57 protein-coding genes and 2 tRNA genes are annotated in these 56519 nt (G+C 69.1%); 34 read left to right on the forward strand and 25 right to left on the reverse strand.

The window, feature by feature from the left end; translation table 11 throughout:
• Positions 1-422: 422 nt before the first annotated feature.
• Positions 423-599 (reverse strand): hypothetical protein, encoded by a 177-nt coding sequence (locus AB4030_RS00005; protein WP_442277116.1) that lies wholly within the window; start codon positions 597-599, stop codon positions 423-425.
• A 126-nt stretch (positions 600-725) separates the two neighbouring features.
• Here AB4030_RS00005 and AB4030_RS00010 point away from each other — a divergent pair, with 126 nt between their 5' ends.
• A complete protein-coding gene (locus AB4030_RS00010) occupies positions 726-1349 on the forward strand; it encodes a hypothetical protein (RefSeq protein ID WP_442277117.1) in 624 nt (207 codons plus the stop codon).
• A 623-nt stretch (positions 1350-1972) separates the two neighbouring features.
• Here AB4030_RS00010 and AB4030_RS00015 read toward each other — a convergent pair.
• Positions 1973-2452: a DUF4265 domain-containing protein gene (locus tag AB4030_RS00015; protein ID WP_442277118.1), complete on the reverse strand. Its 480-nt coding sequence runs from the start codon at positions 2450-2452 to the stop codon at positions 1973-1975.
• 178 nt (positions 2453-2630) lie between these two features.
• Here AB4030_RS00015 and AB4030_RS00020 point away from each other — a divergent pair, with 178 nt between their 5' ends.
• On the forward strand, positions 2631-3086 hold the full coding sequence (locus AB4030_RS00020; protein WP_442277119.1) for a hypothetical protein: 456 nt from the start codon (positions 2631-2633) through the stop codon (positions 3084-3086).
• 359 nt (positions 3087-3445) lie between these two features.
• On the opposite strand, the gene AB4030_RS00025 is transcribed toward AB4030_RS00020, so the two are convergent.
• From AB4030_RS00025 to AB4030_RS00040, 4 genes are all read right to left on the reverse strand, one after another.
• Positions 3446-3787, reverse strand: coding sequence for a hypothetical protein (locus tag AB4030_RS00025; protein WP_442277120.1), 342 nt, complete (start codon positions 3785-3787; stop codon positions 3446-3448).
• 176 nt (positions 3788-3963) lie between these two features.
• Positions 3964-4146 (reverse strand): DNA gyrase subunit A, encoded by a 183-nt coding sequence (locus AB4030_RS00030; RefSeq protein WP_442277121.1) that lies wholly within the window; start codon positions 4144-4146, stop codon positions 3964-3966.
• A gap of 165 nt (positions 4147-4311) precedes the next feature.
• On the reverse strand, positions 4312-4992 hold the full coding sequence (locus tag AB4030_RS00035) for a signal peptidase I (RefSeq protein WP_442277122.1): 681 nt from the start codon (positions 4990-4992) through the stop codon (positions 4312-4314).
• A gap of 129 nt (positions 4993-5121) precedes the next feature.
• Positions 5122-5691: a hypothetical protein gene (locus tag AB4030_RS00040; RefSeq protein ID WP_442277123.1), complete on the reverse strand. Its 570-nt coding sequence runs from the start codon at positions 5689-5691 to the stop codon at positions 5122-5124.
• Positions 5692-6134: 443 nt separating this feature from the next.
• Here AB4030_RS00040 and AB4030_RS00045 point away from each other — a divergent pair, with 443 nt between their 5' ends.
• A complete protein-coding gene (locus AB4030_RS00045; protein WP_442277124.1) occupies positions 6135-7061 on the forward strand; it encodes a helix-turn-helix domain-containing protein in 927 nt (308 codons plus the stop codon).
• Positions 7062-7791: 730 nt separating this feature from the next.
• Here the strand turns inward: AB4030_RS00045 and AB4030_RS00050 are convergent.
• A complete protein-coding gene (locus tag AB4030_RS00050; protein WP_442277125.1) occupies positions 7792-8211 on the reverse strand; it encodes an SMI1/KNR4 family protein in 420 nt (139 codons plus the stop codon).
• A gap of 562 nt (positions 8212-8773) precedes the next feature.
• Here AB4030_RS00050 and AB4030_RS00055 point away from each other — a divergent pair.
• Both AB4030_RS00055 and AB4030_RS00060 read left to right on the forward strand, forming a co-directional pair.
• Entirely contained in the window at positions 8774-9733 is a 960-nt protein-coding gene (locus tag AB4030_RS00055; protein WP_442277126.1) for a patatin-like phospholipase family protein, read from the forward strand.
• Between the two features lie 286 nt (positions 9734-10019).
• Positions 10020-10349 (forward strand): hypothetical protein, encoded by a 330-nt coding sequence (locus AB4030_RS00060; protein WP_442277127.1) that lies wholly within the window; start codon positions 10020-10022, stop codon positions 10347-10349.
• 132 nt (positions 10350-10481) lie between these two features.
• On the opposite strand, the gene AB4030_RS00065 is transcribed toward AB4030_RS00060, so the two are convergent.
• The gene (locus AB4030_RS00065; protein WP_442277128.1) at positions 10482-11702 is read right to left on the reverse strand and encodes a LacI family DNA-binding transcriptional regulator; all 1221 of its coding nucleotides are present in this window, start codon (positions 11700-11702) and stop codon (positions 10482-10484) included.
• A 373-nt stretch (positions 11703-12075) separates the two neighbouring features.
• Here AB4030_RS00065 and AB4030_RS00070 point away from each other — a divergent pair, with 373 nt between their 5' ends.
• From AB4030_RS00070 to AB4030_RS00095, 6 genes are all read left to right on the forward strand, one after another.
• The gene (locus tag AB4030_RS00070) at positions 12076-13473 is read left to right on the forward strand and encodes an ABC transporter substrate-binding protein (protein WP_256796290.1); all 1398 of its coding nucleotides are present in this window, start codon (positions 12076-12078) and stop codon (positions 13471-13473) included.
• 25 nt (positions 13474-13498) lie between these two features.
• Entirely contained in the window at positions 13499-14437 is a 939-nt protein-coding gene (locus tag AB4030_RS00075) for an ABC transporter permease (protein ID WP_442277129.1), read from the forward strand.
• Between the two features lie 275 nt (positions 14438-14712).
• The gene (locus AB4030_RS00080) at positions 14713-16467 is read left to right on the forward strand and encodes a dipeptide/oligopeptide/nickel ABC transporter permease/ATP-binding protein (protein ID WP_442277130.1); all 1755 of its coding nucleotides are present in this window, start codon (positions 14713-14715) and stop codon (positions 16465-16467) included.
• Complete coding sequence (locus AB4030_RS00085; protein ID WP_442277131.1) at positions 16464-17630, forward strand: oligopeptide/dipeptide ABC transporter ATP-binding protein; 1167 nt, start codon at positions 16464-16466, stop codon at positions 17628-17630. The genes AB4030_RS00080 and AB4030_RS00085 overlap by 4 nt, the downstream gene beginning before the upstream one ends.
• A 64-nt stretch (positions 17631-17694) precedes the next feature.
• Positions 17695-18849, forward strand: coding sequence for a serine hydrolase domain-containing protein (locus tag AB4030_RS00090; protein ID WP_442277132.1), 1155 nt, complete (start codon positions 17695-17697; stop codon positions 18847-18849).
• A gap of 74 nt (positions 18850-18923) precedes the next feature.
• Positions 18924-19877 (forward strand): alpha/beta hydrolase, encoded by a 954-nt coding sequence (locus AB4030_RS00095; RefSeq protein WP_442277133.1) that lies wholly within the window; start codon positions 18924-18926, stop codon positions 19875-19877.
• A gap of 426 nt (positions 19878-20303) precedes the next feature.
• On the opposite strand, the gene AB4030_RS00100 is transcribed toward AB4030_RS00095, so the two are convergent.
• Positions 20304-20624 carry a hypothetical protein gene (locus AB4030_RS00100; RefSeq protein ID WP_442277134.1) on the reverse strand — a complete coding sequence of 107 codons (321 nt, stop codon included), beginning with the start codon at positions 20622-20624 and terminating at the stop codon, positions 20304-20306.
• A 292-nt stretch (positions 20625-20916) separates the two neighbouring features.
• On the opposite strand from AB4030_RS00100, the gene AB4030_RS00105 reads away from it, so the two are divergent.
• Both AB4030_RS00105 and AB4030_RS00110 read left to right on the forward strand, forming a co-directional pair.
• Complete coding sequence (locus AB4030_RS00105; RefSeq protein WP_442277135.1) at positions 20917-21351, forward strand: GNAT family N-acetyltransferase; 435 nt, start codon at positions 20917-20919, stop codon at positions 21349-21351.
• 161 nt (positions 21352-21512) lie between these two features.
• Positions 21513-22187, forward strand: coding sequence for a hypothetical protein (locus AB4030_RS00110; protein WP_442277136.1), 675 nt, complete (start codon positions 21513-21515; stop codon positions 22185-22187).
• 99 nt (positions 22188-22286) lie between these two features.
• On the opposite strand, the gene AB4030_RS00115 is transcribed toward AB4030_RS00110, so the two are convergent.
• On the reverse strand, positions 22287-22892 hold the full coding sequence (locus tag AB4030_RS00115) for an MBL fold metallo-hydrolase (RefSeq protein ID WP_442277137.1): 606 nt from the start codon (positions 22890-22892) through the stop codon (positions 22287-22289).
• A gap of 161 nt (positions 22893-23053) precedes the next feature.
• Entirely contained in the window at positions 23054-23476 is a 423-nt protein-coding gene (locus AB4030_RS00120) for a hypothetical protein (RefSeq protein WP_442277138.1), read from the reverse strand.
• Between the two features lie 133 nt (positions 23477-23609).
• Between AB4030_RS00120 and AB4030_RS00125 the strand changes: the two genes are divergently transcribed.
• Positions 23610-23984 carry a hypothetical protein gene (locus tag AB4030_RS00125; RefSeq protein WP_442277139.1) on the forward strand — a complete coding sequence of 125 codons (375 nt, stop codon included), beginning with the start codon at positions 23610-23612 and terminating at the stop codon, positions 23982-23984.
• A gap of 950 nt (positions 23985-24934) precedes the next feature.
• Here AB4030_RS00125 and AB4030_RS00130 read toward each other — a convergent pair.
• The 10 genes from AB4030_RS00130 to AB4030_RS00175 all read right to left on the reverse strand — a co-directional run bounded on the left by AB4030_RS00130 (position 24935) and on the right by AB4030_RS00175 (position 34427).
• Positions 24935-25282 (reverse strand): hypothetical protein, encoded by a 348-nt coding sequence (locus AB4030_RS00130; protein ID WP_442277140.1) that lies wholly within the window; start codon positions 25280-25282, stop codon positions 24935-24937.
• Between the two features lie 100 nt (positions 25283-25382).
• Positions 25383-26111, reverse strand: coding sequence for an SDR family NAD(P)-dependent oxidoreductase (locus AB4030_RS00135; RefSeq protein ID WP_442277141.1), 729 nt, complete (start codon positions 26109-26111; stop codon positions 25383-25385).
• Positions 26112-26122: 11 nt separating this feature from the next.
• Positions 26123-27355, reverse strand: a complete 1233-nt coding sequence (locus AB4030_RS00140) for a sialidase family protein (RefSeq protein ID WP_442277142.1) — start codon at positions 27353-27355, stop codon at positions 26123-26125.
• Positions 27352-28146: an HpcH/HpaI aldolase family protein gene (locus AB4030_RS00145; RefSeq protein WP_442277143.1), complete on the reverse strand. Its 795-nt coding sequence runs from the start codon at positions 28144-28146 to the stop codon at positions 27352-27354. Before AB4030_RS00145 ends, AB4030_RS00140 begins: the two co-directional genes overlap by 4 nt.
• Complete coding sequence (locus AB4030_RS00150; protein WP_442277144.1) at positions 28143-29126, reverse strand: aldo/keto reductase; 984 nt, start codon at positions 29124-29126, stop codon at positions 28143-28145. Before AB4030_RS00150 ends, AB4030_RS00145 begins: the two co-directional genes overlap by 4 nt.
• On the reverse strand, positions 29123-29971 hold the full coding sequence (locus tag AB4030_RS00155) for an ATP-binding cassette domain-containing protein (protein ID WP_442277145.1): 849 nt from the start codon (positions 29969-29971) through the stop codon (positions 29123-29125). Before AB4030_RS00155 ends, AB4030_RS00150 begins: the two co-directional genes overlap by 4 nt.
• On the reverse strand, positions 29964-30887 hold the full coding sequence (locus tag AB4030_RS00160; protein WP_442277146.1) for an ABC transporter ATP-binding protein: 924 nt from the start codon (positions 30885-30887) through the stop codon (positions 29964-29966). Before AB4030_RS00160 ends, AB4030_RS00155 begins: the two co-directional genes overlap by 8 nt.
• Positions 30884-31840 (reverse strand): ABC transporter permease, encoded by a 957-nt coding sequence (locus AB4030_RS00165; RefSeq protein ID WP_442277147.1) that lies wholly within the window; start codon positions 31838-31840, stop codon positions 30884-30886. Before AB4030_RS00165 ends, AB4030_RS00160 begins: the two co-directional genes overlap by 4 nt.
• The gene (locus AB4030_RS00170; protein ID WP_442277148.1) at positions 31837-32769 is read right to left on the reverse strand and encodes an ABC transporter permease; all 933 of its coding nucleotides are present in this window, start codon (positions 32767-32769) and stop codon (positions 31837-31839) included. The genes AB4030_RS00165 and AB4030_RS00170 overlap by 4 nt, the downstream gene beginning before the upstream one ends.
• Positions 32770-32792: 23 nt before the next feature.
• Positions 32793-34427: an ABC transporter substrate-binding protein gene (locus AB4030_RS00175; RefSeq protein WP_442277149.1), complete on the reverse strand. Its 1635-nt coding sequence runs from the start codon at positions 34425-34427 to the stop codon at positions 32793-32795.
• A 245-nt stretch (positions 34428-34672) separates the two neighbouring features.
• Between AB4030_RS00175 and AB4030_RS00180 the strand changes: the two genes are divergently transcribed.
• The 3 genes from AB4030_RS00180 to AB4030_RS00190 are packed head-to-tail and all read left to right on the forward strand — an operon-like array spanning position 34673 to position 37837.
• Positions 34673-36034: a four-carbon acid sugar kinase family protein gene (locus tag AB4030_RS00180; protein ID WP_442277150.1), complete on the forward strand. Its 1362-nt coding sequence runs from the start codon at positions 34673-34675 to the stop codon at positions 36032-36034.
• Complete coding sequence (pdxA, locus tag AB4030_RS00185) at positions 36031-37038, forward strand: 4-hydroxythreonine-4-phosphate dehydrogenase PdxA (protein WP_442277151.1); 1008 nt, start codon at positions 36031-36033, stop codon at positions 37036-37038. The genes AB4030_RS00180 and pdxA overlap by 4 nt, the downstream gene beginning before the upstream one ends.
• A gap of 10 nt (positions 37039-37048) precedes the next feature.
• Positions 37049-37837: a DeoR/GlpR family DNA-binding transcription regulator gene (locus tag AB4030_RS00190; RefSeq protein WP_442277152.1), complete on the forward strand. Its 789-nt coding sequence runs from the start codon at positions 37049-37051 to the stop codon at positions 37835-37837.
• Between the two features lie 81 nt (positions 37838-37918).
• Here AB4030_RS00190 and AB4030_RS00195 read toward each other — a convergent pair whose 3' ends face one another.
• Both AB4030_RS00195 and AB4030_RS00200 read right to left on the reverse strand, forming a co-directional pair.
• Positions 37919-40318, reverse strand: coding sequence for a phosphoketolase family protein (locus AB4030_RS00195; RefSeq protein WP_442277153.1), 2400 nt, complete (start codon positions 40316-40318; stop codon positions 37919-37921).
• Between the two features lie 127 nt (positions 40319-40445).
• On the reverse strand, positions 40446-40640 hold the full coding sequence (locus AB4030_RS00200; RefSeq protein ID WP_442277154.1) for a CsbD family protein: 195 nt from the start codon (positions 40638-40640) through the stop codon (positions 40446-40448).
• A 131-nt stretch (positions 40641-40771) separates the two neighbouring features.
• On the opposite strand from AB4030_RS00200, the gene AB4030_RS00205 reads away from it, so the two are divergent.
• The 12 genes from AB4030_RS00205 to AB4030_RS00260 all read left to right on the forward strand — a co-directional run bounded on the left by AB4030_RS00205 (position 40772) and on the right by AB4030_RS00260 (position 48679).
• On the forward strand, positions 40772-41806 hold the full coding sequence (locus AB4030_RS00205) for a cation diffusion facilitator family transporter (RefSeq protein ID WP_442277155.1): 1035 nt from the start codon (positions 40772-40774) through the stop codon (positions 41804-41806).
• Complete coding sequence (locus AB4030_RS00210) at positions 41803-42315, forward strand: methylated-DNA--[protein]-cysteine S-methyltransferase (RefSeq protein ID WP_442277156.1); 513 nt, start codon at positions 41803-41805, stop codon at positions 42313-42315. The genes AB4030_RS00205 and AB4030_RS00210 overlap by 4 nt, the downstream gene beginning before the upstream one ends.
• An 88-nt stretch (positions 42316-42403) precedes the next feature.
• Positions 42404-42904 (forward strand): RNA polymerase sigma factor, encoded by a 501-nt coding sequence (locus AB4030_RS00215; RefSeq protein ID WP_442277157.1) that lies wholly within the window; start codon positions 42404-42406, stop codon positions 42902-42904.
• Positions 42897-43505 (forward strand): methylated-DNA--[protein]-cysteine S-methyltransferase, encoded by a 609-nt coding sequence (locus AB4030_RS00220; RefSeq protein WP_442277158.1) that lies wholly within the window; start codon positions 42897-42899, stop codon positions 43503-43505. The genes AB4030_RS00215 and AB4030_RS00220 overlap by 8 nt, the downstream gene beginning before the upstream one ends.
• A gap of 82 nt (positions 43506-43587) precedes the next feature.
• Complete coding sequence (locus AB4030_RS00225; RefSeq protein ID WP_442277159.1) at positions 43588-44067, forward strand: nitroreductase/quinone reductase family protein; 480 nt, start codon at positions 43588-43590, stop codon at positions 44065-44067.
• Between the two features lie 117 nt (positions 44068-44184).
• Entirely contained in the window at positions 44185-44736 is a 552-nt protein-coding gene (locus tag AB4030_RS00230; protein ID WP_442277160.1) for an NUDIX domain-containing protein, read from the forward strand.
• A gap of 136 nt (positions 44737-44872) precedes the next feature.
• On the forward strand, positions 44873-45376 hold the full coding sequence (locus tag AB4030_RS00235) for a SigE family RNA polymerase sigma factor (protein WP_442277161.1): 504 nt from the start codon (positions 44873-44875) through the stop codon (positions 45374-45376).
• Positions 45373-46248: a hypothetical protein gene (locus AB4030_RS00240; protein ID WP_442277162.1), complete on the forward strand. Its 876-nt coding sequence runs from the start codon at positions 45373-45375 to the stop codon at positions 46246-46248. Before AB4030_RS00235 ends, AB4030_RS00240 begins: the two co-directional genes overlap by 4 nt.
• Before the next feature lie 75 nt (positions 46249-46323).
• Positions 46324-47370 carry a PHP domain-containing protein gene (locus AB4030_RS00245; protein WP_442277163.1) on the forward strand — a complete coding sequence of 349 codons (1047 nt, stop codon included), beginning with the start codon at positions 46324-46326 and terminating at the stop codon, positions 47368-47370.
• 92 nt (positions 47371-47462) lie between these two features.
• Positions 47463-47535: transfer RNA gene (locus AB4030_RS00250), tRNA-Glu, on the forward strand.
• Positions 47536-47567: 32 nt separating this feature from the next.
• A tRNA-Asp gene (locus tag AB4030_RS00255) sits at positions 47568-47641 on the forward strand.
• 81 nt (positions 47642-47722) lie between these two features.
• Complete coding sequence (locus tag AB4030_RS00260; protein WP_442277164.1) at positions 47723-48679, forward strand: D-2-hydroxyacid dehydrogenase family protein; 957 nt, start codon at positions 47723-47725, stop codon at positions 48677-48679.
• 10 nt (positions 48680-48689) lie between these two features.
• Here the strand turns inward: AB4030_RS00260 and AB4030_RS00265 are convergent, their stop codons facing one another.
• Entirely contained in the window at positions 48690-49823 is a 1134-nt protein-coding gene (locus AB4030_RS00265; RefSeq protein ID WP_442277165.1) for a PucR family transcriptional regulator, read from the reverse strand.
• A gap of 156 nt (positions 49824-49979) precedes the next feature.
• Between AB4030_RS00265 and AB4030_RS00270 the strand changes: the two genes are divergently transcribed.
• The 3 genes from AB4030_RS00270 to AB4030_RS00280 are packed head-to-tail and all read left to right on the forward strand — an operon-like array spanning position 49980 to position 53053.
• Positions 49980-51050 (forward strand): ferredoxin reductase, encoded by a 1071-nt coding sequence (locus AB4030_RS00270; RefSeq protein ID WP_442277166.1) that lies wholly within the window; start codon positions 49980-49982, stop codon positions 51048-51050.
• A 15-nt stretch (positions 51051-51065) separates the two neighbouring features.
• Positions 51066-52346, forward strand: coding sequence for a fatty acid desaturase family protein (locus tag AB4030_RS00275; protein WP_442277167.1), 1281 nt, complete (start codon positions 51066-51068; stop codon positions 52344-52346).
• Between the two features lie 5 nt (positions 52347-52351).
• On the forward strand, positions 52352-53053 hold the full coding sequence (locus AB4030_RS00280; protein WP_442277168.1) for an HAD family hydrolase: 702 nt from the start codon (positions 52352-52354) through the stop codon (positions 53051-53053).
• A 172-nt stretch (positions 53054-53225) separates the two neighbouring features.
• Here the strand turns inward: AB4030_RS00280 and AB4030_RS00285 are convergent, their stop codons facing one another.
• Positions 53226-54662 carry a GuaB1 family IMP dehydrogenase-related protein gene (locus AB4030_RS00285; protein WP_442277169.1) on the reverse strand — a complete coding sequence of 479 codons (1437 nt, stop codon included), beginning with the start codon at positions 54660-54662 and terminating at the stop codon, positions 53226-53228.
• A 176-nt stretch (positions 54663-54838) separates the two neighbouring features.
• Between AB4030_RS00285 and AB4030_RS00290 the strand changes: the two genes are divergently transcribed.
• Together AB4030_RS00290 and AB4030_RS00295 are read left to right on the forward strand one after the other, a co-directional pair.
• Positions 54839-55861, forward strand: coding sequence for a M12 family metallopeptidase (locus AB4030_RS00290; RefSeq protein ID WP_442277170.1), 1023 nt, complete (start codon positions 54839-54841; stop codon positions 55859-55861).
• Between the two features lie 121 nt (positions 55862-55982).
• Positions 55983-56504, forward strand: a complete 522-nt coding sequence (locus tag AB4030_RS00295; RefSeq protein ID WP_442277171.1) for a hypothetical protein — start codon at positions 55983-55985, stop codon at positions 56502-56504.
• Positions 56505-56519: the final 15 nt, after the last annotated feature.

A 56519-nucleotide genomic window follows, 5' to 3' on the forward strand; every position in this document is an offset into this window, starting at 1 on the left:
CGAGCCGTCCTCGCCTGCCGCGCAGGATCTGAGCCGCAAGGATCAGCAGCCACGCGAGAACGCTTAAGCCGAAGAGCGCGGAGCCGACAAGCAAGTCCGTCATAAGTCCAACTACGAGGCAGCCCAAGAACAGCCAGCCAAACCTGAACGGCGTGGAGCCCCACGCGTTCTTGAAGCTGACGAGGCCCACCAGCGCGACCGCCTTCCGAATCATTCGCTCCGACGCGACAACTCTGCATCGCCGCTTCTGACCTACGCCCAGCGACGGGAACAAGAGTCGCAAGCTCGAGTGGACGGAACTTTACAACCCGCAGCAGACGCCAGGCTTGAGCTCGCAGGAGCACGCGCGCTCATGCCGCGATGAGTATGCTGACCGACCGATCAGGCGGCTCGCCGAGCAACCGTGCTGCCGAGCGTCGCCTTCAGCCGCTCTGCCGGGTCACGTGCAGACGGAACCGACCAGCCTCGCCGTAGTCGAGTAACACGGTGCCTGGTCCGACGCGCTCCATACGGAAGGCGTCAACGGCTTGCCCAAGATCGCCCAGGGCCAACTCGTCGATGATCTCCTCGATGATGGCTTCTGGGCTGACGTTAGACATGCCTCCAGTCTTGCGCACCAAAGCACTCTCATGCCGCCAAGCGCTGGTGCCGGCTGAGACAACGGGTCGGCACGCGCAGAGGCGCCGGGTCGTGCGTGGCCGGTCGCTCCGTGCCATCGTTCTCGCGTGACCGAGCCCATCCCCAGTCCTGAGTCAGTCGGCGTCCGGTTTCTCAACTGGGGCGGGCGTTTCGGTGGGGTGCTGGCCTGGCTCATCGTTGGGCTCCTGCCGCTCGCCTTCGACTTCTTCGGAGTCCTACCCGGAGTCGGCATGACTGACGCGAGCAATGGTGCTCCAGACGCGTTTCCACCCGCCGAAGCAGCCGGATACACCCTCTACTGGCTCGTCATGGCCACATTCATCTACCAAGTGGCGGTGATCCCCGAAGCCTTGCTCAAACGGCAAGAAGGCGTCGTGGTCATCCGGGGGTCGGCGTTCACTACAGCGGTCCCGCTTGGCGCCGTTGACGCCGTGCGCGTCGGGCCAGGTGTGCCAGTGCTAGCAGCTGCCGGACAAGATATTCCGGTCTACGCCCTCATTGCCCCCAACCTGCCCGAGTTCGGTCCTTTCCGCCGCCGCCGTCAAAAGGCATTCCGGGCAGCAGTACTCGCCGCCAAGGAGGTACACGTGACGAAGACGCAGCTCGAAGCCCCGGCGAGAGCGATAACGGGCCTGTCGAAGCCTCAGGTAGCCATGGCGATCGTGAACGCGATCTACACCGTTTTCGGACTTCTCTCGACGACTCGCTGACTTCCTGTCATGCCGCTGGTGGCGTCAGCATTCGTGATCCACACGCGATGCCTCCAAGCTCGCGCGCCGCGCCGGGTCCGAAACGGTCGCCTGGCCCGATGGAGCGCACGGGCCGCCCTTTCACGCCTTTGGCTGGCCTCCAAAGAACAGCGACGCAAGGGATGCTAGGGCAAGCACTAGTAAGAGCCAAGCAGTCGCCGCGCCAAATGACTTGAAGTCTCCGTGGATAAGCGAGACGACTATCATAACCAAGGCAGCAGCTAAACCTAAAACGTTCGATATCTGAAAATGGAACGGGAGCCGTCGAAAACCTCTGATTATCCTAGTGAACACTGCTACGCCGCACCTCTTCGCTCATGGGGCATTCCCGGCAAACACGCCGCTTGGCCGAGGCCAGAAGGTCAAACGAAACCGCTCCACCTCAACGCGCCGTTTGGAGATCATCCGTTTCGTCGGTAGACCGCGGCCGGACCGGATCTCGTCATGCGCATCATGGCATGGGACTTCCGGTCATGCCGCTCTTCGAGCTCGTGCCGATTGTGAGGTCGGGCCTACGTCCAGCCATGCGGCCGGACTGTCGGTGGCTCTCCGTGGCCCTAGGGCCGTACAACCGAGTCGAAGGACTACAGGTCGTCCCACCGCGCGCCAACGCACGCTTCCTCGAAGGTCCACCGGCCGGCTTCGGTGCCAGCACGAAGCAGACCCTTGATTGCCCCCAAATCGGCTTCCGCAGGGATGTCAAGCGCAAGCATCCAACTCGGTGGCCCCATGCTCTCCACGTCGACGCCCAGATTCGTGAACTCCGTTCCAACGTGTTCGACAACGACGTTGGGGTCGCCCTGGATATTGAGCGAGACTCGTACGACGTGGCGACCGGACCAATGACGAACCCGGGTGACCCAAAGTCTCCCGTCGGCGCCGGACTCCGCTTCCACGATGTCGTCGAATGCCACGCCGGTCACGAACCAGGGGACGTTCGCCAAGCGGAATGTCCCGTCACTCAGCTCGGAGGCCCACAGGCCTTCGCTCTCTACGGACGTGCGGGCCTGGGCGTCGGGCACGAGGTGGAACCTCACCTGCACCATGGACTCGGAATCGCTCACCGACGACACCGTAGTGTCCACCGAACGGCGGATGACCGATGTCATCCCCCGGCCAGGATCCCCGATGCGCCCTTGAGTGACCACCGGACCAAGAGCCCGTAGACGTACGGAGATGCCGCGCTCCGAGCGATCGTGCCGAGAAGAGGACGTGGTCTCGGCCCAGTGGCACCCTATGGCAATGAATGCCGCGCGATTGGCCGTCCGAAGCCGTAGGCGAGCCATCTTTCAGGCGCTCCTGGCCGCCTTGGTCACCGCAGTCATCGCTTCTGCTATCGGGCTTCCGAGTGCGCTCGTGGTGGCGTTGGCTGGGATCGCTGCAGGAGCGAGCGCCCGGTTCGCCCCGCCGCAACAGGTCTGGCTGAGCGGGGACAGCCTCGTCGTTGAGGGATGGAGACAGCGACGAACCGTGCGGCTCGCCGACATTGATTCGTTGTCGATCCAGGTGGTCAGGATCGATCCGCCCTTACTCGAGATCATCTACGCACGAAACAAGGCAGTTGGGCCCATCTACCTAAGGGACTCTTCGAAGCCATTTCTCGACGACTTCGTCATAGCCCTAGAAGCCCATGGCCGGGCTGATGACCGATACATCCACGACAACTTGGTTTCGGTGCGCCGATTTCTAGGTCGCTGAGCCGAGTTCTGAGCTCGTCCTGACATGCCGCGGACGGGGCGTCGCCGCCGGTACTCCGGCCGCGCGTGCCCGGTCCTGTGTCGAGGACTAGGACAAGTCGTGCTTCCGGTCGGCTCTCCAGCGCCAATACCGCAGGACGGCCCAGACGAGTTGCACCACAGCTCCGGCTAGCACTAGGACGACCCACAGTGCTGGCATCCCGTTGTCGACCATCGGCCTTGCGAAGACCGCGAGGAAGACGAGAATCCCCACGCAGACCGTAAGAACGGTGCGGGGGTCCTCCCTATCGGTCAACCACCTGATGTCGCGCACGGCCGAGAACCTACATCCTGGCGACGTCCACACATGACGCAATCAGGTCATCGGTGCTGCGGGGCGTGAAACTCAACCTGTCCCTCATCGAGCGATTCGTGATGCCTCTCCGAGCCGCCGTAGTCGGTCCATTCCCATGAACCAGCCCGGATCACGACCCGCAAAATGCGCCCGTCGACCGAAACGCCCGACGCATCCAACTCGAGGTCCTGAGTCTGGTCGAGACGGATACGCACACGCTGACCGTCGGTCCAGACAGCGGTGAGTTGATGCCAGTTGTCGTGAGGACGCCCAAACCATCCGGACGGCAGCTTCAGACTGGCTACCTCGTGGACCTCGAAGAACGCCGCGACCGCATCAACGATTGCTCCCGGTGATCCCTTGGTCATAGGGCCCATGATGCCCAACACTCAGGGGCGCGCGACGCTCGCACATGCCGCCGATCGCTAGCGTCGATAACAACCAACGCCTGCCCAGGGCCCGGGCGCCATGCGTATGCGCGATGCCTCCGAACCCTTCCCGCGAGTCGGCGCTTCGAGCCGCGAGGTAGAGCGGCAAAGCAGCCCTACCGCCAATCGGCAAAGAGCCGCCCGTTGTCGATCGCGGAGTCGCCGTGCGGGTGGCGGGAGCCCATGACCTGTCCAGCGACCTTGGCGCACTTTACGTGCGACTTGGACAGGCGCAGGTTCGTCGCGGCGGCCACGCCGTGGAGCAGGCGGGGTGGACCCGGCTTGAGCCTGTCGCACACGTCGGACAGGCCATGCGCTGGGGTTCGCTTCGCCCGTGTTGGGGCGGCCGCCGCAGGGTTGCCTGGGTGGCGCCTTCTCTGGGGCGGACCGTGTTGGCCACGCCGGATCCGGCAATCAGGGAAGTACGGACGGGGTACCGGAATCCGGGGGTTGTGCTCGCGGGGTCAGCCGGCTCCGACAAGAGGGTCCCGGGCGGGGGCAGCGCTCCGGTCCGCTGCCGGGCCCGGCCGGGAGCTCTTGGTCGGCATCTCGGGGTCGCCCGCTGGGTGCGTGACCGCGTCCGGGCCCGGGTCTGCGGAACTGTGCTCGGTCTTCGTCGGGGTCTCGGTCTTCGAGGGCCAGAGGAGCACGACGAGAGCAACGGTGAGCAGTCCGATCCCGATGGGGACCAGGTGGCCGCCGATGGCGGGCTGGTGGAGCCAGATCGCCGCGTAGCCGATGTACGGGACGGTCGCGATGACGCGGTAGGCGCTGTCACCGTGCATCCTCAGGGTCCACGGGTCGGGGACGGCGTTGTGGTCACCCTTGGTGTTCACCATCGTCGCGGCGGGCGTGCGGGTGATCGCGGTGACCCGGTGCACGACCAGACGCGTGTGGTCGTACGGGTCGGTGACCACCAGGATGTCCCGCGGCTGGACCGCGCCCAGCGGGATCCGCTGGGTGACGACGACGCCGCCGATGTGCAGGGTCGGCTCCATGCTGCCGGACAGCACTGGCCGCACCTGGTACGCGCCGGTGAAGACCGCGACCGCGGCGAGCACGAACGCGAGGACCAGCAGGACCAAGCCGGTGTTGACGAGGCGTCGGGTCGCGGCGCGGATGGCGGCGCTGGGCTGGAGCGTCATGCAGGGGTCCGTCCTGGGGCTGGGTCGAGCGGCGAGGTGGGGTGTGCGGCAGCGAGCGGGTGTAGCGGCAGGTGCCGCTCACGCGTGGGTAGGCCGCGGAGTGCTGCGACCTACCCCCGCGAGGGGTGATCAGCCGACGTAGCTGACGGTCACCGACGGGTTGACGACGCCGCCCTCGCTAGCGTTCGTCAGGGACGCGCACTGGCCGCTGCCAGCGTAGAACTCGGTCGAGAACGAGTCGGTGCCGCCGGAGACGACCGGGCCCTGGAGCTGGATCGGGTGGGCCTGCAGGCCAGACAGCTTGCCGTCGTAGGCGACGCCCTTACCGACCGGCGAGATGATCTTGACGCAGATCTCGCTCGCCAGGGCGTTGCTGGCAGCGTTGTCAGCGTGGACGTCGCCGGCCGACAGGACGATCGCGTTCGCGGTGGCGTTGCCGTGGTTCGTGATCGTCGTCGGGACCACCCCGGAGGAGAACGTCGACTGGGTTGGGCCGAGGTCGGCGAACGAGGCCGTCTTCTTGTCCGTGCTGATCGTCACGCCGGAGGCGTCCGAGGTCAGCTGCATGTCGATCGAGCCGGCGGTGACCTGCTGCGTGGTCGTGACGGCGTCGGTGAACGTGGCGCCGGCACCGGCACCGATCAGGCCAAAGCCCGCCGCAGCGACAGCGGCGACAACGGCGATCTTGCGAGTGTTCATTACTCTCCTTGATGTGTGGCCCCCGCCGCGGACGTCGGGCACCCCCCTCGATGCCCGATCGTTCAGGCACCGGCCCCGACGTGTGCCAGGAACAAGCCCTGTTTTGTCAGGTCATCTCGGGAAGATCAGCCGCTTTCGTCCGATGTCGTACAAGGTCGTACGGGCATTTCGGGGCAAACACCCACGATCCCGGCGACGCTCCGCTGCCCTCTTGCCGGGCACTCGGCGGTGACGGGCGCTCCGGCTGGCCCAGCGCGAATCCGTATCAAACGCCACGAAGTTCGCAATGCGGGCAGGTGTCGCTGCGGTCTCGGCAAGTGGCCGCGGCGTTGCTGCCCACCGTGTCCGCGGTGTCGGCTACGGTGCAGACCATGTCGGGGGACGGCACTGGGGGTGCCTTGAGTCATGCCGTCGGGCAGCGGGATCCGCTGTGCCCGACACGGGTGAGCACTGCGGAGGAGTTCGCGCAGCTGCTGACGGGGGTCCGCGAACGAGCGGGCCTCAGTGTCCGGGAAGCGGCCGCCAAGGCCGGCCTGCCGTCGGCGTCCGCCGGCGGGTACTTCGCCGGGCGGCATCTGCCTCCCGCGAACCGACCCGAGGTGCTCACGGCCCTGCTTGAGGCGTGCGGCGTCTGCGAGGAACATGCCGTCACGTTCTGGCTGGAGGCGCTGCGCCGCGCCCACCATTCCCGCCGCGCCCGCGCCCGCGAAGCCGCCCAGGCCAGCGAAACCAGTGCGCGGGTAGCGGATCCCGCAACAGCCAACCTCGACCAGAGCACGCGCGAGGCCGCCCGGCGCCTCCTCCTGCGACTGAGGCTGCTGGAGCGACTGGGCCGACTCGAGCGAGCCGCAGCCACCGAAGGTTCCGGGGGTGGCGCAGGCCCCTCGCTGCGCTGGGAGGACCTCCCCGCGGCCCTGTCTCGTCACAGCCCGACCGTGTCGTCGCTCGCCGCAGCCGGGCTTCTCACCGCCGACGACGGTGGTCTCACCCTGACGCGACCGCTCGGGCTCCACCGCGAACCGGCACCTACGGCCGGCAACACGGACCCGGACGCGACCCGCGCCGGGGTCCGGCTCGTCAACCGGGCCGCGGACTGGCGCGACGACGGGCAGGACCCCAGTCACCTGCTCAAAGGAACGCTCCTGGCTGCGACGCTGCGCTGGGCCACCCCGGACATCCGCAAGTGGCTCAGCCACACTGAGCTGCGTTTCCTCGCCGCCAGCGAGATGGCTCAGGCCCACGAGCACGCAACGGGTAGCCGCCGCACGAGACGCTCTCGCCTGGTCCGGCAGGTCGCCGTGGTCACCTTGGTCAGCGCGACCGGATGGGCCGCGGCTGCCGCCGCTGCAGCCTCGGGAGCGCCGCGGTAGGACCGTCCCGCAACAAGCCGCGGGTCAACAAAGAGCCCCCTCGAGCCACGTCCGGCTCGGCTCTTAGCGTTGCTGGCGGGTGCACATCCCGGCGCTTCAGGGCCCCCGCTCCCCTCTGGGAGCCGGGCTGCTTGTTCGCTGCAGCGAGGCGGCCAAGCGGGTGCGAGGACCGGAGGACGCCTGGCGCGGGGTGTTTCCCGGCGCCCGAGCCAGGCTCCGAGTCAGAGGCGGAGCCAACGCCCGAGCCGACACCGGTACCGGCGAACGAGTCCGCATCCACCCAGGCACCGACCCGCCACCAGAACCTGCCCGCAGCCTGAGCCCGAACCGGCGCCTGAGCATGGCTCGCAGCCCGAGCGGCCCACTCACCATCTCCATGGTTCGCGGATGGTTAGTTCCTCGGGTGGCACATGCGGGCCGCCCGAACCCTCAGCGGCTCACTAACCGAGCACCGGGTTTACCGCTCATGCCGCTGTCGGCGCGACACAACCGTCTCGATGTCCGCGTCCCCACGCTAGGGCTCCGGCATGGCACGAGTGCTGCTGACCGGGATGTCCGGCGCCGGCCAGAGCACCGTCTTGGACGCCGTTGGGCGCCCCGGCTACACGAGCCGCGTTGAGGGCGAGCTGCGGTAGGTGCTTTCTTCAGCCTTCCTGCTGCCAGCGCTTCAATGCTTCCACATAGGCAGGATTCACCCAGACCTGAGAACGGTTGTTACCTCTGGTAACGACTATGGGCGTGGCCTGCCGCTCAAGGTCCGCGAGATCGTCGGCAACAAGTGAGACCTCATCGGGGGTGTAGGACCTTTCATGATCCCAGAAGAAGATCCGCCCGCGTGAATCCATTCCAAGCAGATTCCCCCGGCGCAGTCCGCAATCGGGATAAACCAGGCGGGCACGCTGTCGCGAAGTTCCTTCCACCGCTCAGCGATACTCGCCGGACCTGTCGGGTCCGCAGTCAGGAAGCGGTCGACACCTACAGAGGGGTGCTGTTCCAGTTGGTTGGACCGCACCCTTACACCGTTCCGCCGGCCCTGAAGCATCGCTTTCAGCGACTCGGGAAGACGGGTCCCAATGACGTCCTCCGTAGCCGATATCTGCTCAGGCGTTGCCAAAGCAGGTTCCTTACCGAAAACCGAAAATCCGCTCACTCAATGCTCCTGTCGCTGGTGGCGATGTTCAGTTCTGGCGGCCCAGACATTCGCTGATGGTCTACTCCGCCGTCCGATGAGCGCAGTGTCCACCATGTCTGCGCTTCCATCTTGCGGTCCTCCCCAATGATGGCCGCACCTCCCATGCGCCGCACGGCTTGGCACAGTCACTACAGATCGGCCTTACGGACCCTCCTCCGTATCCTGGCCGGCACGCCGAGTGAGTCGATGCGCGCTGACCGGTCCTTCGCTCCCACGCGGTACTCCAGCGCCCGATGCTCGGTGCTCGGCTCTCGCGAACGCTCGCACATGCCGCGGAGAGGGTTAGCTTCCGGTTCGCGCCGTCTCAGAAGTCCTGATCCCTGAGGCCGAGTTCGTTCCACTTGGCGGCGGCTTCCTCACGGTCCAGCGGCGAGCGCGCGCCTACCGCCGATTGTGGAACCGTCCCTGGAGGCGGAGTCACCAAGGACGTCGGGGCGGTCCGAACTGCGGTTGGCCGCGGGAGGTGGGGACCGGTCCGAACCCCCTGTTCTCAGTCGGCATACGGGTCAAGATTGGGGGCATGGGTGGCATCGGGCTCGTCCTTGGCGCCGGGGGCGTCGTTGGGCAGGCGTACCACGCAGGCGTCTTGGCCATGCTGGAGCACGACATCGGCTGGGACCCCCGGAAGGCCGACGTGATCGTCGGGACATCGGCCGGGTCCATCACCGGCATGCTGCTGCGAGTCGGCATCCCGGCTACGGAGCTGGCCGCGTGGACGGTTCGCGCCCCCCTGTCCGCCGAAGGCCGGGTGCTGCACCAGATCGCGGGGACCGACGTGCCGGAGTTCCCGCCCTTCCGCCCGCTGGAGGTCCTTCGCCGCCGTCCGAACCTGCCCGGTTGGGAGATGCTGCTGCATGCCGCCGTCCGCCCGACGCGCTTTCGCCCTCGGGTCGCCGCCCTCGCTCTCCTCGCCCCCGGGGACCACGACATCGTTGAGCAGCTGAGGGTGCTTCGGGAGGTGGAGGGTCAGTCGTGGCCGGAGCAGCCACTGTGGGTGTGCACCGTTCGCCGGGAGGACGCCAGACGGGTCGTGTTCGGCCGACCCGGCAGCCCCGACGCACCGCTGCACCTGGCCATCGCCGCCTCGTGCGCCCTCCCCGGGTATTTCGCGCCGGTAACCATCGGCAGGCACAGCTACATCGACGGCGGTTCGCATTCCCCCACCAACGCCGCCATCCTGCGCGAGCTCCAGCTCGACCTCGTGGTGGTGGTCTCTCCCATGTCAGGGCCTTCGGGTCTGCCATGGGACCTCTACGGTGCTTCCAGGTGGCACTCCGGCCGCCTCGCGCGCCGGGAGGTCAACGCCCTTCGCCGGACGGGGACCGACGTCGTGGTCTTTCGTCCGGGACCGGCCGAGCACGAGGTCATGGGCAATGACCTGATGGCCAAGGACCGATTGAACGAGATCGTTCAACAGGCCTTCATCGGTGCCGGCGCGCACGCTGCAGAACCGCAAGTCAGGAAAATCCTGCTGTCCTGACCTCGCGCACTCGTCGACGCCTGGCCCACTCGTTGTCGACCGCGGCTGGACCCCGCCGCGTCAGCCAAGTCGGGAAGTTGGGCACCTCCACGTCGAATCTGTGGACTGAAGACCGCACTCACAGGCCGCGCTGAGTACATGAGGCGACGGTGTCCTCAGCGCCTTCGTCACGCATTTCTTGTGAAGCCAAAAGTCAGCCGTAACTGATCGGAGTCCCACAGCGCCCGAGGATCTAGGCTCGTTCATTGCCGAGGCGATCAGCGCCGGCGCCAAGGGAGGTGCCATCGTGGATTTTGAAGCGGAACCGGGCTCACGACGCGTTCCAGAGGCCTGGGAGCTGCCCACTCCCGCCTACCCCGTCAACGATCGGGGTCAGACCTACGGTGCCGATATTGATGCACCCAACCCCGCTCAGGGTCCAGATCTGGTGCGCGCCTACGCAACGAACGGGAAGCTCGGCTACGTCTACGGGGCGAACATCAATGACCAGCCGGCTTTCTCGTCGCCGGAGGAAGCCGCCGCGTGGAGTCGGGCGACGAGGTCCGAGGCCCCCCGCTCGATCCCTGTCTACGAGCTGGACGGCGTCACCGTCATCGGTCAGTTCAAGATTGGGTGACGAGCCCCCGCCTGACTCAGTTCGACGTCGATCCCACCTGAAGCGGCTCGGCGACGAACGTCCGGAACTGCCGCGTTGGGCGCGGTCCTGCCGAGGAAGTCGTATCGGGACGTCCCTTGCGCGGTCAGTGCCTCAGGATGGGTGAGGCGCGCTGATGGAGTTGCCCTGGTGAAGGGTCATGCGGATGGCGTGTTTGCCTGTGCGCGGCTTCTCGGACATCAGCAGGTCGACGGCTAAAGCGCCCATCTCCTCGTGGGGTAGGGCGATGGAGCTGAGTGATGGCTGGAGCCAGCCGGCAAGGTCTGAGTGGTCGAACGACACGAGCGACACATCCTCTGGGATGCGCAGTCCTGCGGCGGCGAGGGCCTGGTAAGCGCCGAAGGCGAGGCGGTCGTTGGCGCAGATGAGGGCTGTGGGAGCCCGACCTTGGGCGAGGATCGTGGCGACTGCCTCGCGTCCGTTTTGCGGTTCCCAGTTGTCGGTCTCGCTGATGCCGGCCAGAGCCTGTCCGGCGTGGGCCAGTTCTTGTTTTACCCCGGCGAGCCGGTCATGCACGGCGGTGCCCACGCGTCCACCCCATTCGGGGCCGCCGCGGAAGTCCAGTGTTGGGCCGCCGATGTAATGGATGCCTTCGCGGTGGCCATGTTGCAACAGCGTTTGGGCCGCTGCCCGACCGGCCTCGACTTCGTCCGGGATGACCATCGGGACACGATCGTCGGGTGCGCAGCAGTTGAGCAGCACCAACGGGATCCCGCGGAGCACGTCGGGGATGGTCACGGCCTGGGTGAACATGGAGGCGTAGATGAATCCATCGACCCGGCGGTCCACGAGGTTCTGCAGCAGGCGCTCCTCGGTGTCCTTCTCGCCGAGAGTCTCGGCGATGAACATCACGGTGTCGTGCTTGCGGGCCTGATCGAGGGCTGCGCCGATGATGCGGTTGGCGTAGGGGGTGCTGGCCACGAACTCGGACACCAGCGCGATGGTGCCAGACTGCCCGGTGCGCAGGATCTGGGAAGTCACGTCTGGGCGGTAACCGAGGGCGGCGGCGGCCGAGCGCACCCGCGCCTGCGTCTCGTCGGAGATGCGCTGATCGGTGCGCCCAGTCAGGACGAACGAGGCCGCGGAACGAGAAACGCCCGCGACCTCCGCCACCTGGGCCAAGGTGACCCGACGGGCTCCCGCGCCGGACCGCGCACGGCTGGGTCTGGCTGACCTCTTCTTCGACGTCCCGGGCGTGGCCGCCTTTTCCACGGGATCAGTCGCGGCGTCTGACAAGGCATCGCCCATGCGGTCCCCGTGCAAGTGGTCGCGCGCATCGGGAGCGGCATCGGTCGGGCGGTTTTGTCCGGTCACGTAGCTCGTCCTCTCGCTCCGGTGTGGCGGCGATGCCCACCCTAGTCGAACGTCGGATCCGACGCTATTTGCTGTTAGCGGCTTGGCTATATCGCGTTAGCCCTTGACAGTCTCTGACTGGCGCCCCTAGCCTCGTAGGAGTCGCTAAACGCAGTTAGCACTGAGCCAACGGAGTCTTCAGATGTTCTCGAACCCTGCCTTCCGACGCAGCCGCCGCCGCACCTTGACGCGCGCCGCTGTCGTCGTTGCCGTCCTGCCGGTGGTGGCCCTGTCGGCGTGCTCCCGTGCCGGGACGAACCCAACAAGTAGCACCGCTGCCGGGAGTGAGCTCACGTTCGGCGCCCCAGCCGGCCCGCCCTCGTTGAACCCCGCCGTGGGCGACCCGGCCTACGGCGCGACCTACCAGTGGGCCTACGACCCGCTGGTCGTGATGCAGCCGGACGGCACCTTCGGACCGGGGCTCGCCGTCAAGTTCGGCTACGTCGCAGGCAGCAACAACAAGGTCTACGAGATGACGCTGCGAAACGGGGTGAAGTTCAGCGATGGGGAAACTTTGGACGCGAAGGCCGTCAAGACCTACCTTGACTACCTGCGGGCACAGAAGACCGGGTCGCTGGCCCCGCTACTCGCCAACGTCAGCACCATCGACGCCACCGGTGCGATGACCGTTCGTATCACCCTCAAGAGCAGCGACCCGAGCCTGACGTTCAACTTCGCCCAGGCGTTCGGGGTCGGCAACATCGCCAGCCCCAAAGCGGTGGCCAACCCCAGCACGCTGGACAAGAGCACGGACGGGGCCGGCCCGTACATGCTCGACCCGGCCCAGACCGTCAGCGGCGACCACTACACGTTCGTGCCCAACCCGAACTACTGGAACAAGGACCGGCAGCACTGGAAGAAGGTGACGGTGCGGGTCATCGCCAACCCGTCGTCGATGATCCAGTCGATGCGCTCCGGTCAGGTCCAGGCCGCGCTCGGTGACCCCACCACGCTATCCGCGGCCAAGAGCGCCGGCCTTAACGTCATCGCTCCTCCGCAGGCCATGTCGGGGCTCAACCTGCTCGATCGCAATGGCACCATCAGCAAGCCGCTGGGCGATGTCCGGGTCCGGCAGGCGCTGAACTACGCCGTAGACCGTAAGGCCATCGCGAAGGCGCTCTACGGCGACGAGGCTCTCGCGTTGAGCCAGTACTCGCTCACTGGGCAAGCCGCCTACGACAAGGCGCTGAACGAGCGCTACCCCTACGACGTGGCCAAGGCCAAGCAGCTTCTCGCCGAGGCCGGGTATCCGAACGGGATCACGCTCGAGTCGATCGACACGACGGTGGCCGGCTTGGACAAGCTGATGCAGGCGATTTCCGGGCAGCTGTCCGCCGCGGGGGTGACGCTGAAGATCACGACGAAGCCGGGCGTCAATGACTATGTCATCGGGATGCTGTCGACCAAGTTCCCCACTGCGGTCATGGGCTACGGCCTGGCGAACATGGCAAGCCTGTACGCCGGGTTCATCAACCCGGCCGGGCCCTTCAACCCCTTCCACTACAAGGACGCCGAGCTCGACAAGCTGTACGCCCAGTACTACGCAGCCGACGAGGAGCAGGGCGCGGCGCTGCAGAAGCAGATCAACGCCCGCCTGGTCGAGCAGGCCTGGTCGGTCCCCGTGGTCGGGGCACCGCTGAGCTACTACACGACCAAGGGCATCACCGGCCTCGACGCCACCTCCGCCAACTCGGGCGTGCCATGGCTGACCGAGATCAGGCCGGCCGGCTGAGCGCGGACCGGACGGAGATCACCTGATGCTCAGACTCGTCGCACGGCGGCTCCTGTGGTCCGTGCCACTCGTCTTGGCCGCTGCCGCCGTATCCTTCATCGCTGTCGGTCTCCTCCCCGGTGATGCTGCCCGCTCGTTGCTGGGGCAGAACGCCACAGAGGAACAGCTGCAGGAGGCCCGTCACCAGCTCGGCCTGGACCTTCCACTGTGGGAGCAGTACTGGCACTGGCTGACCAACGCCCTGCAAGGCGACCTCGGCACTTCACTGATCAGCCGCACCCCGGTGGTCGACGAGCTGAACTCCAGGATCGGTGCCTCCCTCTCGCTGATCATCGGTGCCACGCTCTTGGCCGCTGTGGTCGGGATCGCCCTCGGTGTGCGCGGCGCCCGCCGTGGGCGCATCGGCCGACTGGTCGACACCGTGTCGGTGATCGGGTTGGCCGTGCCGGACTTCTGGCTCGGGCTCATCCTCGTCGTGGTGTTCGCCGTCGAACTGCAGCTGTTCCCCCCGAACGGCTACGTGGATCCGCTCGAAGACCCGATCGGGTGGGCCAGCTCCCTCGTCCTGCCCGTTATCACCCTTGCGGTTCCGGCCGTCGCGATCATCGCCAAACAGACCCGCGACGCCGTCGCCACGGCGCTGGATCGCCCCTTCGTGCGGACCCTGCGAGCGGCCGGCATCTCCGACCGTTCGATCCTCTTCCGTCACGCACTGCGCAACGCCGCGATCCCGATCCTCACCGTCGTCGGGCTGGTGTTCGTCGGTGCCCTGAGCGGCACGGTCGCAGTGGAGTTCATCTTCGCCATCCCAGGTCTGGGCAGCACCGCCGTGCAGGCCACCGCTGCCCATGACTTCCCCCTCATCCAAGGAGTCGTCGTGTACTTCACCCTCATCGTCATCGTGGTGAACCTCGCCGTGGACCTGGCGTACGGCTACTTCAACCCCAGGGTGCGTCTGACATGACCGAGAACTCAGTCCTCAGCGAGCCAATCGCAACGCTCGTAGTGTCCGAGACGTCCGACACGCCGCACGTGACCACGGCACGACCCCACTGGGCGCGTTCGCTGCTTCGCCAGCCACGCGGGTTCACCGCGGTGACGTACCTCGCCCTGTTGGTCCTCGCGGGCCTGCTCGCCTCGAGCATCGCGCCGTTCCCGCCGGACCAGCAGAGCCTGGCAGAGGTCCTTCAGGGGCCCTCGAGCAGCCACCTTCTCGGCACCGACACCCTTGGGCGGGACGTGCTGAGCCGGCTCCTGTACGGCATCATGCCCTCGCTGCAGAACTCACTCATCGCGCTCGTCGTCTTCCTCGTCCTCGGCATCCCGGTCGGGATCATCGCCGGCTACCGCGGCGGCAGGTTCGACGCGATCGTGGGGCGAGTGACCGAACTGATGCTGGCCGTTCCCCCGATCATCCTCGTGCTGGTGGTGCTCGGTGTGTTCTCCTCCAGCCCGCCGGCAGCGATGGTCACCCTCGCAGTTTTGGCCGCACCGGGTCTCGTGCGGGTCGTTCGCGGGGCCACGCTCGCGGTTCGTGAGGAGCTGTTCGTCACCGCTGCCAAGGTGGCCGGGGTCCGCCCCGCCCGCATCATGGCGACCCACGTCCTGCGCCGCGTTCTGGGCCCGATCCTGGCTCAGGCCACCGTCTTCGCCGGGGTGACCCTGGCCGTGCAGGCCGCCCTCGCGTTCCTAGGTCTGCTCAGCTCCGACGCCCCTACTTGGGGCGGGATGATCGGCGAGGCCTCGACGGTCATCACTGAGACATCGTGGCTGTTGATCCCCCCGGGGGTCATCCTGGCCGTGACCGTCCTGGCCCTCGGGCTGCTCGGAGACACCATCAGGGACCTCACCTCCGGGGAAGCCGCTAACTCCGCTCGGCCAAGCCGCCGCTCACGCAGGGCTGCCGCGGCCCGGGCCGGCACACAGGCTGAGTCCAGGGAGGCGCTGGCGCAGGACACGAGGTCGTCGCGGGCGCCCGCGGACGAGGGAAGTCTCGGTGCGGGGAGCGATGCGTTGCTCGAGGTGCGGCACCTGGCTGTCACTACCGCCGGGTCGCAGCCGATTACGCTGGTCGACGACGCCACCTTCGTCATCCACCCCGGTGAGGTCGTCGGTGTCGTCGGAGAGTCCGGCTGTGGCAAGAGCGTCACCGCCTTGGCCGTGCTGGGTCTGCTGCCGGAGGGGCTGTCCGCGTCCGCGGGGCAGGTGATCTTCCACGGGACTGACCTGGTTGCCGGTGGGTCGGCCGCCTACCGCCCCGTCCGCGGCTCGGGCATGGGGTACGTCGCTCAAGACGCGCTCGGGAGCCTGGACCCGAGCCACACCATCGGCAGTCAGCTGATGGAAGTCATCGCCGTCCACGAGGACACCTCGAAAGCCCAGCGGCGGGCCCGGGCGATCGAGCTGCTCGAGCAGGTGAAGATCCCGGATCCGGAGCGGGTGCTGCGCATGTACCCGCATGAGATTTCCGGCGGCATGGCCCAACGCGTGAACATCGCCATCGCACTGGCCGGCCGGCCGCAGCTGCTGGTGGCCGACGAACCCACCACCGCCTTGGACGTGACCGTGCAGGGCGAGATCCTGCGGTTGCTGCGCGACCTGCAGCAGAGCACCCAGATGGCCGTGCTGCTGATCACCCACGACTGGGGTGTGATCGCCGGTATCGCGGACCGGGCGGTTGTCATGTACGCCGGTGAGGTCGTCGAACGGGCCGACGTGCAGACCCTCTTCACCCATCCCCGGTTCCCGTATACGGCAGCGCTGCTCGCCGCCGAGCCGAGCCTGGCCGCCGAAAGCTCACGCCTGCCGACCCTGCCGGGCAGGGTCCCACCGCCCGGGTCTTGGCCAACCGGATGCCGGTTCGCGAGCCGGTGCGCCTTCGCCCGCGATCAGTGCACGCAGGGCCCCATCCCCCTCCTGGCCGTATCGGGCCAGTCGGACACCCGCTGCATCCGCATCGAAGAGCTTGTCAGCGAAGGAGCGATGCCGCGATGAGCACCATGGACTCCACCGACACCCCTGCCGTCGACGACACGACCATGCCCGTCCTGGAGGTGGGCAACCTTCGGGTCGGGTTCCGCCGCCGCCGCGCCGAGAACACGTTCTGGGCCCTGGACGATGTCAGCCTCACCGTGCTCCAAGGCCGCACCATGGGCCTCATCGGCGAGTCGGGCTCCGGCAAGTCGACCCTCGCCAACGCCGTCCTCGGGCTGGTCCCGGTCCAGTCCGGCACCGTCCAGCTCGACGGCAAGGACATCACCATCCTGACTGGAGCACCACGCCGGTCCCTCGGCCGGACCTTACAGGCAGTGTTCCAGGACCCGAACAGCTCTCTGAACCCGTCCTGGACCATCGGGCGGAGCCTGGCCGAACCGATGCGCGCCCAGGGCGTGCGGTCCAAGACTGAGATCCGGACACGCACCGCGCAGATGCTCGAGGATGTCGGTCTGAGCCCCGATGCGGCCGACCGGCTGCCCGGCCAGTTCTCCGGAGGACAGCGTCAACGCATCTCGATCGCCCGGGCCCTGATGACTTCACCCCGGCTCGTCATCTGCGACGAGTCCGTGAGCGCCCTGGACCTGTCCGTGCAGGCGCAGATCCTGAACCTGCTCAGCGACCTGCAGGACGAGCACGGGGTTAGCTACCTGTTCATCTCGCACGACATGTCCGTCGTGCGGCACGTCTGCCACGACGTCACCGTCCTCTACCGGGGCCAGGTCATGGAGGTCGGTCCCACCCGCCTGGTCACCGCGCATCCAGCCCACCCGTACACGCACGAGCTGCTGCTTTCCGCGCCCGTCGCCGACCCCACGATCCAACGCGCACGGCAACAGCAGCGCCAAATCGTCCACGACGCCAAGCTGGCCCAGGCAGCCACGTCCGCGGAGGCTGACGTCGGCCACGACAGCTGTCCCTTCGTCTCGCGCTGTCCCGTCGCCCGCGACATCTGCAGTCGGCAACGTCCCGCGCTCCGGCCGCTGCCCGACGGGCGGTCCGTGGCGTGCCACCGCTACCCCGAATGGCGAAGCGAACTGCCCGACACCACCCTCCCGGGTCCTTCCCCGACCGGGGCGCACAGCCCTGATGTGACGCCCCCCGATCCCGGGACAGAGCCTCACCCTGGAGCCGTGGGCCTTCGCGTTGACCCGGCGCGGTGAGACCTGTCGAAGGGCCAGTCTGCGCCGAACCGAGCATCCCAAAACCGATCCTCCCAGGAGTGTCATGACCGTTACCGAGTACGAGGGACACGTCGCCGCAGGTTTCGGCCTCGTCGCCGACGCGTTCGCCGCCAACTTCGACCAGCGCGGCGACACCGGCGCCGCCTGCGCGGTGTACGTCGCCGGGGAACTGCTGGTTGACCTCTGGGCCGGTACCACCGACCGCAGAGGTAACACCGACCGCACCCCGTTCACGCACGACACCCGTAGCGTGCTGTTCTCGGTCAGCAAGGGGGTCACCACGATCTGCCTGCTCATGGCGGCCGAAGCAGGCCACCTCGAGCTCGACTACCCGGTCGCGCACTACTGGCCGGAGTTCGCCGCCAACGGCAAGGACACGATCACCGTCCGGCAGGTCCTCGCCCACCAGGCCGGTTTGATCGCCCCCACGGAGCCGCTCACCGCGCAGCAGGTCCGCGACTGGACCCCCGTGACACAGGCGCTGGAAAAGCAGGCGCCGCTGTGGGCACCCGGCACCGCATACGCCTACCACGCCATGACGGTGGGATGGCTCGCCGGGGAGGTGCTGCGCCGGGCCAGCGGATCGCGGCCCAGCCAGTGGCTACGCGAGAAGATCGCAGAACCCCTCGGCCTGCATGCGAGCTTCGGAGCCCACCTGGATGACCCCGACCTGGCGCTGATCGGAGAGCCCCTGCCCACCGCGCCCGGCGCACCGCCCGTGATCGACGCTGTCGACTCGGCGATGCTCGACCGGGTGATGGGCCTGGGCGCCTTTAACGGGTTGGACCTGTTCAACGCCGTGAACCGCGCGGAGTGGCTCGAGCCGGAGATCCCCGCCGGCAACCTCGTGACCACCGCCCATGACTTGGCCAAGCTCTACGCCGCAACCGTCGGCGAGGTGGACGGGGTGCGGCTGCTGCAGCCCGGCACCGTCCGCGACGCCCGGCTCCCACTCTCGGTCGGCGCACCGTACGTCGGTGTGGACGAGGGGAACCGGTGGGGAACTGGCTTCATGATCGACTCTCCCCGCCGGGGCATGACGGGCGCCGGAAGCTTCGGCCACGACGGCGCCGGTGGCCAGCTGGGGTTCGCCAACCTGGAGCAGCAGCTCTCCTTCGGGTACCAAACCCTTCGCCCCGGCGGCGTACCGGACGACCGTGCCGAAGCGCTCTGCCGTGCCCTGCGCGCCTGCCTGTAACCAGCGTTCAACTCCGTAGCGCAGCGTCCAACAAGTTCGCGTGCCTTCCGACACAAAGTAAAGGACACACCACCATGCCTCTCGACCCGTTCCTCGAGCCGCTCGTCGCCAACCTCCCGCCCGTCCCCGAGCAGATCGATGACTTCCCCGCCTTCCGCGCCCAGGACGCCGCAGGCGCCGCTGTGATGGTCGAGCAGTTCACCGAGCCCGGTCCGCCGGTGCGGTCCCGTCGCACCGTGACCATCCCCGTCGACGGCGGGAACATCGACCTCAAGATGTTTCACCCCGAAGGCGACGGGCCGCACCCGGCTCACCTCTACATCCACGGCGGAGGCTGGATCGCGGGCACCATCCACACCCCGTACATCGACATCACCTGCCAGGAACGCTGCGCCGGCGCGGACTGCGTCGTGGTGGCCGTCGAGTACCGCAAAGCCCCGGAACACCAGTTTCCCACCGGGCTCAACGACTGCCAGGCGGCGCTGATGTGGATGTTCGATCACGCCGACGAGCTCGGGATCCAGGTCGATCGGGTCAGCGTCGGTGGCGGATCCGCCGGCGCCAACCTCGCGGCCGCCCTGTGCCTCAAACTGCGAGACGAAAACGGCCCCAAGCTGGCTCTACAGCTGCTCGAGGTCCCTGCCCTCGACCTCACCCTCGCCAGCCCATCGATGCACCGGAACGCCACCGGATACGGCCTCGACCTGACCACCATCGAACAACTGCTGCCGTACTACCTGCCAGCCCCCGAGGACGCCACCCACCCCTACGTCTCGCCGCTTTTGGCCAGCGACCTATCCGGTCTGCCGCCGGCGTACATCATGTCCGCCGAGTACGACCCGCTCTGCGATGACGGCCAGCGGTACGCCGACCGGCTCAACGCGGCCGGGGTCAAGGCGACGTACTCGCTGCAGGAAGGGCACATCCACGTCTCGTCCGCGCTCACAAAGGTGATGCCTTCCGCCCGTGACTGGCGCACCGAGATGATCGCCGCACTGAACAACGCGAACGCCGGTTTGTCCCAGTAGTGCAGGCGGTGATCAGACGCCCCAGGCGGTCATGCCTCTGCCGAGTCAGTGCCTGCCTGGGGCCCAGGTGTGGGGGCCGGGTTTCTTCGCTCTTGCTCAGCTGGCGCCGCGCGTCTAAGGAAACGCCGAGGAGGGGGTCGAGCTGCCGCGGAGAGAGTCGACGGGGAAATCTGGCGACGTCGGCGATTACGTCCGATAACAGTTCGATCTGGCCGAGCAGCTGATTGTCGACGAACTCCCCACCGCACTCGGGTGGGAAACGCAGGTACCGGATTTGTCCGTAGGGCGGGCAACCACAGGACCATCGACGCGGCAAAGCCGACCCACCACATCAGAAGTTGGTCACGAGAACATCCTCTATTGCCGCTCGCAGGATGAGCCCCAGCTGGGGCCGTCAGCAGCGAACGGAGCTCGGGCGCGGTGCGATCAGTGCGAGACAGTCGCTGACCAGTGACGAGCCCGTCGGATTCCTTGCGCAGCTCCGACAAGCACGCCAGCGACACCCAGCAGCAGGCAAACCCACAACGACCAAGAGGTCACATACGCGACGGCAAGAAAGACCAGCGGCCCAAAGATCATGCCGTCGAGCACGGGGTGACGACGCTCCCACGCAACCACCGTCTTGGGCGCGATCGCCATTCCCAGTCCTACCCCGCCGTACACGATCAGCGCCACGACTCCGATCAACCACCCACGCTTAGAGATGACCGCCAGTATCAAGGAAGCCACCAGTGGCACGAGCACCACGCGCACCCACATTGGCGCAACCCACCCGGGGGACCCAATCGGTTTCTCTCGCACAGCCGGCCTCCACCACTACCACGTGTCTCAGGTCGGCCTGGAGTCTGCCACAGGCGGCGATCCCTCGGTCGGCGACCGTTGACGTGAGGAGGCGGAAGGTACCCACTCGTGCTGCACCACACACTCCTTGGCCTCGCTAGGGACCACAGGAGAGTCACCTCCGTACGCGCGCTCATGCCGCGTCTCGAGAAGGGGCGGGCTGTCTCCCCGGTCGACAGGTGGCTGACAAAATGGCGATGTGAGCGCCCACCGCAGCACTGACTACGAGATCGACTCCGACCTCGCCCGGATGGATCTCGATCGTGTGCATCAGTGGCTGTCCACCGATGCTTACTGGGCGCTCGGGCGCACCCGCGAGACCGTCGAGACTGCGGCGCGCAACTCGTTGAACTTCGGAGCGTTTACTAGTGACGGGACTCAAGTCGCCTACGCGCGCGTTGTGACCGACCATGCGACCTTCGCCTGGCTTTGCGACGTGTACCTCGACCGCGACCACCGCGGCCAAGGGCTGGGCACCCGATTGTCGGAGGCCGTCGTTGCCAAGCTCCGGCCCATGGGTCTCAAGGGGGTGCTGCTCTCGACCCTCGACGCACACGACCTCTATGCCCGCGTCGGATTCGTACCCATGCCCAACCCTGAGAAGCTCATGATCCTCGACCAGTCAGGCAGCTAAGCCTTCGCACGCTCTTGCCGCGTTGAGGGCGGCTACGCTCGCCCGATCATGCCGCTGATCGGCCGTGCCGATGAGCGTGCGTCGAGGCCCGGCGCAAAACGACGACTGAGGCGGGGTCGGAGCGGCGTCACTGCAGTTCCAAAAGGTCCCGATCTGCAACGATGACGCTCATGATGGCCGATCTGCTGGACTCACTTCCGTCGCCCGTGCGGCTGCGCCAGCTCTGCGTTGCGCTGGCCGTTCTGGACGTGGCGATGAGCCCGGATGATGAACCGGATGACCGCATCTTCCGATTCGACCCCCGCGACCCGTCCGGCGTCGCCATGGCGAGCATGGACAACGGTCAAGGCGACCGCTATTACATCGCTTTTGGCGAAACAGCCGTGTTCGGTTGGGGTTTCGCGCACGAGTACCCCATGAACCCCTTCATGCGGACGCCCGTCGAGGTATGGCCTGGCCTCCTCGACGGCATGCCTGCACCCCTGGAGTCTCTGACTCAGGAGGAGCGTTTCCAGCTTGCCAACACGTTCATGGCGACCGCCGCGTTCTGGAGCGAGGACGGGCGGACTTGGGGCGCGGGATCCGCCACAGCGCCGCCTGCCGACCCGAGCGCTGATGGGGCGGCGGAGCTGTTCGAGTTGCTCCTCGAGGGCGACCCTCAGGCCTACGTGCGCTTCGCTCAGGAGTACTTCGAGCTGGACCCCAGCGAGGTGGCCGTGGGCGCCGTTTATCGATCGGAGCCGCTTGATCCCGCGATCCTCGCCGAACTCAACGCCGACGCGGAGTACGAGGACGTGCGTGAGCAGCTTGACGCTATGGGGCTTTCCGGGGCCTGACCAAACGTCCGGAAATGCCGCGATCGGCGAACCGGTGCCGATACTCCACACCCCCGGGTTCTCCGCGACCCCGAACCTCGGCTCGGATGAGCATGGCCCTTAGAACTCACGTCCAGGCTCAATCCAGCTGTACGCCCCATTCCCGGCCTCGCTCAGCCACCGGCCGATGCTGGCCGTGGCTCGCTGATTGACCTGGCCGTCGTGGATGCCGGTCGCCCGCTCGGGACTGACCTCCCGCAGGAAGTCCACGGCCTCCACTGTCTTGAGCCACGATGCTTGCAGCGGCACGAGCAGAGTGTGTACTGGCTCCCCGGGCGTGGTCAGGGCATCCCCGGGATGGTAGATCGGGCCGGCTGCCGTCTCGATGATGTAACCGACGTTGGGGCAGGTCACTTGAGTCGGCAAGACCTGAGCGTGCCAACCGCCGGCCATCCGCACCGTGACGCCTGCCACGGTCACTTCGTCCCCGGGATGGACAGGGGTGTAAGGGACTCCGTGCAGATTTGCCCCCGCGGGCGCCCAGATCGGGAGTTCCGAACCGACGATGCGAAGCATGTCGGCATGATCGCTGTGTTCATGGGTGATGAGTACTGCGTCGGCAGCCAGCAGGGCTTGCGGCTCACTCCAAATGCCGGGATCGACGACGAGCACGCCCTGACCGTCATCGACAGTCACGCACGAATGCGTCCAGCGAGTCAGTGCCATGAAGGCACGCTAGGCCAATGCGGCGTGTGTCAGGGAAAGGGCTCGCTCATGCCAATAGGCCTATCCAGCGAGCTCTGCGGTCGGTACACGGCGCGTAGCGGCGAAGGACTCCACGGAATCTCGCCCGGTCATGCCGCAGATGGCGCGGTCATGAGGCACGCCTACGAACGGCGGCTTGCTCGTACGAATCGGGCTTGATCGACTGCGGTTGCCATGAACAGCAGGGACCCGAACCACAGCCATGGATCGCCGGCGATGGCGAGCACGGCATAACCGATACCTGCCAGCGCGCACACGACCACATCGGCAAGGAGGTCACTCATGCCGGCCCGCCGAATCTGCGCCACGTCCAGACGAGCTAACGCCGACGCGTACACGCCACAGCCCAGGGCCAGCCACGAGACCCCCGTCGCGGCTACAAACAAGAAGTGCAGATTCTCTGACAGCGGGACCTCGAAGCCCCACAGCGCGGTGATGACCGCCACCGTCAATGCCGCAATCACAGCGGCCCACGCCACCACCCGTTCCTTGGTGATCGGGATTGGATCTTCGATCGGCGGATCTGCGCGCCACCTGACAGCCATTACCGGTTCCCCTGCACGCGTGGATCGTAGAGGGCGCTCAGCTACGACAGCAGAGAACGCATTCGGTAGGTGACCGACGTCCGATCATGCCGCTTCCCGCTCCGCCCGCCACGGCTCTTGTCACAATGCGCAGATGGACTTCGCCGCTGCCACGACCGCCGCGCTTGACGGCTTGTTGACGCAGGAAGGCTTCATGGCCGGGCAAGGCGGGGAAGCCGAAGTGATCTACTGCGCGAGCCATGACGAACTCAGCGACCGGTTCCCGCGGCTCCCGCAGGCGAACGCCCAGCCGCGGGGCATCGGGTGTTGCATCGATCTGGTCATCGATCTGCACGAACCGGGCGTCCAGGTCGTGCTCGAGGGAGAGCCGCTCCCGAGGACACTCCGCGCTCTCCATCTCGACGAGGCGGCGCAGTCTTTAGATGGGGTCGGCACGATGCCGCTGGCGGCTGCCCTGGAGTCGCTCGTCGACGTCCTTCCACAGCTCTTTCGCGCCTCAAGGCCGTGAAAAGGTCAACGCGCTCATGTACCGCTGCGCGCCTGGGTGGCAGTGGAATCGGGATGCGGTTCAGTGAGGACTTTCTGTACTGGCTCAAGCTGCGCCTTCGGCGCAGAAAAGCGCGGGGACCCGCGGCAGGGACCCCGCGCTGCGGGCGGCGCTGGCGCGCCGTCCTCGCGCACCCCGCCGCCCCCACGCTTCTGACGAGCTCATGGCGGAGCCCGACCTGCTGAGGACCCCCGCATGAGTGGCGTCGACGATCCGCTGGGACTCAGGCGCCCTGACGAGGGAGGCCCCAGCCGTCGTGCTCCGCGTCGGCTCCCAGGGAGGACCACTGCCCACCTCGAGAGACCGGCGGTGTCAAAGGCCCGCGCGGCCGGCTCCCGCAAGCGCCTTCTGCGCGGCACCACCCAGCCCAGCTCGTCCAAGTCACTGCGCAGACCCGCGCGGTGCATTCCTGGGGCATGCCGTCCGGAACGGTCGCCCTTGATACCGGAGCTACAGCAGGCGATCACATGGGCGAGCACCCACGCCAGGGCCGCGGACGCGATGGCGCATTCGGCTGCTAACGCTGACGCAATGCGCGTGCTCACGTCGCGCGGTTTCTTGGGGGCGCAAAAGGGGCACGTCGGCTCGAGATGCCACGGCAGCCGGCGGCAACCAACCCTCACCACCCATGCTCGAAAGTCCTCACGGACCAAGGGCGCCACACCCCTCCGACCGACTTTTAATCCGCCGGTCGTCGGTTCGAGCCCGACGGGGCCCACCCACGCATTTTCTTGCGCAGGTCAGGCACTGTCTGCCCCGTTCGCCTCTTCCGTGTCAGCACGGTCGGGGGCTTTGGGCGGCGCGCAGTGAGGCACGGCCCGTCGAGAGCCAGCGCCGGGGCGTCAAGGCCATCGCCGAAAGACCGGCGTCAACATCGGAGGTCATGGCCGCCGGCCCAGGGCCTCGAGGAGTCACGTCGCCTGGTCGTCGTAGTACAGGGACTCCCCCACAGGCGTCAGGCACAGACTGACCCACACACTCGGCCCCGTCTCGAGGTCCCAGGGCTCGGTCGCAGCAAGTACATCCGTGACCTCGCCGTTGGACATGACGGCGTCCGGCTCCGACAACCGGAACATGCTCACAAGGTCCATTTCCATGAGCCGCCGCACCAACGCGCGTCCAGCCGCGATGCCCATGGGGGCCTGTGTTGGGCCGTCGCCCATCTTCCTGGTCAAGGCGAATTCCCATAGCGGAGATTCCTCCGAGGCCATCATCATGACGTCACGCTCGGCCTCGCTGAGGTCTGCCCAAGCCACCATGCGGGGATTCTGACACTGCGGGGACGAGCACCGGGGTTCTCGCCGGCACGCGCACTGGACCGGCCACGCCGGGCTGATAGCGACCCTGCCCCCGGCGGTGTCAGGAGAGCGATGCGCCGCCGCAGATCACGAACGTCTGGCCGGTGATCATCGTCCCGCTCGGGTCGAGAAGGAAGCGGGTCAACGCGGCGACCTCGGCGGGTTCGACAAGGCGCCCGAGCGGCGGCACCACCGGCGGCACTGACGCACGGTTCGGGTCCTCGAGCATGGCCGTCCGGGTCGGCCCGGGCGCGACGACGTTGACCGTGATCCCGCGCGACGCGAGTTCGGCCGCCCACGCGCGAGCCATCGCGGCGAGCGCGGCCTTCGTGGCGGCGTACTGGCTCTTGCCGGGCACCCCGGTCATGGTACGGCTGCCGACGAGCACGACGCGTCCCCCGTCGCCGAGGACATCGACGAGGCCCCCGACGACGAGCTCGGCGCCGCGCACGTGCACGGCCCACATGCGCGCGCCCTGGTCGGGGCGCAGCTCGTCGACCCGGGCGGAGAACTGCAGACCTGCGGCGTGGACGATGGCGTCCACGCCGCCGGTCGCGGTCTCGCGCACCGACCGCACGGCCTCGCCGGCTGAGATCACGTCAGCCAGGTCGCACGGCACCCACGTGGCGGCGTCCGGCAGCGCGCCGCGGGAGCGGCTGAGCCCGACGACGTGCCACCCGGCACCAACCAGGTCGGAGGCGATGGCCAGCCCGATGCCCGAGCTGGACCCCGTGACGACCGCGGTGCGTGTCTCGCGCGCGTCAGGCGGGGTGGAGGCCTCCTCGGGCAAGCTCGGCGCTGTCACCGGGATGGGCCCCGGAGGCGGTCGACGACGTCCCTGGGCAGGTGCACGTGCTTGATGGCCCGCCGGTGGTAGGTGAACGCCACGTGCAGGTCACCGTCCGGCCCCGGCAGCACCGAGGGGTAGGAGAGCTCGCGGTTGAGTCCGTCGCGGGAGTTGTTCGACATGCAGTAGCCGTCCCCCGTCTCGAGGTCGACCATGACCGGCCAGGTGCGTCCCTCGTCGGGGCTCAAGCCCAACGTCATCGGTGCCCGTGGTGCACCCCAGAAGGCCTTGGGTCGGTCGTCCCCGGCGTCGAGGGAGGGCTCGGCCAGCACCGGCCCGTCGATGCCGTCGCGCACGCCCTCCTCGTCGATCTCGTCGTAGAGCGACACGCGACGCTCGGTGGCGTCGGCAGCCGAGCTCCGGTTGAAGACGAGCGCGATCTCGAGGCCACCCGTCGAGGCGGCCTGGATGGACGAGTTGTTGTTCGGCAGGACGGTCGGCGTCGGTTCGGCCCAGGTCAGGCCGTCGTCGTTCGACGTCGTCTCCCAGATGTGGTCGGCCCACCGGCTGCGAAAGCATGCCCAGAGCGAGCCGTCCTGTCGCACAATGACGTTCATGTGGACGCAGCCGAGCGAACCGAGCACCTCGGACTCGCTCCAGGTGACGCCACCGTCGTCGCTCCACCAGACGCTGGACGTGTCCTCGTTGCCGACCCACTTCTCCCCAGGCACGGTCGTGCAGTTGAAGACGGGCAGCAGGATGCGACCGCTCGCGAGCACGACCGGCGGCTGACGGACGAAGACGCCACCGGCGTCCGTCGCCGGCAGGAGCACCGTCGGCGGCTCCCACGTGGCCCCGCCGTCGCGCGACACGCGGCGGCGCACCTCGGAGGTGTCCTGGTTGCCAGCGACCTGAGCTGTGTAGAGCAGCCACACCGCGCCGTCGGGAGCGGTGAAGAGGATCGGGTTCTGCTCCGACCGGGTCGGGTCGTCGCTGAGCGCCACCGGGTCGAGCCACGTGTCGGAGCCGACCGGCAGACGGGAGAGGTACGCCGTGATGTCGCTGACGCCCTCCTGCGTGCCGCCGAACCACACGCAGGCGAGGTCGCCGTTCGGCAGCCACGCGAGGTTGGCCGCGTGGCACTGCACCGTCGGAGTCGGGAGGTATGCCGTGTGGCCGCCTGCGTCGCGCGCGCGCAGGACACCATCGGTGACCACGGCGTCGCTGGTGGTGTCGGCCGTTCTCACGACTCGCCCCGCGCCGCCTTGAGGTGGGCCGTCGCGGCCTGCTCGAGGTGGATGAGGTCGGAACTGACGGTGGCAAGCGTGAAGCCTTGGCCAAGGCGCTTGGCGGCGACCTCTCCACTCGGCGTGTGGAACCCGGCCGCGATCCCGGCCGCCTCGGCCGCGGCGAGCACTCGCTCGACGGCGGCCTCGAAGACGTCGTCGACGGCGGGGTCGGTCGATGTCGCGCCGCCGACGGCGAGGCGCAGGTCGGACGGGCCGATGTAGAGGCCGTCGATGCCGGGCGTCGCCGCGATGGCCTCGACGTTCTCGAGACCTTGGGGCGTCTCGATCATGGCCAGCACGATCGTCGCCTCGTTGGAGTCGGCCGGGTTGGGGCCAATCCGGAGCTGGGAGCGCATCGGGCCATAGGACCGGATGCCGGCCGGGCCGTACTTGGCGTAGGAGACCGCGCGGGCGGCGTCCTCGGCCGTGTTGACGAGCGGCACGATGATGCCGGCTGCGCCCGAGTCGAGCGCCTGGCCGATGAGGAACGGGTCGTTTGCGCCGACGCGGACCATGCCGACGGACTCACCGCCGGCATCGATGGCCGTCATGCCGGCGAGGATGCCCTTGTAGTCGAGCAGCCCGTGCTGGGCGTCGAAGCAGACGTAGTCGTAGCCGAGGCGTGCGAGGCGCTCGGTCGACACCGGCGAGTCGATGATGACCCAGTAGCCAAGGATCGTCTCGCGCGCCCGCACCCGGCGGGCGTAGCCGAGGACCCGCTCGCGGCTGCGCTCCATCGCCGTGCTCATCGGTTGTACCCCGGCATGGAACCGGCGATGGCCAGGCCGGCCTGGTCGCATGCGGCGACGACGTCGGCGGGGAGCGGACCGGCTTGTGCGGCAGTGATGTTGGCCTCCAGTTGGTGTGGTTTGGATCCGCCGAGCAGCACCGAGGTGACGACCGGCTTCGAGAGCAGCCAGCGCAGCGACAGCTCGGGAAGGGTGATGCCGGCCTCCGCCGCGATGGCGCCGAGGGCCTCGATGACCGCGAACGTCTCGGCGTTCCAGTAGCGGTCCTTGTACATCGTCGAGAGGGCCGACGAGCCGAAGCGGCCCTCGGTCGGCGACTCCGAGAACGAGTGGCGGCCCGTGAGCAGGCCACCGCCGAGGGGGTTGTAGACGATCGTCGCGAGCCCCTTCGTCGTCGCGAACTCGGCATACTCCGCCTCGATCCGCCGGGCGACGAGGTTGTAGAGCTGTTGCGCGAGGACGGGTCGCGGCGTGCCGAGGGCATCGCACGCGGCGAAGACGTCGCCGACCTGCCACGCCGAGAAGTTGGAGACGCCGATCGTGCGGACCTTGCCCTCCTTGACGAGCTCGCCGAGGGCAGAGACGGTCTCGTCGATCGGCACCGAGCGGTCGGGCTGGTGGAGGTAGTAGACGTCGACGTGGTCGCTGCGCAGCCGGCGCAGGCTCGCCTCGAGCGACGACCGCAGGCCGGCGGCCGACAGCAGCGGCGCGCCACCCGCGTCGCCCGGGTAGATGCCGGCCTTGGTCGCGACCGTCGCGGCGTCACGGCGGCCGGCGAGGATCTCGCCGAGCATCTCCTCGCTCCGCCCGGCGGCATACCCGTTGGCGGTGTCGAGGGAGGTGATGCCGGCGTCGAGCGCCGTGTCGACCATGGTGCGCGCGGTGTCGAGATCGACGGTGTCGCCGAACGTCATCGTGCCGAGCACGAGCTGCGACAGCGGCTGCTCGAGTCCGGGGAGGTCGGTGGTGGGGAGGGTCATGAGGCCTTCTCGGTCTCGGCCGCCCGCGAGGCGGCGATGTGGCGGATGAGGTGGCGTGGCTTGATGCCCGTCATGAGTCCGGGCTCCAGGGCAGAACGACGCAGTCGCTGGGTGTAGTCCTCCTGCGGGCGCGACAGCAGGTCGTCGGTGCGCCCGCTCTCGACGATGCGGCCGGCCCGCATGACGATCGTGTCCTGCGAGATGGCCCGCACGACCCCGAGGTTGTGCGAGATGAAGAGGTAGGTCAGCCCGGTCTCGGCCTGGAGGTCGGCGAGCAGCTCGAGCACCTGCGCCTGCACCGATACGTCGAGGGCGCTCGTCGCCTCGTCGCACACGAGCAGCTCAGGGCCGGACGCGAGCGCCCGGGCGATCCCGATGCGCTGGCGCTGCCCGCCGGAGAACTCCGGGGGCTTGCGACCGAGCGCCGTGCGCGGCAGGCCGACGCGGTCGATGAGCTCGGCCGCCTTGTCGCGCTGGACCTTTCGAGACCTCTCTCCACGAACCGCGATCGGCTCGGCGACGATCTCCTGCGCCGTGAGGTGTGGGTCGAGGGACCCGTACGGGTCCTGGAAGACCATCTGCACGCGGTGCCGGAGCGGGCGGAGCTGCTTCTCGGTGAGCTGCGCGAGGTCGGTGCCCTCGAGGTCGATGACTCCGGAGGTCGGCTTGAGCAGCCGGACCAGCGCCTTGGCGATCGTCGACTTGCCGCAGCCGGACTCCCCCACGATCGCGAGGGTGCCGCCGCGCGGGACGCTGAACGACACGTCGTCTACGGCGCGGAAGACGTCCTTGCCCGTGCCGTACTCGACGACGAGGTTGCTGACGGTGAGCAGGTCCTCAGCCATGCGTGGTCTCCTTCACGAGGGAGGGGTCGCCGGCTGCCGTCGGCTCTGCCTGCCCGACGGGGTCACTGGTGTCCGGGACGTCGCTCACGGCATACGCCGTCGGTACGGTGGCCGCCGGATCGTGCCAGGGACCCAGCTCGGGGATCGCGCCGAGCAGCTTCTGGGTGTAGGGGTGCTGGGGGTGGTCGACGACGTCGGTGACGGGGCCGCTCTCGACGAAGACGCCCGATTTCATGACGTGGATGCGGTCACTCATGAGCCGCGCGACGCCGAGGTCGTGCGTGATGAGCAGGAGCGCGATGCCCGTCTGCTCCTGCAGCTCGAGCAGCAGGTCGAGGATGCCGGCCTGCACCGTGACGTCGAGGGCGCTCGTCGGCTCGTCGGCGACGATGAGGTCGGCGTCGGTCGAGACGGCCATCGCGATGAGGACGCGTTGGAGCATGCCGCCCGAGAGCTGGTGCGGGTAGGCGTCGTACTGCTTCGCGGGGTTGCGGATGTGCACCTGCTCCATGAGCGAGAGTGCCCTGGCCTTCGCCTCCGCCTTGCTCAGCTTGGGGTACTTGATGCGGACAGCCTCGGACATCTGCCGGCCGACGGTGCGGATCGGGTTCAGCGCCGTCATCGGGTCCTGCGGGATGAGCGCGACGGTGCGCCCGCGCAGGGCGTTGATGACCTTGCGGTCGCCCGTGACGTCCTGGCCGCCGATGCGCGCCTCGCCGGAGATGACGGCGAGGTCGTCGGGCAGCAGTCGCAGGATGGCCATCGCCGTCGTCGACTTGCCGGAGCCGGACTCGCCGATGATGGTGACGGTCTCGCCGCGGTCGATGTGGAAGCTGACCCCGTCGACGGCCCGCACGACGTTGCCGTCGCCGACCATCAGCTCCACCTGCAGGTCGGTGACCTCGAGGACGCTCATGACTGGTCTCCCTTCGCACGGCGCACACGGTCGCGCAGGCCGTCACCCATGAGGTTGACGCCGACGACGAGCAGGGCGATGACGATGCCCGGGATCGTGACGAGCCACCACTTGCCCGTGACGAAGAGCTCGCGTCCGTCGGAGATGATGCCACCCCAGGTCGGGTAGGGACGCTGCACGCCGGCCCCGAGGAACGACAGCGCGCTCTCGAGCAGGACCGCCTGGGCGAGCAGGAGCAGGACGACGACGAGGACCTGCTGGAGGATGTTCGGGATGACGTGGCGGGTGATGATCGACATCCGCTGGAGGCCGAGCACCCGCGCCGCCGCGACGTAGGGCTTCTCGCGCTCCACGAGCACGAGCGCGCGGGTGATGCGGGCCGGCTCGGGCCACTGCGCGAAGGCGATGACCAGGGTGATCACCGGGATGGACGGGCCGAAGAGCGCCACGACGAGCAGCAGCATGAGCAGCAGGGGCAGCGACATCTGCGCCTCGAGCAGGCGGGAGACGATGGTGTCGACCCAGCCGCCGAAGTAGCCGGCCGCCGCTCCCGCGACGATGCCGACGAGGCCCGACACGAAGATCGCGAGGAAGCCGATGACGAGCGAGGTCTGACCGCCGTTGAGGATGCGGCTGAGCAGGTCGCGCCCGTTGGGGTCGGTACCGAAGAGGTGGCCACTGCTGAAGGGCGGCAGCGACGACTCGGACAGGGCGCCGACGATCGGGTCGGGCAGCGGCAGGACGCGGGCCAGCACGACCGGGATCACGACGACTCCGGCGCAGATGGCACCGACCCAGATCTTGATCGTGCTGTAGCGGGCGCGACGGGCGGCGGCCGAGCGGCGCGCCAGCACCTTCGTCACCGCGGAGTCGCGGCCGAGGATCGAGCCCGGCACCTCGCTGAGGTTCGGGACCTGCGGGTGACCGGGCAGGTTCGGGGTGGAGGTGGTCATGCGCTCGCCTCTCCGAGACGGACCCGCGGGTCCATGAGCGGGTAGAGCAGGTCGACGAGGAGCTGGACGACGAGCGCCAGCACCACGGTGACGAGGACGGTGGCCTGGATGAGCGGGAAGTCGCGCTGCTTGAGGGCGTTGACGACGAGCTCGCCGACCCCTGGCCAGTTGAAGACGACCTCGACGATGACGACACCGTTGAGCATCGCGGCGAAGCGCGTGCCGAGGGCGGTCACGACAGGCAGCGCCGAGTTGCCGAAGGCGTAGCGCCAGGTCAGTGCCCGCTCGGAGATGCCCCGCGACCGCGCCACGGTCAGGTAGGGCGAGGCGAGGTTGACGACCATCTCGCGGCGCACGAGCCGGGAGATGAGCGCGATCTGGAGGATCGCGACGGTCAGGGTCGGCAGCACGATCGAGGCCAGCGAGTCGAAGCCGGCCGGGGCGAACCACTGGAGCTGCACCGCGAAGAGGATGAGCAGCACGAAGCCGATCCAGAAGTCCGGCATCGACTGGCCGGCAATGGTCCCGATGTTGGCCCCGAGCTCCGTGGCCGTGTTGGCCCGTCGTGCCATCCAGACCCCGAGGGGGATCGCGACGGCCGACGTGACGACGATCGCGGCCACCGCCAGTGTGATGGTGTAGGGCAGCCGCTCCAGGACGACCTCGAGCGCGGGGCGCTTGTAGAAGAACGACGTGCCGACGTCGCCCTGGAACAGGTGCTGCAGGAAGGTCACGAACTGCACCGGGATCGGCTGGTCGAGCCCGAACTGCACCCGGATGGCCTCGAGCTGGGCCGACGTCGGGTTGGGCGGCGCGTAGTTCGCCGCCGGGTCGCCCGGCGCGATCCGCAGCAGGACGAAGACCGTCGCGGTCGCGAGGAACGCGGTGAGGACGGTCTGTCCGATGCGCTTGAGGACGTAGTTCAACATGGGATCACCTGGGGTTGGACCGGTCAGGCCGAGACGACCGTCACGGAGCCGAGGTCGTAGGAGTTGATGGCCCGCAGCTTGAGCGTGGTGACGCGCTTGCGCTTGGCGAGGACGTTGTTCGGCGTCCAGGCCCACATGGCCGGCCACAGCGCCCAGATCTTCTCCTGGGCCTGCGACAGCAGGTCGTTGCGCTTGGCCTCGTCGGCCTCGGCGCCGGCCTTGTCGAGGAGCGCCGAGACCTCGGGGACGACGAAGCCCTGGTAGGTGTCGCGCGTCTTCTCCTTCTCGGCCGTGCCGCCGTACTGTCCCACGAGGTTGGTCAGGGCCAGACCCGTCTGATTGCCGTAGCCGTTGGCGAGCACGTCCCAGTCGCCGGCCTCGCCGCGACGCCAGGCGTTTATCTCGCCACCCTTCGGGATCATCTTGAGGGTGGCCGTGACCCCGACCGCGGCGAGCATCTGCGAGATGGCCTCGAGGACGCGCGAGGCGCCGGCGAACTCCGAGTCCTCCCAGATGAACGTCAGCTTGAGACCGCTCGCGCCGTTGTCGGCGAGCATCTGCTTGGCCTTGGCCGGGTCGTATGCGTACGCCCCCGTCTTGGCGAAGCCGGCCAGCGTCTTGGGCACGACCCCCTCGGCCGAGGTGACCTGGTTGTTCATGAGCGCCTTGATGAGCGAGTCGTGGTCGACTGCGTAGGTCAACGCCTCGCGCACCTTCGGGTTGGCGAGCGGGTGGCCCGCCGGCTTGCGGAAGTTGAAGAAGAGATGGATCAGGCGAGTGCCGGGCGTCTCGATGACGTCGATGTCGGACTTCGTCTTGAGCGCCGTCGCCGACTCGGGCGTGATGGTGTCGATGACGTCGGCCTGGCCGGAGGTGATCGCGATGACGCGCGCGCCCTCCTCCTCCTGGTAGGAGACCTTGACCGTATCGAGCGCCGGCTTGGTGCCCCAGTAGTTGTCGTTGCGGGTCAGCGTGTAGGTGCCCGTGCCGGTGTCGGCGTTCGCGATGACGAAGGGGCCGGTGCCGAGGCCGTTGCTCAGCTCCTCGGCCTTGTTGTCCTTGGCCGGGGTGATGAGGATGTTGGACATCAGCGAGTTCAGCGTGACGACAGGAACCTTGGTCGTCAGTGTGAAGGTCTTGTCGTCGACCTTCGTGAAGGTGGGCTGCTCCGGGAACTGCGACGCGACGTAGCCGGCCTTGACCTCGAAGTAGAGCTTGAGGGCGGTCTCGACGTCCTCGACGGTGACCGGCGACTTGTCGGAGTAGTGGACGTCGCTCCGCAGCTTGACGGTCCACACCGTGGGCTTCGTCTGCTCGAAGGACTCGGCGAGCACGAGCTCGGGCTTGAGGTCGTCGCCGATCTTCGTCAGCGCCTCACGGACGGCGCGCTGGACGGTGACGGCCGCGTCGTACTGGTTCAGCTTGTTGTCGAGGCTGACCAGGTTGCGGTTGAGCACGATGCTCAGTGTGCCTCCCGCAGCCCCTGCGCCGGCAGTGCTCGCGCTGTTGGCGCTCTTGGGCCCGGCGCAGGCGGCGAGGGCGGGAGCGAAGAGGGCTCCGGCGCCGGCCAGCGAGGCGAACTTGAGGATCGAACGACGCGAGACCTCCCGCGCCGGCAGGTCAGACAGGGGAAGCATGGCGGGCGAGTGCTGGGGCATCGGGACTCCTCGTTGAGCGGTGGCCTCTCCGTCGGTGGCGCGCCATGCGCCCCTCGGAGTTCACCAACCTTCGCACCATTGCGTGATTCGCGCAATACCTGTAGCGTTTTTTGTGAAGGAAGGTCCGCCGTACGCCAGCCAGCACATCTTGCCGACGGACGCCCCTCACGTTCACCATCATCGGCAAGGTCGCCAACCTCCTTGCTGCACAAGCGTTCTCGCCCCACGCACGGGAAGGAGGAGCCATGGCCACACTGTCCCTGGGAATCGTCGCAGACGACCTGAGCGGCGCCGCCGAGTGCGCATCACATGCACTCCTGCGCGTTTCGCGCAGCACCGTGGCTCTCACCGCCGTCTCCCCGCGCGACGCAGCATCAGGTCCTGCCAGCGCGGCTGGCGACCCGGACGCCGAGACGGCGACCGACGCGGTCGTCCTCACCGTCGACACCGACTCGCGACGCCTGGCTCCTCAGGACGCGGTGCGCACAGTGCGCGCAGCGGCCGCCCTCGTCACGAGTGCTTCAGTCGTCGTCAAGAAGGTCGACTCCCTCCTGCGCGGGCACGTGGCGGCCGAGGTCGCCGCCCTGGCCGCAGAGCTGCACCGCACGCCCGTGGTGGCCGTCACCAACCCCGCACTCGAGCGCGTCGTGCGGGGCGGCGTGCTGCACGTCGCGGGCACTCCCCTGCACGAGACCGACCTGTGGGCCGTCGAGCCCACGACCGCGCCCGCCCGAGTCGCGGAGGCCCTCGCCCCTCTGCCGACCAGGCACGTGCCGCACGCCACGGTCGCACTCGGCGTGGCGGCTGTCGCCGCAGCTCTCGCCGCAGCCGCGGACGCCGGCCTCGTGGCGGTGTGCGACGCCGAGACCGACGCCGACCTCGATGTCGTGCATGCCGCGGCCGTCAGCTCCTCCACCGGCTCTGGGACCCTGCTCGTCGGCTCGGGTGCGCTGGCCGACGCGGCCGTCCGAGCCCTCCCCGACCATCGCCCGGCGCACCGAGCCGCGCACCGAACCGCGGCGACCGGTGACGCACCGTACGCGCTCGAGGAGCCGCGTCCATCGTCCCTGCTCGTCGTGCTCGGCACCCGTGCCGCCGGGGTCGGTGCGCAGATCGAGCAGGTGCGCGCACACGCAGCGGAGACGCTGCTGCTGCAGCCCACCGATGTGCTCGGCGACCCGGCCGCACTGGCTGCTCGGGTCGGCGACCTCCCCACGCACGGGACTGTCGTCGTCGCCCTGGATCCCGCCGCCCCGGCCGACCCGGCCCGTTCCCGCGAGCTCATCGACGCCCTCGCCACCGCCGTGGCACCCCACCTCGACCGCTACGACGTCGCCTTCCTCTCCGGCGGCGAAACCGCCCGCGCCGTCCTCGACCGGCTCGACGTGACCTCCGTCGACGTCGTCGCCGAGGTCGAGACGGGCACCGTCGTCAGCCGCCGCCCGGGCAACCGTCTCGTCGTCACCCGGCCCGGCAGCTTCGGCGACCCGAGCTCGATCGTCCGCGTCGCCCAGCACCTGCTCGGCGACGGCGCACCCCGCCATCCCGCACCCACTCACACCGCAACCCGCGTCACGCCCGGCGCGACCACAGAGGAGAACTCATGAGCGTCGCCCTTCCCCGCATCGCCGTCACGATGGGCGACGGTGCCGGCATCGGCCCCGAGATCATCGTCAAGGCGCTCGCCGACCCGCACGTCGCGACGATGGCCCGCGTCGTCGTCGTCGGTGACGCGCTCCGCCTCAAGCAGGCCGCCGACATCGCCGGCCTGCCGGTCGACATCGTCACCATCGACGACGTCGAGGAGGCGAGCGAGACCGCCGGGCGGATCAACGTCATCGACCTGGCGCTGCTGCCGGCCGACCTCCCCTTCGGCCAGCTGTCCGCCGTCGCCGGCGACGCGGCCTACCACTACATCCGGGTCGCCGCCGAGCTCGCGATGGCGGGCAAGGTCCAGGCCATCTGCACGGCCCCGCTCAACAAGGAGGCGCTGCACGCGGGCGGACACGTCTTCCCCGGCCACACGGAGCTGCTCGCCCACCTCACCGGCACTCCCGAGGTCTCGATGATGCTGTCGACCGAGAGGGTCAAGGTCATCCACGTCACGACCCACATCGGTCTCCTCGACGCCGTCGCCCGCATCGAGCCGGGTCTCGTCGAGCGCGTCATCCGCCGCGGCCACCAGGCCCTCGTCGACGCCGGCAACCCGAACCCGAAGATCGGGGTCTGCGGCATCAACCCTCACGCAGGGGAGAACGGCCTCTTCGGCTACGGCGAGGAGGAGTCGAAGATCAACCCCGGTGTCGAGGCCGCGCGCGCCGACGGCATCGACGTGCACGGCGCCCTGCCGGCAGACACGCTCTTCTTCCTCGCCGGGCGCGGCGACTACGACCTCGTCGTCGCGATGTACCACGACCAGGGCCACGGCCCCGTCAAGGTGCTCGGGCTGGAGGCCGGCGTCAACGTCACCATCGGACTGCCCGTGATCCGCACGTCCGTCGACCACGGCACCGCCTTCGACATCGCCGGCACCGGTGTCGCCGACCACCGGTCGATGATCGAGGCGCTGCGCCTCGGCGCGGAGATGGCGCCCCGGCCTTCGGACGCCTAAGGTGCCCAGCGTGGCGAAGCACACCGCACAGACGCGTAGGGGCGAGATCGTCCGCCTCGCCACGACCAGTGGGCTCGCGAGCGTCGAGGAGCTCTCCGACCAGCTCGGGGTCACAGCCTCGACGATCCGCCGCGACCTCGCCAAGCTCACCGCGCAGGGCAAGCTCGCCCGCACGTATGGCGGCGTCATGAGCCTGGCCCACCACCCGGAGGCCTCGCTGCGCCAGCGGCTCGGCGAGGCGCATGCCGCCAAACGCGACATCGCCCGCTGGGCGGCCGACCAGATCGAGCCCGGGGAGACGGTGCTCCTCGATGCCGGCTCGACGATGGGTGCCCTTGCCGACGCCATCACCAAGACGCCCGAGCTGACCGAGCTGACCGTCGTCACGGCCGGCATCAGCGCAATGGGCACGCTCACCGACAGCGTCGGCATCGACGTCATCGCCCTGGGCGGCCGGCTGCGCCCTCTGAGCCAGGCCTTCGTCGGCCCGCTCGCCGAGGCCGCCGTGCAGCGCCTGTCGTTCGACCGCGCCTTCATGGGCGCCGACAGCGTCCACGCCGAGCGCGGCATCTGCGAGGCCGACCTCGAGCAGACCCGGCTCAAGGAGCTCATGATGAGCCGGGCCGAGCACACCTACGTCCTCGCGCACGCCGACAAGCTCGGCCAGTCCCTTTTCCACGCCTGGGCCGTCATGCCGCACCACTGGACCCTCGTCACCGACGAGTCCGCCGATCCCGTTGCGCTGCAGGCCTTCCGAGACAACGGCGTCGAGGTCGTCGTCGCGCCGCGACGCGACTGAGCTCGCTGGTCACGCACCCGACGAGAAGCGGGCGTATGCCGTCAGCCGGGCCTCACGGCATACGCCCGCTTCTCGCGTGGCTCAGTCCTCGACGACGGTCGTCATGACCCAGTCGCGCACCTGCGGCAGGTCCTCGAGGTGCTCGACGATGTAGTCCTGGTGCTCGGCCAGCTGGGCCTCGCACCACGCCTTGACCTCGCTCGCCCCGCGCACCTGGCGCCCGGCGTTGTTGATGGCGTCCATCACGAGGGAGTAGCGGTCGACGCCGTTGCGCACGACCATGTCGAAGGGCGTCGTCGTCGTGCCCTCCTCGCTGAACCCGCGGACGTGGAAGCGGTCGGCATCCGGCCGGCCGTGGACGAGCTGGTGGATCGCGCCGTGGTAGCCGTGGAAGGCGAAGACGACGTCGACGTGGTCGGTGAAGAGCTCGCCGAAGCGCACGTCGTCCATGCCGTGGGGGTGGCTGCGCGCCCGCGGCAGCGTCATGAGGTCGACGACGTTGACGACACGGACCCGCAGCTGCGGCAGCTTCTCCTTGAGGATCTGTGCCGCGGCGACGACCTCCATCGTGACGACGTCACCGGCGCAGGCGAGCACGACGTCGGGGTCGCGGTCGCCGTCGTCGTTGCCGGCCCAGTCCCAGAGGCCTGCCCCGGCAGCGCAGTGCGCGATGGCCTCGTCCATCGTCAGCCACTGAGGCTGGGGCTGCTTGTCGATGACGATCAGGTTGACGTAGTTCTTCGACCGGAAGCAGTGATCAGCCACGGAGAGAAGGCAGTTCGCGTCCGGCGGCAGGTAGATGCGCGCGACTTCCCCTCGGGCGTTGAGGACCGTCTGGATGAGCCCCGGCCCCTGGTGCGAGAAGCCGTTGTGGTCGTTGCGCCAGGCCGTGGACGTCAGCAGGATGTTGAGGCTCGGCACCTTGGCCCGCCAGTCGAGCTTGTTGGCCTCCTGCAGCCACTTGCTGTGCTGGACCGTCATCGACGCGCTCACCATGGCGAAGGCCTCGTACGTCGCGAAGAGCCCGTGCCGACCGGTGAGAGTGTAGCCCTCGAGCCAGCCGTGGCACGAGTGCTCGGACAGCACCTCCATGACGCGGCCGTCGTGCGAGAGCTTGACGTCCTCGTCCGTGACCCGCTCGGCTGTCATCCGGTCGGAGACGTCGAAGACGGCGCCGACGCGGTTGCTGTTCGTCTCGTCGGGGCTGAAGAGCCGGAACGTCGTCGGGTTGCGCACGTAGAGCTCGCGCATCAGCTCACCGATGGCGCGCGTCGACTCCTCGCGAGTGCTCGCCGGGGACGGGACGTCCCGGGCGTAGTCCCGGAAGTCCGGGATGTCGAGGTCCCTCGTCAGCACGCCACCGTTGGCATGCGGTGACGCGCTCATGCGGAGGTCGCCCTGCGGGTTCGCCTGCAGGACGGTGTCGCTGGGCCTGCCGGACTCGTCGAAGAGCTCCTCGGGCCGATAGGACCGCATCCACGTCTCGAGGAGCGCGAGGTGGTCGGGGTTGTCCTTGACCCCCGACAGCGGCACCTGGTGCGAGCGCCACGTGCCGGTGACCTTGACGCCGTCGACCTCCGCGGGGCCCGTCCACCCCTTCGGCGTGCGCAGCACGATGAGCGGCCACCGTGGGCGCTCCCCCATGGTCCAGCCGTCCGCGCGCGCCTCCCGCTGGATGCCGCGGATCCGGTCGTATGCCGTCGCGAGCGTCTGCGCGAAGCGCTCGTGCATGCCCGGCACGTCGTCACCCTCGACCTCCAGGACGTCGTAGCCATGGCCCTCGAGCAGGCCGCGCACCTCCGCCGGGTCCTTGCGGCCGAGCACCGTCGGGCCGGCGATCTTCGCGCCGTTGAGGTGCAGGATCGGCAGCACGGCGCCGTCGCGACGCGGGTTGAGGAAGGAGATCCCCTTCCACGAGCCCTCCAGGGGGCCGGTCTCGGCCTCGCCGTCTCCGACGACGGCCAGCGCGAGCAGCTCGGGGTTGTCCATGACCGCCCCGAACGCGTGGACGAGGACGTAGCCGAGCTCGCCGCCCTCGTGGATCGAGCCGGGGGTCGTCACCGACACGTGGCTCGGGATGCCGCCCGGCGCGGAGAACTGCCGGAAGAGGCGCCGCACACCGTCGCCGTCGCACGTCACCTTGGGGTAGACCTCGGAGTAGGTGCCCTCGAGGTAGCCGGCTGCGACGAGCGCAGGACCACCGTGCCCGGGGCCGGTGAGGTAGATCGTCTCCTGACCGGTGTGCCGGATGACCCGGGCCATGTGGGTGTAGACGAAGGACAGGCCGGGACTCGTGCCCCAGTGGCCCAGCAGTCGCGGCTTGATGTCGTCCGGCACGAGCGGCCGCTTCAGCAGCGCGTTGTCCTGCAGGTAGATCTGCCCGATCGTCAGGTAGTTGTTCGCGCGCCACCACGCGTCCATCGAGGCGATCTCGTCCGCGGTGGGGGCTGGCACGGAGGTCGTCGTGGTCGTCGTCGTCACAGCAAGGCCTCTCCTGGGGAGTCGTCCGTCCCGTCGAGCCTCACGGACCGCAGCCGGGCTGGCAAGGGGCCCGGACAGAGCAGTGGGCCGGCCCCTTCCGGGACCGGCCCACCCCACTCCGGAAACGTCAGCGGTCGAAGGCGTCCTTGACGTCCTTGCCCGCATCCTTGAGCTGCTCGCCCCGCTGCTTGAGGTCAGCCGAGGCCTGGTCCTGATTGCCCTCGGCCTCGAGTCGCTCGTTGTCGGTGACCTTTCCGGCGGCTTCCTTGGCCTTGCCCTTCAGGTCTTCACCCATGTTGCTGGCCTTGTCTTCGATACCCATGTCAGGGCCCCTTTCGCCTTCGATCGGATGCCTCTCCCCTACCCGGTCACCGTGGTTCGCCACCACATCGGGCCAGTCGTCCGCGAGGGTCGTGTGCGCACGGCGTCGGTGGCCTTTGCGACACTGGAGGGGTGACCACGATCCCGAATCCCGCCTCCGAGGTGTCCCCGTCGTCCGGACGCGCGCCGCAGACGCGAGACCTCAGCCGGTTCGCCTACCTCTCCATCGCGGCCGCCGTCGTCACGATCACGCTCAAGGTCATCGCCTGGCGCATCACCGGCTCGGTCGGCCTCCTCTCCGACGCGGCCGAGTCGGTCGTCAACCTCGTCGCCGCGATCGCCGTGCTCATCGCGCTCAAGGTGGCGGCCATGCCCGCCGACAAGAACCACCACTTCGGCCACACCAAGGCGGAGTACTTCTCCGCGGCCATCGAGGGGATGATGATCTTCATCGCCGCCCTCGTGATCATGTACACCGCGGTCGAGCGCTTCCGCAACCCGCAGCCCATCGAGAACGTCGGGCTCGGACTCGCCATCTCGGTCGTCGCCTCGGCCGTCAACGGCGCCGTCGCCGTCGTGCTCCTGCGGGCCGGCCGCCGCCACCGGTCGCTGACGCTCACCGCCGACGGCAAGCACCTGATGACCGACGTGTGGACCTCCGCCGGCGTCGTCGTCGGCGTGCTCCTCGTCGGCCTCACCCACGTCGAGCGGCTCGACCCCATCATCGCCTTCCTCGTCGGCGTCAACATCGTCTGGACCGGCTGGAAGCTCATCCGCGAGTCCACCGAGGGGCTCATGGACATCTCCATGCCCAAGGAGGACAACAGCGCCATCGCCGAGATCCTGTCGCGGTTCGTCACGCAGGAGGTCCACTTCCACGCCCTGCGCACGCGCGTCTCGGGCCACCACCGGTTTGCCGAGGTGCACGTGCTGGTGCCGGGCGCGTGGACCGTGCAGCAGGGCCACGACCTCATGGAGGAGGTCGAGGACACCGTGCACCGCGAGTTCGGCGAGATCGCCCTGACCTGCCACCTCGAGCCCTCCGAGGACCCCCGCGCCTACGGCGACTACGCCGCCGAGTTCCCCATCCCGACGCACGACGACATCGTCGCTGCGCACGGGGCAGCCCCGAAGGCGCAGCCGGGACGGGGCGACTCCGAGGCATGAGCCGCGCGCACGTCGTCGTGCCCTCGCCGATCGGCGACCTGACCGTCGTCGCCGAGGACGGCGCCGTCACGCACCTGCTCATGGACGCCGCGAAGTACCGTCCCGACGACCCGGAGATCTTCGGCGAGGTCGGTGACCTCGTCGACGAGCCGTTTGCGGCGGCCTCGGTGCAGCTCGCCGCCTACTTCGCGGGCGCCCTGACCGGGTTCGACCTGCCGCTCGCCCCGCGCGGCGACGACTTCCACCAGCGGGTGTGGGCGCTGCTGCGCGAGATCCCGTACGGCGAGACCCGCAGCTACGGGCAGCTGGCCCGCGCGCTCGGGGACCGCAACCTCGCCCAGGCCGTGGGCACCGCCAACGGCCGCAACCCGATCGCCGTCGTCGTCCCGTGCCACCGGGTCATCGGCGCCGACGGCTCCCTCGTCGGGTATGCCGGAGGGCTGGCTCGCAAGCGCTACCTCCTCGCGCTCGAGGAGCCTCCCGCAGACCAGTCCGGCCGCCTCTTCTGACCCGACGACCACGCGCCGAGGGGTCGCGACGTCCGATCCGCCAGACTGGGTGACCTCACACCTTCCCGGGCCGGAGCGTCTACAGGACATGAAGCGACCGTTCGAGCAGGCCGTCACCGAGCACGGGGCCGTGGTGCTCCGCGTCTGCCGTGCCGTGCTCGGCCCGACCGAGGCCGACGACGCGTGGTCCGAGACCTTCCTCTCGGCCCTGCGCGCCTGGCCCGAGCTGCCCGACGACGCGAACGTCCGCGCCTGGCTCGTCACCATCGCGCACCGCAAGGCCCTCGACGTCGCCCGAGCAGGCGCCCGTCACGCGGTCCCGGTCGCCGACGTGCCGGACGCCACCGCCCCACGCGCCGACCAGCCCGAGGAGGCGCTGCCCGACGGTGACCTCTGGACGGCTCTGGCGGCGCTCCCCGAGAAACAGCGCCTCTGCGTGGCCTACCACCACGTCGCCGGCCTGCCCCACCCCGAGGTCGCCCGCATCCTCGGCGGCACGCCTGCGGCAGCACGCCGTGCGGCCGCCGACGGCATCGCGCGCCTTCGGTCCACCTACGCACCCCACGGAAGGGTGAGCACCCATGTCTGACAACCCGATGCAGCTCCTCAGCGGTCCGGCGGCCGGGGACGACGAACGCCTTGCGACGCTCCACGCAGCACTGGTCGAGCGCGCCTCGACAGACTCCGCCGTCGACGCGACCTACCGCGTCGTCGACTCCCCCGTCGGCTCCCTCCTGCTCGCGGCGACCGAGAACGGTGTCCTCCGCGTGGCCTTCGAGATCGAGGACCACGACCGAGTCCTCGAGTCGCTCGCCGCGTCCGTCGGATCGCGGATCCTCCGCGGCGGCCATCGACTCGACCCGCTGGCCCGCGAGCTCGACGACTACTTCGCCGGTCGACGGCACGGCTTCGACGTCCCGCTCGACCTCCGGCTGGCGCGCGGCTTCCGGCTCGCCGTGTTGCGTCACCTCAGCGAGATCCCCTACGGCTCGACCGAGAGCTACGCCGAGGTCGCCGTCGCGTCCGGCAGCCCGAAGGCGGTGCGCGCCGTCGGCTCGGCCTGCGCGACGAACCCGCTGCCGATCGTCGTCCCGTGCCACCGCGTCGTCCGCTCGGACGGGTCGCTGGGGGGCTACCTCGGCGGCCTGCCCACCAAGCAGCGCCTCCTCGCCCTCGAGCGAGCCGCCTGAGCCGGGACGGACGTGACGGCGGGAAGGGCGCGGCTTGTCCTGATCGCCCTCGACGTCCTCGCTCCGGTGCCATCCTGAGGACGTGGCCGACACCCCGAAGCCGGCGGTGGAGGAGCGCCTCGCCCCCGCCGCGATGGTCAGGATCCTCAACCCGGTGCTGCGCGCGGTCCTCGCCTCGCCGCTGCACGGGATCGCCAGCAAGGGCCTGCTGGTGCTGCACGTCCGAGGCCGCCGCACCGGCAAGGTGTACGACGTACCCGTCGGACGGCACGAGCTCGACGGACAGCTGCTGACGTACGGCGGGGGCCGTTGGCGGTTCAACCTCAGGGGCGGCGCCGACCTCGAGGTGACCATCGACGGGCGGCGACGCCAAGCGCATGCAGAGCTGGAGGAGGACCCGGATCGCGTCGCTGAGGTCTTCCAAAGCCTGCTCACGGACCTCGGTCCCAAGAAGGCGAACCGTGTCGGATTGTCGGTCAACGTCGACCGCCCGCCGACTCTCGACGAGGTGCGCGAGGGCACCCGCGGGCGCGCCATCGTCCTCCTCACGCTCACCGACTGACACCCGCCAGGTCCCGAGACCCGCCACGTCCCGAGACGGCGGGTCCCGAGCCGGCGTCCGTCCCGACGAAGGACCGGACAGGTGCGACCATCGGGGCATGCGCCCTGGAGAGTCCGCGTGACCTGGCCCGTGCGTGCGACCAGGGTCGTCTACGAGAACCCATGGATCCGGGTCCGCGAGGACGCCGTGACCCGTCCCGACGGGAGCGACGGCATCTTCGGGGTCGTCGAGGTGCAGCGGCCGGCGGTCTTCGTCGTGGCGTGGACGGACGAGGACGAGATCGTCCTCATCACCGTCGACCGACACACCGTCGGCGCCTCGGTCGAGGTCCCCGCGGGCGGCACCGACGGCGAGGATCCCCTCCTTGCTGCTCGGCGCGAGCTCGCCGAGGAGACCGGGCTCGTCGCGGGCGAGTGGCGGCAGGTCGGGACCATGAACGCCCTCAACGGCGTCTGCCGCGCCCCCGAGGTCGTGTTCCTTGCGACCGGGCTCGAGCCGGCCCCGGGCGCCGGCAAGGATCCCGCGGCCCGCCACGAGGAGGGCATCCGAGACGTCCGTCGCGTGCCGGTCGCCGACGTGCTCACGCTCGTCGTCGACGGCGCCATCACCGACGGTGAGACCATCGCCGCCCTCATGTTCGCGCTCGTGGCCCGGGGCCGCGTCACCTGAGCGTGACCTCGTCGGCGGCCACACGGCATACGCCAACGGGGCGATCAGGGTGACGGGTGCAACGGTTCGGGATGCCCCGGTGTCTAGGGGGTGTAGGGGACACTCAGACCCTGACGACACAGACCGGCGGGAGCCCATGAGACGCAGGGACGAGGCCGCGTTCCGCACGTTCGTGCAGGAACGGCAGACGATGCTGCGCCGCCGCGCCTACCTGCTCTGCGGCAGCTGGGCCGATGGCGACGAGCTCGTCCAGGAGGCCCTGGCCCGGGTCTACGTCGCGTGGCCACGCATCGCCACCGGCGCCGAGACCGCCTACACGAGGCGCACCATGATGAACCTCTACCTCAACGACCAGCGCAAACGGCGCCGCGAGGTCCTCACCGACGAGACCCCCGAGCCGCCGACCACCGACCACGACCGCGAGCTCGCGATGACACTCACCGACCTGCTGCGCGACCTGCCGGAGAAGCAGCGCGCGATCCTCGTCCTCCGCTTCTGGGAGGACCTCACTGTGCCCCAGATCGCCGAGTGCACCGGCGTCGCCGAGGGGACGATCAAGAGCCAGATCTCCCGCGGGCTCGCCGTCCTGCGCAGCCGTCTGGCGGAACCACCACTGACCGGGGCAGGAGCCTTCCCGTGAGCGACGACACGACACCGGGCCGGGGCGCGGCTCCGGAGGAGGGCGAGCCGCAGCTTCGAAAGGTGCTGTCCACCATGAACGACCTCGAACCGCCTCGCGACGACCTCTTCGCCCAGCGGGCTCTCCTGCGCGGCCGCGCACGCACCTCCCGCCGTCGCTCCACCCTGCTCGGCGCCGCAGCCGCGGTCGTCGTCGTGGGGGCGGTCGGCGGCACGTGGGTGGTCGGCCACCAGGGCTCCTCGACGAGCACCGCCAGCGCCGGGTCGGCGCCCGCGGCACAACAGGACTCGTCAGCCGCCGGCTCGGGCAGCGGGGCCCGCAGCCCGGAGTCACTCTCGGGATCCGCGACCCCCGGCGGGCCCGGCGTGGCGCCGTCGGTGCCGTCGGCCCGCGACACGAACCGGTGGTTCGGCACCCTCTCGACGCGACAGACCAACGCCTTCGACGCCATCGAGCCCACCGTGGCCTCGCGCTGGCCCGACGTCTTCTCGGGGGCGTATGCCGTCGACGCCACCGGCGCTCGCGTGGCCGTCGTGGTCACCCGCCACGACCCCGCCCTCGAGGCTTTCGTGGCGGGCGCGATGCCCTCCCCGACGGACGTGGAGTTCGTCGTCATGAGGCACTCGCTGACGGAGAAGCAGAAGGTGGCCAAGGAGATCGTCGACCAGCGAATGCTGTGGCGCGCCAAGGGGATCGAGATCATCGCCGTGACGCAGGATGCCCGCACCGACCGGATCGTCGTGATGGCCGACGAGGGCTCCTCGCCCGGCCTCATCGCGCAGCAGTACGGCGACATCGTCCGCGTCGTGCCGTCCACGCCGGCGGCGGGCAAGCTGCCCGACGGGAGCACGCTGCCGCCCCTGCAGCGGTGAGGGCTCGCGGCTGAGCCGGCCTCACGTCGGCCTCACGTCGGCCTCACGTCGGCCGGCGCGGTTAGGCTGCTCGCCATGGAGCAGCCAACCCCTCCGCAGGCACCGATCAGTCCTCTCGACGCGCTGCGCCGGATCTGCTTCCTCCTCGAGCGCGGCCGCGAGAGCAGCTACCGCGTCGACGCCTTCCGCAAGACCATCGAGGCCATCACCCTGATCTCCGACGACGAGCTGCGTGAACGCGTCGAGGCCGGAACTCTCAAGCAGATCAAGGGAATCGGTGACTCGAGCGCAGCGATCATCGGCCAGGCCGTGCGCGGCGTCCTGCCGGCATACCTCGTCTCGGCGGAGGAGAAGCACGGCGAGCCACTGACCCGCGGCGGCGCCGAGCTGTATGCCGCCCTCCGCGGTGACCTGCACGCGCACTCCAACTGGAGCGACGGTGGCAGCCCCATCGAGGAGATGGTCCTCGCAGCCGTCGAGCTCGGCCAGGAGTGGATGGCGCTGACGGACCACTCCCCCCGCCTGACCATCGCCAACGGACTGTCCCGCGAGCGCCTCACCGACCAGCTGAAGCGTGTCGAGGCGATCAACGCGAGCCTCGGCGACGCGTTCACGCTGCTCAAGGGCATCGAGGTCGACATCCACCTCGATGGCACGCTCGACCAGGACGACGACATGCTCGACCAGCTCGACGTCGTCACCGCGTCGATCCACTCGAAGCTGCGTCAACCGTCGTTCGAGATGACGCCGCGCATGGTCGCGGCCGTGCGCAACCCGCGCACCAACGTGCTGGCCCACTGCACGGGTCAGCTCGTCACCGGAGGGCGCGGCAAGCGGCCGCCGTCCCAGTTCGACGCCGAGAAGGTCTTCCGGGCGTGCCTCGAGAACGACGTCGCGGTCGAGATCAACTCGCGGCCCGAGCGCTGCGACCCGCCCGACGAGCTCATCGAGCTGGCGCGCGACCTCGGCTGCCTCTTCACCATCGACTCCGACGCACACGCGCCGGGTCAGCTCGACATGAAGTCGTTGGGCTGCGAGCGCGCCGAGCGCCTCGGCATCCCGGCCGAGCGGATCGTCACGACGTGGCCGGTCGATGACGTGCGAGCCTGGGCCAAGGGCTGATCAAGCACCCCTCGGAGGGGCCTCGGGAGCCGATTTGGACGGTGCCAGAAACTCCCATATAGTTTCGACGTCCCAACGGATAGGTCGGGCAGGTCCCCATCGTCTAGCGGCCTAGGACTCCGCCCTTTCACGGCGGCAGCACGGGTTCGAATCCCGTTGGGGATACGCAGTAGAGTTCCACACGCACCACCCAGTAAGGCCCCGTAGCGCAGTTGGTTAGCGCGCCGCCCTGTCACGGCGGAGGTCGCCGGTTCGAGCCCGGTCGGGGTCGCTTCACTCAGGAAGCGSCGCTCTCAGCAGAGAGCGGCGCTTCTGCCGTTCCGGGGACCGACCCGTCTCCTAAGGTGGGCGCGTGCGGATCGCGGTGCTCGACGACTACCAGGGCGTGGCCCTGACCAGTGCCGACTGGTCAGACGTCACCGACCACCCGCGCACGCCGTGCACCGTCGAGGTGTTTCGCGACCACGTGAGCGACCCGGACGCCCTGGTGCAGCGTCTCGCGCCCTTTGACGCCGTCGTCGTCATGCGCGAGCGCACGGCCCTGCCGGCTGACGTGCTGGCGGCCCTCCCCCGGCTGCGGCTCGTCGTCACGACCGGCCGGCGCAACCCGAGCATCGACGTCGCTGCCGCGACTGCCGCAGGCATCACCGTCTGCGGCACCGACAGCCTCGCGACGGCTCCGGCCGAGCTGACGTGGGCCCTGATCCTCGGGCTGGCACGGCATCTCGTGCCCGAGGCCACCGCCGTCCGGGACGGTGGCTGGCAGACGACGGTCGGCCGCGACCTCAGCGGCCACACCCTGGGCCTGCTGGGGCTCGGCCGGATCGGCTCACAGGTCGCGACTGTCGGGCGCGCCTTCGGGATGGACGTCGTCGCCTGGAGCCGCAACCTCACGCCTGCCCGCGCGGAGGCCGTCGGGGCCCGGGCCGTCCCGCTCGACGAGCTGCTCGCCACCTCCGACGTCGTCTCGGTCCACCTGCCGCTCGTCGACGGGACCCGAGGCCTCGTCGGCGAGCGCGAGCTCGCACTGATGCGCCCCGACGCCCTGCTCGTCAACACCTCGCGAGGACCCATCATCGACGGGCGCGCCCTGCTCGCCACCCTCGAGAGAGGCCATCTGGGCGGAGTCGGCCTCGACGTCTTCGACGAGGAGCCGCTGCCCGCGGGCCACCCGCTCCGCACGGCGCCGCGCACGCTCCTGACGCCCCACCTCGGCTACGTCACCCGCGACGTCTACGCGACCTTCTTCGGAGGCGTCGTCGAGGACGTGACGGCATACCTCGACGGGTCCCCCATCCGCCTGCTTTGACGGGTCGCGCTCAGCGGTGGCCGGCCCGCAGGACGAGCTCGAGCTCGAAGCGCACCTCGGGGTCATCGAGCGCGTCGCCGAAGAGCTCCTTGAGCTGCGCGACCCGGTAGCCCACGGTCTGCTGGTGCACGAACAGCTCCTCCGCGATCGGCGCCCGCTGCCCCTGGTGGCGCAACCACGACAAAAGCGTCTCGGTGAGTCGTTCACGGACCGCAGGCCGCAGCCCGTCGAGGGGCGCGAGCCGCGTGCGGGCGAGGTCGTCGGTGGCGAGCGGCTCGGCGTGCACGACGAGCTCGGCGAGGTGGTCCTCGACCCAGACCGGGGCCGCGTCGCCGTCGGGCTGGTCCGGTCCCGGCCCGATGCCGTGCGCGCCCGCGGACGTCGCGAGGTGCAGGGACTCCCCCGCCTGCTGCCACGGCCTCGGTGGGCCGACGATGGCACGGCGTCCTCGCAGCGCGCGCTCCAGGCCGCGCCGGCGGCCCGAGCGGCTGGCGAACGGGAAGACGATGACGACGTCGCTGCCTCGCTCCGCGACGAGAGCATCCGGCCCCAGAGCCGCTCGCAGCCCGTCGACGTGCGGGAACGGCACGAGCGCGACACCGACGACCTCCGGCAGGGTCCACCCGACGGCTGCGGCGAGGCGAGGCACCCCGCCGTCGCTGGAGTCGCCGCGCAGGATCATGTCGAGCAGCTCCCCCCGCAGCCGCACCTGCTCGCCGGCCCGCTCGGACTGCTCCTGTGCGTAGCCCTGCGCGCTCGCCGCCGACAGCTCGTCGATGTAGGCGAAGAGCGACTCCCCCAGCGCGAGCAGCGCGTCGGGCGGCATCTGCGACACGTCCACCGTGCGTGAGATCGCCCGGAAGGTGACGCGCGCCCCGTAGCGATAGGCGGCGAGCAGTGACTCGAGGCTCCGGCCGGAGCGCACCTCGCCGCGACCGAGGCTCTCGTAGACCCACTTGCCGTCCTCGGACAGGGCCGGCAGACGCGTGCCCGGCAGGTCGAGGAAGCGGTTGAGCGCGATCGTGACGCCCTGGCGCACCCCCTGACCGAACCGCCCCTCCATGGGCATCGCGTAGACGGGGACGTCACGGGGTATGCCGTTGATGATGGCCTCGACGATGTCCTTCACGACGGGTCGCAGCACGGTCGCAACTTCGGCGGGCAGAGACAACCACGGCGGGTCAGATGTGTCCTGTGCCACGGCGGCCTCCAGCATTTTGTCGTGACGCAACAGTTTCTTCCCTCAAAGACTACGCGTCACCCCAAGACGCGGGGGGTCTTCGGCCTCGAAGATGGAACCATGACCCAGATCAGAGCTCTCCGGCGTGTGGCGTCGCTCCTGACGACCCCGCTCGCGCCCGAGGACATCCTCAATCTGGTGAACCCGCTGTCCTCGGCGCGCCAGCTGCGCGGCGTCGTCACGAAGGTGGTCCGTGAGACCCCCGACTCGACGACGATCCACTTCCGTCCCGGTCGCGGCTGGAACCCCCACGCCGCCGGCCAGTGGGCCCGCATCGGCGTCGAGATCGACGGGGTGCGCCAGTGGCGCAGCTACTCGCTGTCCGCCGCCGTCGGTCACGACCCAGCCATCACGGTCACCGCCATCGGCTTCGTCTCGACGGCCCTCGCGCGCGACACCAAGGTCGGCGACATCCTCTTCCTCGACACCCCCCAGGGCGACTTCGTGCTCCCTGAGCACCCGCGGCCACTGCTCATGCTCACGGCCGGCAGCGGCCTGACGCCGGTGATGTCGATGATCCGCACCCTCGTCCCGCGCCGCCCCGACGCCGACGTCGTGCTCATCCACTCGGCGCGCACCCGCGACGAGGCCCTCTTCCACGACGAGCTGCTCGAGCTGGCCGACCAGTTCCCCGGCCTCACGGTCAAGCACTGGTTCACCCGCGAGGAGGACGGCCGCCGCCTCGACCTCTCGGACGTCACCGACCTCGAGACGCTCTGTCCCGACTGGCGCGAGCGGGCGGCATACGCCTGCGGGCCCACGGAGTTCCTCGACGCGGCCAGCGAGCTGTGGCTGCGCCACGGTGACGACGACACCCACACCAACCTGACCATCGAGCGTTTCGCACCCGTCCTGCTGGAGGGATCCGGCGGAGAGGGCGGCCTGCTGACGTTCGAGAAGTCGGACAAGGAGACGGAGGTGGGCGGCGACGTCACCCTCCTCGAAGCCGGGGAGGAGTGCGGCGTGGTGATGCCGAGCGGGTGCCGCATGGGCATCTGCCGCAGCTGCCTCGTCCCACTCGTCGCCGGCAAGGTCCGCGACCTGCGCACCGGTGAGGTGCACGGCGACGAGGGCGAGCTGATCCAGACCTGCGTCAACGCCGCTGCCGGACCCGTCCACCTGGACATCTAGGAAGGGAAACACCCCATGACCGCCACCACGAACCGACCGACGACGACGCCCACCGGCGTCGCCGACGCTGTCGGTGCCGTTGCAGGCACCGCCAGGACGACACGGCCCAAGAAACCGGTCCTCGCAGCGTCCGGCGGACCCGTCAAGCGCCCGAGTGCCGCCGCGCACCTGTCCGACGCCGACGTCGAGCGCCTCGGCCAGGAGCTCGATGCCCTGCGCGACCGCATCATCGCGACGCGCGGCGCCAAGGACGCGGCCTACATCCGCCGCGTCATCCGCGTCCAGCGCACCCTCGAGGTCGCCGGCCGCGCCACGCTGCTCCTGTCGAAGAAGAAGACGGCGTTCGTCGCCGGGACCGCGATGCTGTCCGTCGCGAAGATCCTCGAGAACATGGAGATCGGCCACAACGTCCTGCACGGGCAGTGGGACTGGATGCGTGACCCCGACATCCACTCCACGACGTGGGAGTGGGACTTCGTCACGCCCGCCGCGGCGTGGAAGCACACCCACAACGACCTGCACCACACGTGGACCAACGTGCTGGGCAAGGACAAGGACGTGGGCTACTCCACACTGCGCATGGCCGAGGAACAGCCGTGGCGCCCCTTCAACCTGCTCAACCCGGTCATCAACGGCATCCTGGCTCCCTTCTTCGAGTGGGGCATCGCGATCTACGACCTCGAGCTCGAGGCGGTCAAGGACGGCGAGAAGTCCAAGGCGGACCTCAAGAAGGACCTCAAGGCCGTGGGCCGCAAGGTGGTGCGCCAGTTCACCAAGGACTACGCCGCGACGCCGCTCGCCGCCGTGCCGTTCGGCTCCGGCAAGCAGGCGCTCCTCGGCACCTTCACGGCCAACGCGATCCGCAACGTCTGGGCGCACTCGGTCATCTTCTGCGGCCACTTCCCCGACGGTGTCGACGTCTTCACCGAGGAGGAGATCGAGGGCGAGACCCGCGGCGACTGGTACATCCGCCAGATGCTCGGCTCGGCCAACATCTCGGGCAGCAAGCTGATGCACCTCATGACCGGCAACCTCAGCCACCAGATCGAGCACCACTGCTTCCCGGACCTGCCGAGCAACCGCTACCACGAGGTCGCGGTCGAGATGCGTGAGATCTGCCAGCGCTACGGCCTGCCCTACACGACGGGCCCGCTGCCGAAGCAGGTCGGTCAGGCGTGGGCCAAGGTCTTCCGTCTGGCACTGCCGAACCGCCCGAAGCCGCTGCCCAAGGGCGCCGTCAACGCGGCGGTCCCGCCGCGGCGCGTCGCGCTGCCGCTCGCGGCCAGTGTGGGCTGAGTCCCTTGTCGGGTGACCTCGAGGCCGCGGGCGTGCCGACGGCTGCCTTCTTCGACCTCGACCGCACCTTGATCCGCGGGTCGGCCAACTACCCGCTCGCGATCGCAGCCTTCCGCGGCGGTCACGTGCCGTGGAAGGACCTCGTCAAGGACACCGTCAACGCGATCTCCTTCCACCGCAAGGGATCCACCGACGAGGGCTCGGAGGCTCTGCGCGAGCGCATCCTCCGGGCCGTCGCCGGCATCCGGCAGTCCGACATCATCCACCTCACCGACGCGATCACACCGGGCATCGTCCGCAAGGCCATCCCGGCCTCGATGAGGCTGCTGTCGGAGGCCCGTGAGATCGGGCATGACCGGATCGTCGTGTCGGCCTCCCCCATCGAGCTGGTGAGCCGCATCGCGACGGCGCTCGGTCTCGAGGGTGCCGTCGCCACGCGCAGCGAGCTCGACGACGAGGGCCGCTACACCGGCCACCTCGCCGGCGAGTTCTGCTACGGCGCCGGCAAGGTCATCGAGATCGAGAAGCTGGCCGGCGAGCGTGGTTACGACCTCGACCGGTGCGCCGCCTACAGCGACTCCGTCAGCGACCTGCCGATGATGGAGCGCGTCGGCACCGCCGTGGCGGTCAACCCGGACGGAGAGCTGCGCGAGCTCGCCCGGGAGCGCGGCTGGCGCATCGTCGAGGTCGGCCGCAAGCGCCACTGAGCCATCTGCCCTCTGCCGTGCGGCGTGGCGTGCGCCGACCCCTCCCCCCTGCCGAGCACACCCACCCGCAACACACCCGGAAACAGTCAGGGTGTACGAGTTGCAACCGCGACCAGTTGACCTTTGCCGGGTGTGTTGCGGGGGGGAGTTGCTGCGGGGGGCGGGGCCGTGGTCACCAGGAGGTGTGGAGCGGCCGCCCCTCGGCGAAACCGGCCGTGCTCTGGAGCCCGACGACCGCCCGCTGGTGGAACTCCTCCAGACTGCGGGCACCGGCATACGTGCAGCTGCTGCGCAGGCCGGCGACGATCTCGTCGATGACGTCCTCGACGGACGGGCGTGACGGGTCGACGTACATCCGAGCCGTGCTGATCCCCTCCTCGAAGAGGGCCTTGCGCGCGCGGTCGTACTCGGTGTCGGTGGCCGTGCGGTTGCGGACCGCTCGGCTGCTCGCCATGCCGAACGACTCCTTGTACTGACGGCCGTCGTTGTCGGTGTAGAGGTCGCCGGGCGACTCGAGGGTGCCGGCGAACCAGGACCCGATCATGACGTTCGACGCGCCGGCCGCGAGCGCCAGGGCGACGTCGCGCGGGTGACGGACGCCGCCGTCGGCCCAGACGTGCTTGCCGAGCTCCCTTGCGGCCGTGGCACATTCGAGCACCGCCGAGAACTGCGGGCGACCAACGGCGGTCATCATGCGCGTCGTGCACATCGCGCCGGGGCCGACGCCGACCTTGACGATGTCCGCCCCGGCCTCGATGAGCTCGCGGGTTCCGGCGGCCGACACGACGTTGCCGGCGACGACCGGGACACGCGGGTCGAGGGCCCGCACGGCGCGGAGCGCCTCGATCATCTTGTCCTGGTGGCCGTGGGCGGTGTCGATGACGAGGACGTCGGCGCCGGTCTCGAGCACCTCCGCGACCTTGGCCGCGACGTCGCCGTTGATGCCGACGGCGGCAGCCACGCGCAGTCTCCGGTCGTCGTCGACGGCGGGTCGGTAGAGGCCGGCGCGGATCGCACCGCCCCGGGTGAGGATGCCGACGAGCTTGCCGTGCTCGGAGACGACGGGAGCGACCTTGCGGCGCGCCGCGGACAGCCGCTCGAAGGCCTCCTGCGGGTCGAGGGTGTCGGGCAGCACGACCATGTCCTCGTGCATGACGTCGTGCACCTGCGTGTAGCGGTCCACGCCGGTCAGATCCTTCTCGCTGACGATGCCGACGGGCTTCGGGCCGTCCACGACGACCGCGACGCCGTGGGCACGCTTGCCGATGAGCACGAGCGCCTCACCCGCTGTCATGTGCCGCTCGAGCGTGATCGCCGTGTCGTGGACGAGGTGGCGCTCCTTGACCCAGCCGACGACGTTGCGCACGACCTCGACGGGGATGTCCTGGGGGATGACGGCGATGCCACCCCGTCGCGCGACCGTCTCGGCCATCCGGCGCCCGGCGATGGCGGTCATGTTGGCCACGACGAGCGGGATCGTGGTGCCCGACCCGTCGACCGTCGAGAGGTCGACGTCGAGGCGGCTCGTCACGGACGACCGGCTGGGCACCATGAAGACGTCGTCGTAGGTGAGGTCGAGCTGGGGCTGGAGACCGTTGAGGAACTGCACGGTCACCAACTCTAGGCGCCCGAGGTGGCCTCACGGCACGCGGCGGCCCCGCGATCGGGGCACCGGACGGCATACGCCCACGGGACGGCATGCGCCCGTTTCTCCTGTGGCGGAGAAACCGCGGGAGGACGATGGACCGTGGGCGCGCTTGCGCCCCGGATCGATTGGGGAACGCCATGACGGATGCGCCGCACGTGTGCTTCGACCGGATCCTTCCCAAGGACCTGATGCGCCCTCACCGGCGCGTGCGCGGGCCGGACGGTGCGGATCGTGCGATCTCGCCCATCGGCAAGGCGTGGATGAACGGGACGAGCCTCAAGGTCCGTTTCCTCGAGGGCACCCCGGAGCAGCAGGCGAAGGCCCGCGAGCAGGCCGCCTGGTGGCAGGCCGCGTGCAACGTCGCCTTCGACTTCGGCGACCACCCGGACGCCGACATCCGGATCTCCTTCGACCCCAACGACGGCGCCTGGTCCTACGTCGGCACCGACAACAAGGGCATTCCCAGCAACGAGGCGACGATGAACCTCGGCTTCCTCGACGGCGGCACGGCCGGACACGAGTTCGGCCACGCGGTCGGGCTGGCGCACGAGCACTCGAACCCCGAGGGCGGCATCCAGTGGAACGAGCCGGTCGTCATCGCAGCGCTCGCCGGGCCACCGAACCGCTGGGACGAGGCGAAGGTGCGCCACAACGTCTTCATGAAGTACGCGGTCGACCAGATCAAGGGGACGCAGTTCGACCCCGACTCGATCATGCTCTACGAGTTCCCCGCGACGTGGACGCTCAACGGCGTCGCGACCCACGCCAACGACGTCCTGTCCTCGCTCGACAAGGCATTCGTCTCCGGGGCCGCGATGTACCCGAGGTCGGCTCCGGTACTAAGCGACGCCGTGCCGCTCACCGTCGACGGACCGAAGATCGACGCCTCGATCGGGGCAGCGGGCGAGGAGGACCTCTACGCCTTCGACGTCGCGAGCGACGGGTTCTACGAGGTGACGACGCGAGGCTCCACCGACGTCTACCTCTCGCTCTTCGGTCCCGACAGCGACACCCATCTCGTGGGCGAGGACGACGACGGCGGCTTCGGCGTCAACGCCCGCGTGCGCGCCGGGCTGACGCCGGGACGCTACGTCGCCCAGGTGCGCCACCACGCGCCGACCGGCACCGGCGCCTACTCGATCCGTGCCCGCCGCCGCTGAGGACCGCGACCCTCCACCGAGGGCGTATGCCGTCCGCCCGCCACCGGGCGGCATGCGCCCTCGCGCTTCGCCCCGGGCGTAAGACGTTGACCCGCGTCTGTAATCGAGTAATGCTGATTACATGATTACGAACGAAGCACTGGAGCGGGTGCGCGGCTGGTTCGTCGGCCGCCTCCCCGAGGAGTGGCGCAGCACGCCACCCGAGATCACCGTCGACCGCGAGGAGATCACCGTCGTCCTCACCATCGCCGACGTCGACCTGCCCGACGGGTCGAGCGACGCCGAGCGCGACGAGGCGCGCGCCGGCCGCACCAAGGCCTTCCGCGAGGACACCCGCGGCCGCCGCATCGAGATCGCCCGCGAGGCCGAGCACCGTTTCGAGCGCAAGGTCTCCTGGGCCGTGCGCGTCGGCGATCGCACCGAGCTGTTCACCCACGTCGCAGCCCCGGCGATGACCCGGCTGCGCCAGCCCGAACGCCGCGTCCTCGACACCCTCGTCGACGCCGGCGTGGCCCGGTCCCGCGCCGAGGCGCTCGCCTGGTGCGTCAAGCTCGTCGGCCAGCACGAGAGCGACTGGCTCGGGGACCTGCAGGAGGCCATGTCGCGCGTCGCGGACGTGCGCACCAAGGGACCGTCCGCGTGACGCCGGACGGTTTGC

The sequence above is a fragment of the Terrabacter sp. 2YAF2 genome, from assembly GCF_052114705.1.
Taxonomy (GTDB): Bacteria; Actinomycetota; Actinomycetes; order Actinomycetales; family Dermatophilaceae; genus Terrabacter.

Coding starts and splice junctions, on each gene's coding strand:
- AB4030_RS00120 (WP_442277138.1), bottom strand. CDS start 23,476: ATGGCTGTCAGGTGGCGCGCAGATCCGCCGATCGAAGATCCAATCCCG.
- AB4030_RS00215 (WP_442277157.1), top strand. CDS start 42,404: ATGAAGCGACCGTTCGAGCAGGCCGTCACCGAGCACGGGGCCGTGGTG.
- AB4030_RS00125 (WP_442277139.1), top strand. CDS start 23,610: ATGGACTTCGCCGCTGCCACGACCGCCGCGCTTGACGGCTTGTTGACG.
- AB4030_RS00020 (WP_442277119.1), top strand. CDS start 2,631: ATGAATGCCGCGCGATTGGCCGTCCGAAGCCGTAGGCGAGCCATCTTT.
- AB4030_RS00275 (WP_442277167.1), top strand. CDS start 51,066: ATGACCGCCACCACGAACCGACCGACGACGACGCCCACCGGCGTCGCC.
- AB4030_RS00090 (WP_442277132.1), top strand. CDS start 17,695: ATGACCGTTACCGAGTACGAGGGACACGTCGCCGCAGGTTTCGGCCTC.
- AB4030_RS00170 (WP_442277148.1), bottom strand. CDS start 32,769: ATGTTGAACTACGTCCTCAAGCGCATCGGACAGACCGTCCTCACCGCG.
- AB4030_RS00005 (WP_442277116.1), bottom strand. CDS start 599: ATGTCTAACGTCAGCCCAGAAGCCATCATCGAGGAGATCATCGACGAG.
- AB4030_RS00095 (WP_442277133.1), top strand. CDS start 18,924: ATGCCTCTCGACCCGTTCCTCGAGCCGCTCGTCGCCAACCTCCCGCCC.
- AB4030_RS00035 (WP_442277122.1), bottom strand. CDS start 4,992: ATGACGCTCCAGCCCAGCGCCGCCATCCGCGCCGCGACCCGACGCCTC.
- AB4030_RS00150 (WP_442277144.1), bottom strand. CDS start 29,126: ATGACCCTCCCCACCACCGACCTCCCCGGACTCGAGCAGCCGCTGTCG.
- AB4030_RS00110 (WP_442277136.1), top strand. CDS start 21,513: ATGACGCTCATGATGGCCGATCTGCTGGACTCACTTCCGTCGCCCGTG.
- AB4030_RS00040 (WP_442277123.1), bottom strand. CDS start 5,691: ATGAACACTCGCAAGATCGCCGTTGTCGCCGCTGTCGCTGCGGCGGGC.
- AB4030_RS00270 (WP_442277166.1), top strand. CDS start 49,980: ATGACCCAGATCAGAGCTCTCCGGCGTGTGGCGTCGCTCCTGACGACC.
- AB4030_RS00155 (WP_442277145.1), bottom strand. CDS start 29,971: ATGGCTGAGGACCTGCTCACCGTCAGCAACCTCGTCGTCGAGTACGGC.
- AB4030_RS00175 (WP_442277149.1), bottom strand. CDS start 34,427: ATGCCCCAGCACTCGCCCGCCATGCTTCCCCTGTCTGACCTGCCGGCG.
- AB4030_RS00130 (WP_442277140.1), bottom strand. CDS start 25,282: ATGGTGGCTTGGGCAGACCTCAGCGAGGCCGAGCGTGACGTCATGATG.
- AB4030_RS00145 (WP_442277143.1), bottom strand. CDS start 28,146: ATGAGCACGGCGATGGAGCGCAGCCGCGAGCGGGTCCTCGGCTACGCC.
- AB4030_RS00055 (WP_442277126.1), top strand. CDS start 8,774: ATGGGTGGCATCGGGCTCGTCCTTGGCGCCGGGGGCGTCGTTGGGCAG.
- AB4030_RS00220 (WP_442277158.1), top strand. CDS start 42,897: ATGTCTGACAACCCGATGCAGCTCCTCAGCGGTCCGGCGGCCGGGGAC.
- AB4030_RS00160 (WP_442277146.1), bottom strand. CDS start 30,887: ATGAGCGTCCTCGAGGTCACCGACCTGCAGGTGGAGCTGATGGTCGGC.
- AB4030_RS00200 (WP_442277154.1), bottom strand. CDS start 40,640: ATGGGTATCGAAGACAAGGCCAGCAACATGGGTGAAGACCTGAAGGGC.
- AB4030_RS00115 (WP_442277137.1), bottom strand. CDS start 22,892: ATGGCACTGACTCGCTGGACGCATTCGTGCGTGACTGTCGATGACGGT.
- AB4030_RS00210 (WP_442277156.1), top strand. CDS start 41,803: ATGAGCCGCGCGCACGTCGTCGTGCCCTCGCCGATCGGCGACCTGACC.
- AB4030_RS00295 (WP_442277171.1), top strand. CDS start 55,983: ATGATTACGAACGAAGCACTGGAGCGGGTGCGCGGCTGGTTCGTCGGC.
- AB4030_RS00245 (WP_442277163.1), top strand. CDS start 46,324: ATGGAGCAGCCAACCCCTCCGCAGGCACCGATCAGTCCTCTCGACGCG.
- AB4030_RS00290 (WP_442277170.1), top strand. CDS start 54,839: ATGACGGATGCGCCGCACGTGTGCTTCGACCGGATCCTTCCCAAGGAC.
- AB4030_RS00025 (WP_442277120.1), bottom strand. CDS start 3,787: ATGACCAAGGGATCACCGGGAGCAATCGTTGATGCGGTCGCGGCGTTC.
- AB4030_RS00075 (WP_442277129.1), top strand. CDS start 13,499: ATGCTCAGACTCGTCGCACGGCGGCTCCTGTGGTCCGTGCCACTCGTC.
- AB4030_RS00085 (WP_442277131.1), top strand. CDS start 16,464: ATGAGCACCATGGACTCCACCGACACCCCTGCCGTCGACGACACGACC.
- AB4030_RS00180 (WP_442277150.1), top strand. CDS start 34,673: ATGGCCACACTGTCCCTGGGAATCGTCGCAGACGACCTGAGCGGCGCC.
- AB4030_RS00235 (WP_442277161.1), top strand. CDS start 44,873: ATGAGACGCAGGGACGAGGCCGCGTTCCGCACGTTCGTGCAGGAACGG.
- pdxA (WP_442277151.1), top strand. CDS start 36,031: ATGAGCGTCGCCCTTCCCCGCATCGCCGTCACGATGGGCGACGGTGCC.
- AB4030_RS00165 (WP_442277147.1), bottom strand. CDS start 31,840: ATGACCACCTCCACCCCGAACCTGCCCGGTCACCCGCAGGTCCCGAAC.